This is a genomic window from Verrucosispora sp. TAA-831, assembly GCF_050780145.1.
Taxonomy (GTDB): Bacteria; Actinomycetota; Actinomycetes; order Mycobacteriales; family Micromonosporaceae; genus Micromonospora.
Genome location: NZ_CP192240.1, coordinates 3,485,343 through 3,543,013, shown reverse-complemented (window position 1 = coordinate 3,543,013; position 57,671 = coordinate 3,485,343). Strand labels below are relative to the sequence as shown.

General features: G+C 72.5%; 48 protein-coding genes and 1 pseudogene (2 of these 49 cut by a window edge). 27 read left to right on the top strand and 22 right to left on the bottom strand.

Going from position 1 to position 57,671, the window contains the following annotated elements; all coding sequences use genetic code 11:
- The 5 genes from ACQVFL_RS16065 to ACQVFL_RS16045 form a co-directional block, all read right to left on the bottom strand.
- Nucleotides 1–340 carry the 5' portion of a hypothetical protein gene (locus tag ACQVFL_RS16065; protein ID WP_431726856.1) on the bottom strand. 293 nt of this gene lie to the left of the window's left edge, so 340 of the gene's 633 nt are visible here — the first part of the coding sequence; it begins with the start codon at nucleotides 338–340; its stop codon lies off the left edge, out of view.
- A gap of 43 nt (nucleotides 341–383) precedes the next feature.
- The gene (locus ACQVFL_RS16060) at nucleotides 384–2,789 is read right to left on the bottom strand and encodes a family 43 glycosylhydrolase (protein ID WP_431726855.1); all 2,406 of its coding nucleotides are present in this window, start codon (nucleotides 2,787–2,789) and stop codon (nucleotides 384–386) included.
- 95 nt (nucleotides 2,790–2,884) lie between these two features.
- Entirely contained in the window at nucleotides 2,885–5,389 is a 2,505-nt protein-coding gene (locus tag ACQVFL_RS16055; RefSeq protein ID WP_431726854.1) for a glycoside hydrolase family 43 protein, read from the bottom strand.
- A gap of 196 nt (nucleotides 5,390–5,585) precedes the next feature.
- Nucleotides 5,586–8,327 carry a beta-L-arabinofuranosidase domain-containing protein gene (locus tag ACQVFL_RS16050; protein ID WP_431726853.1) on the bottom strand — a complete coding sequence of 914 codons (2,742 nt, stop codon included), beginning with the start codon at nucleotides 8,325–8,327 and terminating at the stop codon, nucleotides 5,586–5,588.
- 97 nt (nucleotides 8,328–8,424) lie between these two features.
- Nucleotides 8,425–9,816: a glycoside hydrolase family 43 protein gene (locus tag ACQVFL_RS16045; RefSeq protein WP_431726852.1), complete on the bottom strand. Its 1,392-nt coding sequence runs from the start codon at nucleotides 9,814–9,816 to the stop codon at nucleotides 8,425–8,427.
- 307 nt (nucleotides 9,817–10,123) lie between these two features.
- Between ACQVFL_RS16045 and ACQVFL_RS16040 the strand changes: the two genes are divergently transcribed.
- From ACQVFL_RS16040 to ACQVFL_RS15985, 12 genes are all read left to right on the top strand, one after another.
- On the top strand, nucleotides 10,124–11,509 hold the full coding sequence (locus ACQVFL_RS16040; protein WP_431726851.1) for an MFS transporter: 1,386 nt from the start codon (nucleotides 10,124–10,126) through the stop codon (nucleotides 11,507–11,509).
- 48 nt (nucleotides 11,510–11,557) lie between these two features.
- Complete coding sequence (locus ACQVFL_RS16035; protein ID WP_431726850.1) at nucleotides 11,558–12,475, top strand: bifunctional helix-turn-helix transcriptional regulator/GNAT family N-acetyltransferase; 918 nt, start codon at nucleotides 11,558–11,560, stop codon at nucleotides 12,473–12,475.
- Between the two features lie 36 nt (nucleotides 12,476–12,511).
- Entirely contained in the window at nucleotides 12,512–14,140 is a 1,629-nt protein-coding gene (locus tag ACQVFL_RS16030) for an acyl-CoA dehydrogenase family protein (protein ID WP_396695794.1), read from the top strand.
- Nucleotides 14,141–14,387: 247 nt separating this feature from the next.
- Complete coding sequence (locus ACQVFL_RS16025; protein ID WP_431726849.1) at nucleotides 14,388–16,499, top strand: cellulose binding domain-containing protein; 2,112 nt, start codon at nucleotides 14,388–14,390, stop codon at nucleotides 16,497–16,499.
- Between the two features lie 134 nt (nucleotides 16,500–16,633).
- Entirely contained in the window at nucleotides 16,634–17,527 is an 894-nt protein-coding gene (locus ACQVFL_RS16020; protein ID WP_396695789.1) for an alpha/beta hydrolase family protein, read from the top strand.
- Between the two features lie 308 nt (nucleotides 17,528–17,835).
- Nucleotides 17,836–18,483: a TetR/AcrR family transcriptional regulator gene (locus ACQVFL_RS16015; RefSeq protein WP_431726848.1), complete on the top strand. Its 648-nt coding sequence runs from the start codon at nucleotides 17,836–17,838 to the stop codon at nucleotides 18,481–18,483.
- A gap of 59 nt (nucleotides 18,484–18,542) precedes the next feature.
- Nucleotides 18,543–21,332, top strand: coding sequence for a LuxR C-terminal-related transcriptional regulator (locus ACQVFL_RS16010; RefSeq protein ID WP_431726847.1), 2,790 nt, complete (start codon nucleotides 18,543–18,545; stop codon nucleotides 21,330–21,332).
- A 154-nt stretch (nucleotides 21,333–21,486) separates the two neighbouring features.
- The gene (locus ACQVFL_RS16005; protein ID WP_431726846.1) at nucleotides 21,487–22,458 is read left to right on the top strand and encodes an ABC transporter substrate-binding protein; all 972 of its coding nucleotides are present in this window, start codon (nucleotides 21,487–21,489) and stop codon (nucleotides 22,456–22,458) included.
- A gap of 66 nt (nucleotides 22,459–22,524) precedes the next feature.
- Nucleotides 22,525–23,325 (top strand): ABC transporter permease, encoded by an 801-nt coding sequence (locus ACQVFL_RS16000; RefSeq protein ID WP_396695780.1) that lies wholly within the window; start codon nucleotides 22,525–22,527, stop codon nucleotides 23,323–23,325.
- Nucleotides 23,322–24,146, top strand: a complete 825-nt coding sequence (locus ACQVFL_RS15995; protein WP_431726845.1) for an ABC transporter permease — start codon at nucleotides 23,322–23,324, stop codon at nucleotides 24,144–24,146. The genes ACQVFL_RS16000 and ACQVFL_RS15995 overlap by 4 nt, the downstream gene beginning before the upstream one ends.
- On the top strand, nucleotides 24,139–24,939 hold the full coding sequence (locus ACQVFL_RS15990) for an ABC transporter ATP-binding protein (protein ID WP_396695776.1): 801 nt from the start codon (nucleotides 24,139–24,141) through the stop codon (nucleotides 24,937–24,939). Before ACQVFL_RS15995 ends, ACQVFL_RS15990 begins: the two co-directional genes overlap by 8 nt.
- A 36-nt stretch (nucleotides 24,940–24,975) precedes the next feature.
- Nucleotides 24,976–25,863 carry a PaaX family transcriptional regulator gene (locus tag ACQVFL_RS15985; RefSeq protein ID WP_431729759.1) on the top strand — a complete coding sequence of 296 codons (888 nt, stop codon included), beginning with the start codon at nucleotides 24,976–24,978 and terminating at the stop codon, nucleotides 25,861–25,863.
- On the opposite strand, the gene ACQVFL_RS15980 is transcribed toward ACQVFL_RS15985, so the two are convergent.
- From ACQVFL_RS15980 to ACQVFL_RS15965, 4 genes are read right to left on the bottom strand one after another with little or no spacing between them, the layout of a single operon-like run.
- Complete coding sequence (locus ACQVFL_RS15980) at nucleotides 25,769–27,310, bottom strand: acyl-CoA synthetase (RefSeq protein ID WP_431729758.1); 1,542 nt, start codon at nucleotides 27,308–27,310, stop codon at nucleotides 25,769–25,771. The two genes, ACQVFL_RS15985 and ACQVFL_RS15980, sit on opposite strands and share 95 nt — an antisense overlap.
- A 58-nt stretch (nucleotides 27,311–27,368) precedes the next feature.
- Nucleotides 27,369–27,821, bottom strand: a complete 453-nt coding sequence (locus tag ACQVFL_RS15975) for a MaoC family dehydratase (RefSeq protein ID WP_431729757.1) — start codon at nucleotides 27,819–27,821, stop codon at nucleotides 27,369–27,371.
- 16 nt (nucleotides 27,822–27,837) lie between these two features.
- On the bottom strand, nucleotides 27,838–28,719 hold the full coding sequence (locus tag ACQVFL_RS15970; protein WP_396695768.1) for an amidohydrolase family protein: 882 nt from the start codon (nucleotides 28,717–28,719) through the stop codon (nucleotides 27,838–27,840).
- Between the two features lie 24 nt (nucleotides 28,720–28,743).
- Nucleotides 28,744–29,670: an SDR family oxidoreductase gene (locus ACQVFL_RS15965; protein WP_431729756.1), complete on the bottom strand. Its 927-nt coding sequence runs from the start codon at nucleotides 29,668–29,670 to the stop codon at nucleotides 28,744–28,746.
- 83 nt (nucleotides 29,671–29,753) lie between these two features.
- On the opposite strand from ACQVFL_RS15965, the gene ACQVFL_RS15960 reads away from it, so the two are divergent.
- Nucleotides 29,754–30,215, top strand: coding sequence for a MarR family winged helix-turn-helix transcriptional regulator (locus ACQVFL_RS15960; protein ID WP_396695764.1), 462 nt, complete (start codon nucleotides 29,754–29,756; stop codon nucleotides 30,213–30,215).
- Nucleotides 30,216–30,292: 77 nt separating this feature from the next.
- Here the strand turns inward: ACQVFL_RS15960 and ACQVFL_RS15955 are convergent, their stop codons facing one another.
- The 5 genes from ACQVFL_RS15955 to ACQVFL_RS15935 form a co-directional block, all read right to left on the bottom strand.
- Nucleotides 30,293–31,087, bottom strand: coding sequence for an IclR family transcriptional regulator (locus ACQVFL_RS15955; protein WP_396695762.1), 795 nt, complete (start codon nucleotides 31,085–31,087; stop codon nucleotides 30,293–30,295).
- 24 nt (nucleotides 31,088–31,111) lie between these two features.
- Nucleotides 31,112–32,056, bottom strand: coding sequence for a PDR/VanB family oxidoreductase (locus tag ACQVFL_RS15950; RefSeq protein ID WP_431729755.1), 945 nt, complete (start codon nucleotides 32,054–32,056; stop codon nucleotides 31,112–31,114).
- Nucleotides 32,053–32,271 carry a hypothetical protein gene (locus tag ACQVFL_RS15945; RefSeq protein WP_396695758.1) on the bottom strand — a complete coding sequence of 73 codons (219 nt, stop codon included), beginning with the start codon at nucleotides 32,269–32,271 and terminating at the stop codon, nucleotides 32,053–32,055. Before ACQVFL_RS15945 ends, ACQVFL_RS15950 begins: the two co-directional genes overlap by 4 nt.
- Complete coding sequence (locus ACQVFL_RS15940; protein WP_431729754.1) at nucleotides 32,268–33,311, bottom strand: Rieske 2Fe-2S domain-containing protein; 1,044 nt, start codon at nucleotides 33,309–33,311, stop codon at nucleotides 32,268–32,270. The genes ACQVFL_RS15945 and ACQVFL_RS15940 overlap by 4 nt, the downstream gene beginning before the upstream one ends.
- Nucleotides 33,312–33,384: 73 nt before the next feature.
- Nucleotides 33,385–34,131, bottom strand: coding sequence for a FadR/GntR family transcriptional regulator (locus ACQVFL_RS15935; RefSeq protein ID WP_431729753.1), 747 nt, complete (start codon nucleotides 34,129–34,131; stop codon nucleotides 33,385–33,387).
- A 354-nt stretch (nucleotides 34,132–34,485) separates the two neighbouring features.
- Here ACQVFL_RS15935 and ACQVFL_RS15930 point away from each other — a divergent pair, with 354 nt between their 5' ends.
- Nucleotides 34,486–36,072 (top strand): alpha/beta hydrolase-fold protein, encoded by a 1,587-nt coding sequence (locus ACQVFL_RS15930; RefSeq protein WP_431729752.1) that lies wholly within the window; start codon nucleotides 34,486–34,488, stop codon nucleotides 36,070–36,072.
- An 81-nt stretch (nucleotides 36,073–36,153) separates the two neighbouring features.
- On the opposite strand, the gene ACQVFL_RS15925 is transcribed toward ACQVFL_RS15930, so the two are convergent.
- The 3 genes from ACQVFL_RS15925 to ACQVFL_RS15915 are packed head-to-tail and all read right to left on the bottom strand — an operon-like array spanning nucleotide 36,154 to nucleotide 39,348.
- Nucleotides 36,154–37,230, bottom strand: coding sequence for a zinc-binding dehydrogenase (locus ACQVFL_RS15925; RefSeq protein WP_431729751.1), 1,077 nt, complete (start codon nucleotides 37,228–37,230; stop codon nucleotides 36,154–36,156).
- On the bottom strand, nucleotides 37,227–38,645 hold the full coding sequence (locus ACQVFL_RS15920; protein ID WP_431729750.1) for an aldehyde dehydrogenase family protein: 1,419 nt from the start codon (nucleotides 38,643–38,645) through the stop codon (nucleotides 37,227–37,229). The genes ACQVFL_RS15925 and ACQVFL_RS15920 overlap by 4 nt, the downstream gene beginning before the upstream one ends.
- Nucleotides 38,646–38,682: 37 nt before the next feature.
- Complete coding sequence (locus ACQVFL_RS15915) at nucleotides 38,683–39,348, bottom strand: TetR/AcrR family transcriptional regulator (protein ID WP_396695746.1); 666 nt, start codon at nucleotides 39,346–39,348, stop codon at nucleotides 38,683–38,685.
- 125 nt (nucleotides 39,349–39,473) lie between these two features.
- Here ACQVFL_RS15915 and ACQVFL_RS15910 point away from each other — a divergent pair, with 125 nt between their 5' ends.
- The 3 genes from ACQVFL_RS15910 to ACQVFL_RS15900 all read left to right on the top strand — a co-directional run bounded on the left by ACQVFL_RS15910 (nucleotide 39,474) and on the right by ACQVFL_RS15900 (nucleotide 42,472).
- Complete coding sequence (locus tag ACQVFL_RS15910) at nucleotides 39,474–40,649, top strand: acyl-CoA dehydrogenase family protein (RefSeq protein WP_431729749.1); 1,176 nt, start codon at nucleotides 39,474–39,476, stop codon at nucleotides 40,647–40,649.
- Between the two features lie 17 nt (nucleotides 40,650–40,666).
- Complete coding sequence (locus tag ACQVFL_RS15905) at nucleotides 40,667–41,848, top strand: macrolide family glycosyltransferase (protein ID WP_431729748.1); 1,182 nt, start codon at nucleotides 40,667–40,669, stop codon at nucleotides 41,846–41,848.
- A gap of 126 nt (nucleotides 41,849–41,974) precedes the next feature.
- Nucleotides 41,975–42,472 carry an N-acetyltransferase family protein gene (locus ACQVFL_RS15900; RefSeq protein ID WP_431729747.1) on the top strand — a complete coding sequence of 166 codons (498 nt, stop codon included), beginning with the start codon at nucleotides 41,975–41,977 and terminating at the stop codon, nucleotides 42,470–42,472.
- 59 nt (nucleotides 42,473–42,531) lie between these two features.
- Here ACQVFL_RS15900 and ACQVFL_RS15895 read toward each other — a convergent pair whose 3' ends face one another.
- The 3 genes and pseudogenes from ACQVFL_RS15895 to ACQVFL_RS15885 all read right to left on the bottom strand — a co-directional run.
- Nucleotides 42,532–44,394, bottom strand: coding sequence for an adenylyl cyclase (locus ACQVFL_RS15895; RefSeq protein WP_396695738.1), 1,863 nt, complete (start codon nucleotides 44,392–44,394; stop codon nucleotides 42,532–42,534).
- A 259-nt stretch (nucleotides 44,395–44,653) separates the two neighbouring features.
- Nucleotides 44,654–46,114, bottom strand: a complete 1,461-nt coding sequence (locus ACQVFL_RS15890) for a PepSY-associated TM helix domain-containing protein (RefSeq protein WP_431729746.1) — start codon at nucleotides 46,112–46,114, stop codon at nucleotides 44,654–44,656.
- 187 nt (nucleotides 46,115–46,301) lie between these two features.
- Nucleotides 46,302–46,565: pseudogene (locus ACQVFL_RS15885) on the bottom strand (helix-turn-helix transcriptional regulator); the annotation flags it as partial.
- Nucleotides 46,566–46,675: 110 nt separating this feature from the next.
- Here ACQVFL_RS15885 and ACQVFL_RS15880 point away from each other — a divergent pair.
- Nucleotides 46,676–47,101 carry an alpha/beta fold hydrolase gene (locus tag ACQVFL_RS15880; protein ID WP_431729745.1) on the top strand — a complete coding sequence of 142 codons (426 nt, stop codon included), beginning with the start codon at nucleotides 46,676–46,678 and terminating at the stop codon, nucleotides 47,099–47,101.
- A gap of 3 nt (nucleotides 47,102–47,104) precedes the next feature.
- Here the strand turns inward: ACQVFL_RS15880 and pobA are convergent, their stop codons facing one another.
- Entirely contained in the window at nucleotides 47,105–48,274 is a 1,170-nt protein-coding gene (pobA, locus tag ACQVFL_RS15875; protein ID WP_431729744.1) for a 4-hydroxybenzoate 3-monooxygenase, read from the bottom strand.
- Nucleotides 48,275–48,588: 314 nt separating this feature from the next.
- On the opposite strand from pobA, the gene ACQVFL_RS15870 reads away from it, so the two are divergent.
- The 9 genes from ACQVFL_RS15870 to ACQVFL_RS15830 all read left to right on the top strand — a co-directional run bounded on the left by ACQVFL_RS15870 (nucleotide 48,589) and on the right by ACQVFL_RS15830 (nucleotide 56,434).
- Nucleotides 48,589–49,407 carry a CoA transferase subunit A gene (locus ACQVFL_RS15870; RefSeq protein ID WP_431729743.1) on the top strand — a complete coding sequence of 273 codons (819 nt, stop codon included), beginning with the start codon at nucleotides 48,589–48,591 and terminating at the stop codon, nucleotides 49,405–49,407.
- Nucleotides 49,404–50,171, top strand: coding sequence for a CoA-transferase subunit beta (locus ACQVFL_RS15865; RefSeq protein ID WP_431729742.1), 768 nt, complete (start codon nucleotides 49,404–49,406; stop codon nucleotides 50,169–50,171). The genes ACQVFL_RS15870 and ACQVFL_RS15865 overlap by 4 nt, the downstream gene beginning before the upstream one ends.
- A 49-nt stretch (nucleotides 50,172–50,220) precedes the next feature.
- On the top strand, nucleotides 50,221–50,964 hold the full coding sequence (pcaH, locus tag ACQVFL_RS15860) for a protocatechuate 3,4-dioxygenase subunit beta (protein ID WP_431729741.1): 744 nt from the start codon (nucleotides 50,221–50,223) through the stop codon (nucleotides 50,962–50,964).
- Nucleotides 50,957–51,526, top strand: coding sequence for a protocatechuate 3,4-dioxygenase subunit alpha (pcaG, locus tag ACQVFL_RS15855; RefSeq protein WP_431729740.1), 570 nt, complete (start codon nucleotides 50,957–50,959; stop codon nucleotides 51,524–51,526). Before pcaH ends, pcaG begins: the two co-directional genes overlap by 8 nt.
- Entirely contained in the window at nucleotides 51,501–52,838 is a 1,338-nt protein-coding gene (gene pcaB / locus ACQVFL_RS15850) for a 3-carboxy-cis,cis-muconate cycloisomerase (protein ID WP_431729739.1), read from the top strand. Before pcaG ends, pcaB begins: the two co-directional genes overlap by 26 nt.
- Nucleotides 52,835–53,617 carry a 3-oxoadipate enol-lactonase gene (pcaD, locus tag ACQVFL_RS15845; RefSeq protein WP_396695720.1) on the top strand — a complete coding sequence of 261 codons (783 nt, stop codon included), beginning with the start codon at nucleotides 52,835–52,837 and terminating at the stop codon, nucleotides 53,615–53,617. The genes pcaB and pcaD overlap by 4 nt, the downstream gene beginning before the upstream one ends.
- Nucleotides 53,614–53,994 carry a 4-carboxymuconolactone decarboxylase gene (gene pcaC / locus ACQVFL_RS15840; RefSeq protein ID WP_396695718.1) on the top strand — a complete coding sequence of 127 codons (381 nt, stop codon included), beginning with the start codon at nucleotides 53,614–53,616 and terminating at the stop codon, nucleotides 53,992–53,994. Before pcaD ends, pcaC begins: the two co-directional genes overlap by 4 nt.
- Entirely contained in the window at nucleotides 53,991–54,779 is a 789-nt protein-coding gene (locus ACQVFL_RS15835; protein ID WP_431729738.1) for an IclR family transcriptional regulator, read from the top strand. The genes pcaC and ACQVFL_RS15835 overlap by 4 nt, the downstream gene beginning before the upstream one ends.
- An 83-nt stretch (nucleotides 54,780–54,862) precedes the next feature.
- Nucleotides 54,863–56,434: a Na+/H+ antiporter gene (locus tag ACQVFL_RS15830; protein ID WP_396695714.1), complete on the top strand. Its 1,572-nt coding sequence runs from the start codon at nucleotides 54,863–54,865 to the stop codon at nucleotides 56,432–56,434.
- 75 nt (nucleotides 56,435–56,509) lie between these two features.
- Here the strand turns inward: ACQVFL_RS15830 and ACQVFL_RS15825 are convergent, their stop codons facing one another.
- On the bottom strand, nucleotides 56,510–57,671 hold the 3' portion of the coding sequence (locus ACQVFL_RS15825) for a PucR family transcriptional regulator (RefSeq protein WP_396695712.1). 74 nt of this gene lie beyond the right edge of the window; the window shows 1,162 of its 1,236 coding nt (coding positions 75–1,236); the start codon falls outside the window, past its right edge; its stop codon occupies nucleotides 56,510–56,512.

The following is a 57,671-nucleotide window of genomic DNA, read 5'->3' as shown; positions in this document are numbered from 1 at the left end:
CGCCACCGGTGAAGTCGGTGGCACTACCGAGGACCGCCCACGCGGCACCCGACGGCACCTCGTCGGCGGTACGCGTGTCCGTCACGGTCACCGTCGGCAGACCACCGACGAACTGACGCACCAGCAGCGTCGACCCGTCCTCGGTCAACGCCACCGAGTCACCCGCGATCGACAACGCCAGCACACCCGGCTCCACCAACTCCTCGATCTCCACGGTGACCGTCACGTCACCACTGTCACCCGGATCGGCCGACACCGGCGCGGCCATCGCCACCGACCCGACCAGCAACGCCCCGGCAGCACCCGCCGCCAACAGCCGCCTGCGATTGTCCGTTCTCATCTGCTTCTCCGCGTCACTCGTGATCGACAGTTGCTAGTGATGATCAGCAGGTGGCGGCGGGGTGTCCGACGGTGCGTACCGTCGTCACGTCCCTGCCGTCGATCGACCCGGTGACCCGGACGGTCGCCGTGCCCGCCTGCGCCGCCGCCGTCCGGCTGTTGAACTGCTGGAAGGCGCTCGCACCCGGAGCCACGGCCGTCACCGACCGCTGCCCGTACGCGCTCTCCAGCACCACGTCCACCGGCGCGTCGTGGTCGTTACGCGCCTGCACCGCCACGTACGCCTTGCCGCCGACGCACCGCGCCTGCACGCTGACCGTCACCGGCAGTTCGGCGGTGGCCTTCTCGAACGCCCAGGTGTCGAGCTCGAACAGGTCGGCACCGGCCGGCCCGGCGTAGGTGAAGTAGACGTCGTGCACGCCGGCCACGCCGTCGAGCTGGGTGGTGAGTTCCGTCCACTCGCCGATCGGCCCGTCGACCGGGATGGTCGCCACCACCGGCGCGGTCACGTCACCGAGCCGGAGCTGGATCGACCCACCGGCCACCAGCGGACGGACCTTCGCGGTCAGGCTCTTGGCCCCGGTGCCGAAGTCGACCGAGGAGAGCGCGGTCCAGTCTCCGTTGTCGATGTCGCGGACCACCAGGTTGGGTGCCTCGTCGCCGAACTGGGCGGAACCGCCGTCGATCTTCGCCGTGGCGATGCCCTTGCTCCAGCCGAAGGTCTCCGCCTCGAACACCCGGTACGGGTCGAAGTCCCGGACCTGGTCGACACCGGCGTAGTCGCCCACGACCTGGCGGATCGTGCCGTCCGCGTTGAAGCTCAGTTCCTGGATGTGCGGGCTGCGGTAGCCCTGGGTGGTGTTGCCGTTGATGCGCTTGTTCAGCGTCGGGCCGTGGTAGGTGAAGTAGTACTTGCCCTCGTACTCGAAGGCGGACTGGTGGTTGTTGCCCCCGGTGCCGGCGCCGAAGAACTGCGACTGGTTCGGGAACAGCACGCCCGCGTAGGTCTCCTTGGGCCAGACCATCGGGTCGTCGGAGATCATGTAGCCGATCTGACCACCGCCGGGGTAGCCGGGCAGCGGCGTCTGGTTGCCACCGAAGTCGTTGCCACCGAAGTGCGACGAGTACGACAGGTAGTACTTGCCGTCGCGCTTGAACACCTGGGCCGCCTCGAAGGCCACCGGGGCGTCCACGACCGCCGCCGTGCCCTCGGTCGACACCATGTCGTCGCCGAGCCTGATCGACCGCAGGTTCTTCGGGTTGTTGAACCGCTCGGCCGCCGGCATGCTGGTCGCCGCCGGGCCGCCGCCGAAGTAGAGGTACGCCTCGCCGTCGTCGTCCACGAACGGCGCCGGGTCGAACTTCCAGGCGACCGCCTCGGCACCTGGGGTGCGGCCGTCTATGAGCGTGCTGGTGCGCTCGCTGGTCCACGGGCCCACCGGCGACGCACCGGTGATCACGTTGCTGGACCCACCGCCGTTGGCGTAGTAGAGGAAGAACTTCTCCTGCCCGTCGACCACCTTCTTGGCCATGCCGGGCGCCCACGAGTTGTTCGTGAACGGTGCCACGCCGTTCGGCCCGGCGACCTGGATCTCGCCGTGGTCCGTCCAGTTGACCATGTCGGTCGTGGAGATCACGGTGATCTGGTTGATGTCGCCGTAGTTGATGCCCGGCGAGACGCCGGTGGTCGGGTTCGGCGCGTACCCCTGGGTGTCGTTGGTCATGTACATGTAGACCCGGCCGTCGTGGACGAAGCCGTACCCGTCAGCGCCGAACTTGTGCCCGATCAACGGGTTGTGTTCGCCGGGCAGCTTGCCGACCACCTCGATGGTCTTGGACGCGGGCGGCGGCGGCGCGGCACCGACCACCGACACGTCGTCGAGCGTGAAGTCCATGAGGTGCAGGTTCGCATCGGCGGCCGGGTTGCTCGTCCACGGGGTCTCGAAGAACAGCCGCGCGGTGCCGACGCCCTGGCTCGCCGGGATGGTGAACTGCCCGTTGACGTGCGCCCACTGACCGCGGGTGGCGGTCACGCTGACCAGGTTGGTGTAGGTGGAGCCGCCGTAGTGCATGGTGGCGAAGAACTGCTTCGTCGCGGGCGAGGCCGCGTTGTCGTACTTCAGTCGGGCGCTGAGCGTGTACGTCTGTCCGGCCTGGACCTTGCCGGAGAGGTCCTGCATCGGGCCGGACCCGGTGGTCGCCCGGTTGGTGACCCGGACCGCAGCCGATCCGGAGTAGGCGTCGGTGGTGGGGGAGAGGGTCGCGCTGTCGGTGGCGTTGCCGTTGTTGACGAACCAGTTGGCCAGGCCGCTCTCGAACCCGCCGTTGACGACGAGGTTGGTGTCGGCGGCCTGGACCGGTGCCGCCGCGACGAGTCCGGCCAGCATCACGCCGGCCGTCGCGAGGGCGGCGACCCGTCGCCGGGCCCCCGTTCGTGGACGCGGTGTCACGAGATGTCCTCCTTGAGATGGAACGGGCAGGGGAGTTCATCGGCACCCCGGAGCCGGTGCGGGACCGGCTCCGGGGCGGATCGGGAGGGGCGGGATCAGCCGCCGCAGGTGGTGGCCGGGTACGCCGGGGTGCGGACGGTGGTCACGTCCCGGCCGTCGACGGTCCCGGTGACCCGGACGGTCGCCGTGCCCGCCGGGACCGACTCGCCACGGGTGGCGAACTGTTGGAACGCGTTGGCCCCCGGTGCCACGGCCGGGACCGACCGACGGCCGTACGCGCTCTCCAGCACCACGTCCACCGGCGCGTCGTGGTCGCTGCGCGCCTGCACCACCAGGTACGCCTTGCCGCCGACGCACCGCGTCTGCGCGGTCGCCGTGACCGGGAGCGTGTCGGTCCGCAGCACACCGAGGCGGGCCAACTGGTAGCTCAGCGCCCGTTCCGGCGCGTCGATCTGGTTCTGGGTGCCGAACGTGCCGGCCCGGGCCGTCGTGGCGGCGGCGAGCGCGGCGCGCATGGCCGCCCAGGCGTCGGCCGGGTACGCCGACTCGTCGAGCGTGGCCGCGTACGCGATGGCCGCGTCCAGCTCTCCGGTGTCCAGCGGCCGGTTCTGTGCGGTGAGCGTGTCGCTGAGCAGGTAGTGGTCGAAGTCGACGGATCCACCGGTCTGCTGGGTGGCGTAGTTGAAGAGGCCGACCCGGTGCCCCATGAAGTGGGCCAGGCTGCCGTCCAGCGTCTGCGGGCCCACCCGGTTGCCCAACTGCGTCCAGGTCACCCCGTCTAGGCTGTAGTAGAACGTCGTCCAGAGCTGCCCGGTCGGCGTGGCGAAGTCGAGGTCCGCCTTCACGTGCACCTCGGTCGCGTCGCCCAGCGACACCGTCGTGCCCGGCAGGAAGTTCTCCAACGTCGCCTGGTCGAGGTCGACCGCGAACGGCTGTCCCCGGTTCACCACGCCGAGGGTGTTGACCCCGCCGGTCCGCTTGACCGCCACGTACGAGAAGCCCCGGTTGTAGGCGGCCAGCCCGGCGACGTCACCGTCGGCCATCCGGGAGATGTCCATCCTGGTCTCGACGGACTGCCGGGGCCCGAACGTGCGTTGCGACAGCGTGTTGCGGGCCTCCTCGAACCAGGCCAGCTCGGCCCGGTTGGCGAGCTTGGTGTAGACGTAGTCGCCGGTGACCACCTTGCCGGTGGTCAGCCGCAGCCAACCCGCCCGGTCGGTCAGCGACCAGTAGCGGTTGTCCGGGGCATGGTTCCACTCCCAGGCCATGTCCAACCGCGATCCGTTGGGCCTGATCTCGGCCTCGACCTCCGGCGTCGGGGCGGTCCACTCCTCGTCCATGTACGCCTTGTGCGGGGCGTCGTTGGCGAAGTCGTCCGAGACGACGATGGACTTCTGCCGCTCGAAGCGCTCCTGCTCGGGACTGAGCGCGATCGGCTTGGCGAAGGGACCCTCCACCGGCACCACGCCGTTGGTGCCGAAGGTCGGCCAGCCGTCCTCGGACCAGGTCGCCGGGATCAGCGCCGGGATGCGCCCGATCGGGAAGGTGTCCCGGAAGAACATGCCGTGCCAGTCGGTCTGACCGTCCTCCCGGGCGATCGGCACGAGGCTGCCCTGCGCGAAGCCGTTGGAGTTGAGCACGCCGCGCGCCTCGTAGGTGTTCACCCCGCCGGCCGAGGTGTAGCGCCCGAGCAGTTCCGGCGAACGGAGCATGACGACCTGGCGTCCCTGACCGGAGGGCCAGGTGATGATCACCGCGTAGTAGTAGCCGTTGATGTAATAGAACTGGGCGCCCTCGAAGAGGCCGCCGATGAAGGGCTGACCCGCGTAGTTGCTCGCGGTGAAGACGTTCGGGTAGTCCTGCACGACGGCGGTCAGTGCGGAGTTGAGCCGTACCGCGCTGATGTTCCCGTTGCCGTAGAAGATGTACGGCGTACCGTCGTGGTCGAAGAAGAGGGACGGGTCGTGCAGTCCACGGCCGAGGGCCGTGCGCTGCCACGCGCCGTTCTCGATGTCGTCGGTGCGGTAGATGTACGCGCCGCCGAGGTTGTTGGTGTTGAAGGCGACGTAGAACATGCCGTCGTGGTAGCGCAGCGACGACGCCCACTGCCCTTGGCCGTACGAGTTCTGGCCGTTGCGCAGCGAGAACGAGTCGCCGATGCTCGCCCGGTCGAAGACGTAGTTGACGATCTCCCAGTTCACCAGGTCGTACGACTTCATGATCGGCGCACCCGGACTCAAGTGCATGGTGGTGCTGATCATGTAGTAGATGTCCCGGCCCTCGGCGTTCTCCGCGGCCGGCACCCGCTCGACGCCGATGTCCGGCACGTCGGCCCGGAACAGCGGCACCGTGTAGGTGCCGTCACCCCGGTCGGTCGAGGTGTACGACGAGCGCGGTGACCAGGGCTCGGCGGCCTGGGCGGTGCCGCCGGTGGTGACCAGGCCGGCGGCGAGCAGCGCGGCGGTCGCGGCGAGGGCGGTGGCCCGTCTGCGGCGGATCGCGGCGCGGGACCGCTGCACCGGGGCGGGCGGGTTGCCGGTGAGGATCCGTCTGACGAGGGATCGGAGGCGGGGCGTGCGGGGGCCGACGAACACCTGCATGCGAGCTCCAGAAGCGAGGTGGCGGGCCCCTAGCTTGTTAGCGCTAACATGGATCGTCAAGAGTTTCCGCGATACTCGTCTGAAATGTCCGCGTAACACCGTCGTCGATGCGTCGTGGGTGCGCTCCCACAGGCCGGGGCCCGTCCGGGACCGGGTGTCGAGGGCGTGTCACCTCCACCCTCGACACCCGGCCCGGCTAGACGAACCGCCAGAGGTTGGCGTTGCCACCGTTGTCGTCGGCGAGCACGATCTGCGCCCCCTGGGCGGTGGAGGAGCCGCTGACGCCGAGCACGCGTCCGCCGTTGCCGGACTGGATCCGGAAGCCCCCGCCGGAGCCGTACCGCAGCCGCCAGCGGTTGGCCGCCGCGCCGTTGTCGGCCCACTGCACCACCCGCGTACCGGAGCCGGTGCCGCTGTTCTCCAGCCCCAGCACCTTGCCGCTGTGCGAGTTGCGCAACCGCAGGTAGCCGCTGCTGTCCACCAGTGCGGTCCAGAGATGGTCGGCGGTGCCGGTGTCGCCCCACTGGATCACCAGGCCACCGTCGGCGGTGGACATGTTCTGCACACCCAGCACCAGGCCACTGGCGACGTTCTGGATCCGCCGCGCGCCGTTGGGGACGAACCGCCACTGGTTGTCCGGCGTGCCGTTGTCCGGATCCTGCACCACCCGCGCGCCCTGGGCGGTCGACCCGTTGAGGACGGCCAGCAGTTTGCCGGTGTGCCCGTTGCGGATCTTGTGGGAGCCGTCGCCCACGTCCACCACCGTCCACCGGTGGTCCGCCGTGCCGGTGTCACCCCACTGGAGGACCTGGGCGTTGTCGGCGGTGGACATGTCCTGCACGCCGAGCACCTTGCCGCTGTTGGCGTTGCGGAACCGCACCGCCGTGCCGTCGGGGACGAGCTGCCAGTGGTGGTCGGCGGTGCCGGTGTCGCCCCACTGGAGGGCGGGCGCGCCGTCGGCGGTGGACATGTTCTCGATCCCGAGCACCAGTCCGCTGGCGGCGTTGACCAGCCGGAAGGTGGCGTCGCCGGTGCCGCTCTGGCCGCCGGTGCCCCAGTAGACGGTGTAGTTGTGGCCGTGCGCGTCGTAGAACGGGATCAGGTTGACCGTGGCCCCGTTGGCGGTCGCGGTGAAGGTGAGCGCGGTGCTGCTGGTGCGCGTCACCGAGCCGGTCGCCAGGACGGGCAGCGCCGACAGGGCGGTGTTGCCGTAGTTGCCGGAGAGCACCGTCGGGCCGTACCGCAGCGCCACCACGGCCGAGTTGTCGTTGGTCGGCTCCACCACCACCCGCATCGGCAGACGTACGGTCACCGTGTCGCCCGAGGTCCAGGTGCGGGTCAGCGCGGCGTACGTGCCCGGGGTGGTGGCGATGTTCTGCGCCGTGCCGTTGACGCTGACCGTCGCGCCCTGCGTCCAGGCCGGGATGCGGATCCGCATCGTCCACGATCCGCCGACGGTGCCGGTGACGGTCAGCGTCGTGGTGTCGGTGGCCGGGAAGCCGGTGGTCTGGGTGACGGTGATGCCGCGCTGGGACCAGGTCAACACCGACGGCATGAACAGGTTCACCGTCAGCGTGCTGCCGTTGTGGAAGTAGATCGCGTCCATCAGCGTGGTGTTGCTCTCCAGCCCGGTGCCCTGGCAGCACCAGAAGGAGTTGTAGTCGGTGCTCCAGGTGCCGCCGCCCCAGGCCGGGCCGACCCCACGGCGGCCACCCGGTTGCAGCGGGGTGAAGTAGGTGATGTGGCCGTGGGCGTCGGCCGGGTTCTGCGCGCCGATCAGGTGGTTGAGCAGGGCCCGCTCGTAGAAGTCGACGTACGCGACCCGGTTGGGGTCGAGCAGCCACAGCTCCCGGGTCAGCTTGAGCATGTTGTACGTGTTGCAGTGCTCGCAGGTGTCGTTGCGCAGGTACCCGGCGATGGCGTTCGGGGCCCGGAAGTGTTCGGCCTGGCTGTTGCCGCCGATCGCGTACGTGCGGGTGTTGACCGTCAGGTTCCAGGCGTTGCCGGCGATGTCGCGGTAGCGGGTGGTGCCGGTGGCCTTGAACTCCCGGGCCGCGCCGATCCACTTCGGGATCTGTGTGTTGGCGTGCAGCCCGTTGAGCTGGTCGGAGTTGGCGGCGAGCGGGTTGAACACGGCGGCGTGATCGAAGCGTTGCGCGGTGGTCAGCCAACGCGCGTCGCCGGTCTGCTGGTACAGGTCGGTCAGCACCGCGTTCATGCCGCCGAACTCGGTGCCGAGCATGGCCTGCATCTGGGCGGAGCTGAGCCGCCCGGTGCGCCAGTCGACCCAGCCGGCGAGCGCCAGCAGCACGTCGCGGGCCTGGGTGTTGCCGACCAGCCGCCACACGTCGAGCAGCCCGGCCATCGTCTTGTGGATGGTGTAGTACGGCACGTTGCCGTTGCTGAGCGTGCGGTTCTCCACGGCGGTGAAGTCGGACTCGGGATACCCGCAGAGGTATCCGGTGTTGAACCCGGCGGCGGCGTTGTTGGCCTGGCACTTGGCCAGCTCGGCCACCATCAGGTTGGCCTTGTCGCGGCACGTGGTGTCGCCCAGCACGGCCCACATCTGCGCCCAGGCGGTCAGGAAGTGCCCCTGGGAGTGGGTCCGGAACGGGAACGTCGGCGCCTCCCAGCCGCCCAGCGCCGCGGCGCCGCCGGTGGAGAGGCGGTGGTTGGCGCGGAAGTTGTAGAGCAGCCGGTTCACGTCGACGAAGCGCAGGTAGGCCAGGGTCCGGTTCTGGTTGTCCAGCCACCGGCTGGCGGTCAGCCGGACCTGGCCCGGGTCGAAGGCGTACGCGGAGACGCCGATGTCGGGCCGGGCCGGGGGGATCGCCGCGCGGGCGGCCTGGCCGTGCAGCACCGGGCCGATCGCACCGGCGACGGCCGCCACCCCGGCGGCCTGGAGAAGGTGGCGACGGTTGAGGGACGGGTTGGGCATCACGACCTCCGGAGGTCGGGGACGGGAGTGACTCGGGCGGAGGGTGGCCGGGCCGGGCCGGGGCGACGGCGACGGTCCGGCCACCGTGGGTACGGCGTCACGAGGTGACGCGGAAGGTGGCGTCCTGACGGTCGGCGGCGCTCGACGACGCGCTGAGCGGGTCGATGCGCAGCACGTGACCGGCGTGGCGCAGGTAGTGCGTGGGGAAGTTGTACGAGCGGAACGACGACCAGCCGCCGTCGGCCAGCCCGGCGGTGCGGTGGAAGGTGGCGTCGGCGCGGAAGGTCGCGCTGTTGTCGTTGGGGTCGAGGCGGGCCACGTACCCGCTGTGCCGCAGGAAGCTGCCGGGCACGTTCACCGACTCGAACGACACCCCGGCCGGGTCGGCGAGGCCGGGCACCATCCGCCACATCTGGTCGCGGTGCGGGTCGAACGGGTACGGGTCGATGCGGACCGCGCGGTTCGAGTGCCGGACGAAGTAGTCGGGCAGGTTCCAGGACTTCAGCCGGACCCAGTTCGGCAGGCCCCACCGGCTGACCACGCCGTTGAACTCGGCCTCGGTGATGCCGACGATCGAGCCGTGCTTGGAGTTCAGCGGCGGCGTGTAGTCGCGCTGGTTGAGCACCGACCACGAGTTGGCGCCGATGTTGTTCGTGCCCCAGAGGTAGAAGTCGTTGTTGACCGGGCTGAACGAGTCGCCCCAGAGCCACCAGCCCGACCCGTCGTTGCGCTTGAGCAGGTGGGCGCCCTCGATCGCGTTGCCCTGCCGTAGACCGGAGGTGTACGTGGTGAAGCTGTTCGGGGCGCCGGTGCCGGACCGGGCGCCGTACAGGTTCCCGTTGGAGAGGTTCTTGTAGTACAGGTACGTCACCCCGCCGTCGACGTGGATGTCGGCGTCGAGCACCGGGAAGCCGGGGCTGAAGTAGGTCTGCGGCGCGCTGACGGTGCGGAAGTCGCTGGTGTAGTTCACCAGGAACAGGTCCGTGGTGGTGTTGGCCGAGTAGACGATCGCGTACTGGCCGCGCCCGGCGTCCCAGAACACCGTCGGCGCCCAGGTGTGCACGTTGGCGTAGGTGTGCATCTGGATGCGCCGGTACCCGGTGAAGCTGGTCAGGTCGATCGAGTCGTAGACGTGCAGGTACTGGCTGTTGCGGCCGAAGTTGAGCCCGTACAGGTCGGTGGCGACGACCACGAAGGTGCCGTCCTGCTTGCGGAAGACGAACGGGTCGCGCAGCCCCAGGTCACCGGCGGTCGGGGTGACCACCGGACTGTTTTGGTTCAGCGGGGACCAGTTCAGGCCGTCCCGGCTGACCGCGAGGTGCAGGCCGTAGTCGGCCGCCGACTGGTTCGGGGACTCGGTGAAGTAGGTCTTGAGGTACGCGGTGTAGGTGGCCGCCGAGGCGGACTGCGGGCGGAATGCCACGTCGGAGGCGGTGAGGCCGACGGTGGCCAGCGCACCCAGGGTGAATGCTCGTCGACTCAGGACCATCGCGGTGACCTTTCTTGGCGCGGGGGACGGGTGGGGGTCGGGCCCGCCAGGGACGGGTGCGGCCCGTCGAGTCGTACGGGAGGCAGTGGCCGGGACGCGTCGCCCCGGTGGCTGGTTGCCGGTGTCGGACCTCCGGCGGCGGGCCGCTGACGATCCCGTCACGGGAACGGGCGTCGTGTGCGGTCCGTGACGACGCGGGCGCCTCGGCCGTCTCTCCGCCGAGGTCCGGCAACCTATGCATCCAGTTCGATGTTAGCGTTAACGTAGCGGTCGGTTAACACGTGCGCAAGCCTCCGATTTCCAGGAGATGGCGACGGAAACGGGTCGGCAACACGCCTGCGCCGCCGTCGTCCGGCTGCCGGTGAAGCTTCGGGGCGGCTTGACCCTCGACCCGGTCGAGGCCGCACTCTCCGTGCCGGGAAGCCGGGCCGGCACCGCACCCGGTGGAGCCGCCGGTCCCGTCGACGGGGGGAACGTGAAGGTGACTGGTGGTCGGGCGGCGGTGCCCGGCGCGTACTGGGCCTGGTTGGGCGGGACCGCGGTGAGTCTGGTCGGCGTGCAGGCCCTGGCGTTCGCGATGGCCTTCGTCGCGGCCGGGTACGGCGGGCAGTTCACCGCCCTGGTGCTGACCGCGATCAACCTGCCCCGGGCGCTGCTGTTGATGGCCGGTGGCGCGGTGGCGGACCGGGTCGGCCCGTGGCGCGTCATGATCATCTCGGACGCGGCGATGGTGGTGGTGACCCTGTCGCTGGCCCTCGCGGCCTGGTCGTCGACCGATCCGCGCCTGCCGCTGCTGCTGGCCGCGCTGGCCACCGGGGTGGTGGACGCGTTCCACCTGCCCAGCAGTGGGTCGATGCCGCGTCGCCTGGTGTCGCCGGCCGCCCTGGCGCGGGCGATGTCGGCACGCCAACTCGCCGGTCAACTGGCCCTGTTCGCCGGCCCGGTCCTCGGCGGCCTGCTCCTCGCGCCGGTCGGACTCGCCGGTGCCGCACTGGTCAACGCCGCGACCTTCGCGGTGATGCTGTCGATCCTGGTGACGTTGCGACGCGGCCGACACCGCGTCCCGGACGCCGCACCGGCGTCCGACCCTGCGTCGGCACCGGTGTGGCGGGCCGCTCTGGATGGGCTGCGGGTCGCCGCAGGTCACCCGGCCCTGCGGCCCGCGCTGCTGCTCACCGGTGCCGCCGCCGGGTTCCTCCTGCCGGTCTCCTCGCTCCTGCTGCCGCTGCTGGCCCGGGAGCGGGCGTGGCCGGGGCCGCTCACCGGCACGGTCGTCGCGGCCGTCGCGGCGGGTACGGTCGTCGTCGCGGTGGCGGTGCTGGCCCGGGGCGCGTCCTCCCGCCCGGGCGCGACGGCGGTCGGCGGACTGCTGACGGCCGCCGCCGGGACGTCAGCCGTGGCGATGGGTGGCACACCGATATGGTCGGTCGCCGCCGCGGCGACGGTCGGTGTCGGCTCGGGCCTGTTCGCCACGCACGTCGGCCCCCTGATTCTGGCCGCCGGCCCGGCGACGCACCTGGCCCGGGTGCAGTCCGTGCTGGTACTCGTGCAGAGCCTGCCGCTGCTGCTCACCACGGCCCTGCTCGGCGCCGTCGCCGAGATCGCGGCGGCCCCGACGGTGCTCTACGGCTGTGCCGGAGCGCTGGCGGCGTCCGCCGTGGCGGCGTTGGCCTCGCCGGTGCTGCGCGCCTGACGAGCCGCCACTGGTGCGGTCCGCATCACCTGACTAAAGTCAGAAATCGTGGATCGTGGACTGGTCGACGTGGTGCGGCGCTTCAACCGCACCGTCACCCAACGGGTCGGTGCCCTCGACGACGACTACCTCGCCCGCCACCGGCCCCTGGGACAGGCGCGGCTGCTCTGGGAGATCGGCCCGGCCGGAGCCGAGGTGGCCGCGCTGCGTACCCGGCTGGATCTCGACGCCGGTCACCTCAGCCGGCTGCTGCGCACCCTGGAGGCGGCCGGGCTCGTCGTGGTCGGTCCCGGCGACGGCGACCGGCGCGTCCGTGCCGCCCGTCTCACCGAGGACGGCCACGCCGAGTGGAACCTGCTCGACCGCAGGTCCGACGAGTTGGCCTGGTCGATGCTCGCGCCGCTGACCGCCGGGCAGCGCGGTCGGCTCACCGCCGCCATGGCCGAGGTGGAGCGGCTGCTGATGGCGTCACTCGTCGACATCGCACCCTGCCATCCGCGTGACCCCCGGGCCCGGGCCTGCCTGCGGGCGTACGTGCGGGAGCTGGACGAGCGCTTCGAGGGGGGCTTCGACCCGGGCGGCGACGACGAGCCCGACCTGGTCGCGCCGGACGGACTGTTCCTGGTCGCCACGCTCGCCACCGAACCGGTGGGCTGCGGCGGACTGCGGTTCGACCCCGGCGCGCCCGCCGAGATCAAACGCCTGTGGGTGTCCGGGTCGGTACGCGGACTCGGGGTCGGCCGGAGGTTGCTCACCGAGTTGGAGCGGCACGCCGTGGCGGGTGGCGCGGACGCCGTACGCCTCGACACGAACCGCGCTCTCACCGAGGCGATCCGGCTCTACCGCAGCGCGGGCTACCACGAGATCCCGCGGTACAACGCCAACCCGTACGCGCACCACTGGTTCGCCAGGTCCCTGACCGGCGACAGGCCGGGGTTAGCCGCCCCGCCCCGGGAAACTGGATGATGGTTCGCACCCGCACCGCCGAGGGGAGTCCCACACGTGGCCACGCACGAGGTGTTCAACCAGGTTCCGCCGATGATCGGCCACGACGTCGCCGACGACCCGGCGCTGTTGGCCGGGTTGGCCCGCGAGGGCGCCGACTGGGCCGTGGCCGACCTGCGTGAACTCGGTCGACTGGCGGGCGGCGAGGCCGCCGCCGAGCACGGTCGGCTGGCCGACGCACACCCGCCGACGCTGCGTACCCACGACCGCTACGGCCGTCGGATCGACGAGGTGGAGTTCCACCCGTCCTGGCACGAGCTGATGCGGACCGCCGTCGGCCACGGGCTGCACGCCGCGCCCTGGGCCGATCCGCGCGTCGGCGCGCACGTCGCCCGCGCGGCGGGGTTCTACACCTGGCGACCGGACGCCGGTCACGGGTGCCCGATCTCGATGACCTACGCCGTGGTGCCGGCGCTGCGACACGCGCCGGAGCTGGCCGACCGCTACGAGCCGCTGCTCACCGCGCGGACGTACGACTTCGGGCTGCGCGAGCCGCTGGGCAAGCGGGGCCTGCTGGCGGGCATGTCGATGACGGAGAAGCAGGGTGGTTCCGACGTCCGGGCGAACACCACCGCCGCGCGCCCGCAGGCCGACGGCAGCTACCGGCTGGTCGGACACAAGTGGTTCACCTCGGCACCGATGAGCGACCTCTTCCTCACCCTGGCCCAGGCCCCGGACGGGCTGACCTGTTTCCTGGTGCCCCGGGTGCTGCCGGACGGCACCCGTAACCCGATGCGGCTGATGCGGCTGAAGGACAAGCTCGGCAACCGGTCCAACGCCTCCGCCGAGGTCGAGTACGACGACGCGGTGGCCTGGCGGGTCGGCGACGAGGGGCGCGGCGTCCGCACCATCATCGACATGGTCAACCTGACCCGGCTGGACTGTGTGATCGGCGCGGCGGCCGGCATCCGGCAGGGCGTGATCACCGCGGCGCACCACGCCGCGCACCGCCGGGCCTTCGGCCGCTACCTGGCCGACCAGCCGCTGATGCGCAACGTCCTGGCCGACCTGGCGGTGGAGTCGGAGGCGGCGACCGTGCTGATGATGCGTCTCGCCGGGGCGACGGACCGCTCCGTGCGGGGTGACGCGGTGGAGACGGCGTTCAAGCGGATCGCCCTGGCCGTCGGCAAGTACTGGGTCTGCAAGCGGTGGCCGGGACATGCCGCCGAGGCGCTGGAGTGCCTGGGTGGCAACGGTTACGTCGAGGAGTCCGGGATGCCCCGGCTGTTCCGCGAGTCGCCGCTGAACTCGATCTGGGAGGGCTCCGGCAACGTCGCCGCGCTGGACGTACTGCGGGCGCTGGCCGGGCAGCCCGAGGTGCGGGCGGCGTTCGAGGCCGAGGTGGGCATGGCCACCGGTGTGGACTCCCGGCTCGACGCCGCGGTGCACCAGCTCCAGGTCGCCCTCGACGACCCGGCGGACCTGGAGGTGCGGGCCCGTCGGGTGGTCGAGCAGATGGCCCTGGTGTTGCAGGGTGCGCTGCTGGTGCGCCACGGCCATCCGGCCGTCGCCGACGCGTTCTGTGCCTCGCGGCTCGGCGTCGACCGGGGACACGCATACGGCACCCTGCCGGCCGGCGTCGACTTCGCCGCGATCATCGACCGGGCGACGCCGAAGGTGGGCTGACCGCAGAGGTCGCCACCGGATCGGTGCGGTGTGTCGTTGAGTCCACGTCGGAGCGTGTGGGATTCTGATGCGTCGATGCCGGTCGCGCGAGCGTGCTGACCGTCGCCTCAGGGGCACCCGGAGCCGCCACGGCCTCCCGGGAGGCGACGGACGAGCTGATGTCGTGGCGTCCGCCCGCGCCCGAGGCCGTCCGCCTCGGGCGCCGGGCCGGGCGGGTCGCCGCCGTGATCACCCACGAAGGACGACCATGACCATCTCGAACAGGCACGGTGTTCGACCCCTGAACCCGCCGTTGCGACTCTCCCGGCGTGGCCGGGCGGCCCTGGCGGCGAGCCTGCTGCTCGCCACCGGCGCGCTGCTCGGCGTGGCACCACCCGGTGCCGGTGCGGCGACGGCACCGGTGGCGGTGACGGTGAACGCACGGGCCGGGCTGGCCACCGTGCCGGACACCGCGCTGGGCGTGAACCACGCCATCTGGGACTCGCAGTTGGGCACCACCGAGACGTCGGACCTGCTGCGCGCGGCCGGCGTGCAGATGATGCGGTACCCGGGCGGCTCGTACGCCGACATCTACCACTGGCGCGACCACACCGCACCGGGCGGGTACGTCGCGCCGAACACCGACTTCGACACCTTCATGGCCGGGGTCCGCCGGGCCGGCGCCCAACCGATGATCATCGCCAACTACGGCACCGGCACGCCGCAGGAGGCGGCCGACTGGGTGCGCTACGCCAACGTGACCAAGGGGTACGGCGCCCGGTACTGGGCGGTCGGCAACGAGAACTACGGCAACGGTCACTACGGGTCGGCCTGGGAGGCCGACGAGCACCCGGACAAGAGCGCCACCTACTACGCGAACCTGGTCGTCGAGTACGCCGACGCGATGAAGGCCGTCGACCCGGACATCAAGGTCGGCGCGGTGTTGACCATGCCGGCGAACTGGCCGGACGGGCTGACCGCCGGTGCCGACCCGGGCCCCTGGAACCAGACCGTGCTCTCGATCGCCGGACCGAGGATCGACTTCGTCGACGTGCACTGGTACCCGGGCGGCAGCGCGGCCGAGTCGCTGCCCCGGACCAGCCACATCCCGGACGCGGTGCACCTGCTCCGGCAGCAGATCAGCCGGTACGCCGGGCCGGACGCGGACCGCATCGGCATCAGCCTCACCGAGGTGAACGTGACCGCCGAGGGGATGACCAGCCAACCGGCCGCGCTGTTCCTGGCCGACGCCTACAGCGGGCTGCTGGCCAACGGGGTCTTCACCGTGCAGTGGTGGAACGTGCGCAACGGCATCGGCAAGGTGACCACCGTGGCGGGGCAGACCGACTACGGCGACTTCGGGATGCTCTCCAGCGGCACCTGCACCTCGGACGGGTCGGTCTGCGAGCCGCCGCTGAACACGCCCTTCGCGTCGTACCACGGGCTGACCATGATGAGCCGGTTCGCGCGTACCGGGGACCAGTTCGTCCGGGCCGGCACCAGTGACCCGCTGGTCGCCGCACACGCGGTTCGTCGCGCCGACGGGGACGTCGCGGTGCTGCTGATCAACAAGGACCCGGACAACGCCCGCGAGGTCGACATCGACTACGCCGGGTTCGCGCCGTCGGCCGCCGCGCCCACGGTGCACTCCCACACCAACGGCGCCACCGCCGTCACCACCGCGCAGACCGGCAACGCGACCAGCCGGACGCTGCCGCCGTACTCGCTGACCACGCTCGTGGTGCGTCCGGCCGCCGCGCCGGGCGGTCAGCCGGGCGCACCCGGCCGACCCACGGTCGACGACGTCACCCACCGCAGCGCGACCATCTCCTGGCCGGCGGCCACCCGGGGTGCCGCCCCGATCGCCAAGTACGAGGTGCACCGGCAGCACGGTGCGGTCAGCGAACAGCTCGGGGAGACCTCGGGCACCAGCCTCGCCGTGGAGAACCTCGTCCCCGGCGCCCGGTACACGGTCAACGTGCTGACCCGCGACACCGCGGGCCGGGTCTCCTGGGCCTCCCCGCCGCTCACCTTCACCACCGGCAGCCCGGCGAGCAGCACCTGCGCCGTCCGGTTCGCCAGCACCACGGACTGGGGCAACGGCTACGTGGCCGACGTCGAGGTGGTGAACACCGGGGCGGGTGCGGTCGACGGTTGGACGTTGACCTGGACCTGGCCGACGGGCTGGCAGCAGGTGAGCAGCGGCTGGAACGCCACCTGGGAACAGGTCGGCACCGCCGTGCGGGTGACCGGCACCGACGACAACCGTCGGATCCCCGCCGGAGGCACGGTCACCGCCGGATTCGTCGGGGCGTACAGCGGCCCGAACGTGACGCCGACCGCCTTCCGGCTCAACGGCACGCTCTGCACGGTGCGGTGAACCGGGCCGGGGTCGTCGGTGGGCCGCACCCACCGGCGACCCCGGTGACTGGTGATTCTGCCGATGCGCTGCCGGCCGGACACCTTGAACACTGATCGCAGTCGATACCGTCCCGGACCGAGGGAGTGCCCGACGTGCGATCATCCACCACCATCCGTTCCCGTTCCGCGACCCTGCTGGCCCGGCTGGCGGCGGTCACCGTCCTGGCCGCCACCGGTGGCCTCGTCGCCACCGCCGCGCCCGCCCAGGCCGCCGGCCCGTACGAGCGCGGTCCGACACCGACCGACGCGATCCTGGAGGCGAGCCGAGGCCCGTTCGCCACCTCCTCGATCAGCGTCTCCTCGGTGAGCGTCAGCGGCTTCGGCGGCGGCGTCATCTACTACCCGACCAGCACCAGCGAGGGCACCTTCGGCGCGGTCGCCATCTCGCCCGGCTACACCGCCTCGTGGTCGAGCCTGAGCTGGCTCGGTCCCCGGATCGCCTCGCACGGGTTCGTGGTGATCGGCATCGACACCATCACCCGTCTGGACCAGCCGGCCAGCCGGGGGCGTCAGCTCCTGGCCGCGTTGGACCACCTCACCCAGCGCAGCTCGGTGCGTGGCCGGATCGACGCCGGTCGGCTGGCGGTGGCCGGTCACTCGATGGGCGGCGGAGGCAGCCTGGAGGCCGCCGCGAGCCGACCGTCGTTGCAGGCCGCCGTGCCGCTGGCCCCCTGGAACCTGACCAAGAACTGGTCGAACCTGCGGGTGCCGACGCTGATCATCGGCGGGGAGAGCGACAGCACCGCCCCGGTCGCCACGCACTCCGAGCCGTTCTACACCAGCATCCCGGCCTCGGCGGAGAAGGCGTACCTGGAGCTGAACAACGCCGGGCACTTCTTCCCGAACACGGTGAACACGCCGACCGCCAAGCAGGCGGTGGCCTGGCTCAAGCGGTTCGTCGACGACGACACCCGGTACGAGCGGTTCCTCTGCCCCGGGCCGAGCGGCCCGGCCGTCGAGGAGTACCGCAACACGTGCCCGCACTGACCCGACGCCGAGGTCGTCCCGGATCGCGGGGCCGCCGGTCCGTCGACCGGCGGCCCCGGTCGAGCCGGGTCGACGGGGGAGTGCAGCGCCACTTCGGCCCGACGTACCAGACCGACGAGGGGGACGGGCCGGTCGAGGAGTCGCAGCGCCGGTGGTGCCCCCGGCCGACGGGGTGCCGACGCCCTGACCGCCGTTGCGCCGACTCGCCGGACACGCAGCCACGGCATATCGGGCGCAAAACCCCGTCGTGGTACGCGTCTAGACTCGGCTCGCACAACGGAACGTGACGGTGGGGGAGGCGGACGCGGATGGGTAGGGCCGAGGCACCGGGTCGGGCGACGGCACCGACGGCGGCTGAGGCGACAGGTCGCGTCGACGGCCGGACCGCCCGGGCCGAGCGCACCCGGGCGGCCATCGTGGAGGCGCACCTGGCCCTGATCTCCGAGGGGGACCTGCGCCCGACCGGTGAGCGCATCGCCGAGCGGGCCGGGATATCGCTGCGGACACTGTGGACCAACTTCAAGGACATGGAGACCCTCTTCGAGGCCAGCGGCCGGGAGCTGCTCCGCCAGCAGGACGCCGCCTGGCGGCCGATCTCGCCGACGTTGCCGCTGGCAAAGCGGGTGGACGCGTACTGTCGGCAGCGGGCGAGGCTGCTGCAACTGATCGCACCGGCGGCGCGGGCCGCCCAGATGCGCGAGCCGTTCTCCGCGCAACTGCGCCGCAACCGGCTCAAGCACCTGGCCCGGGTGCGCGACGAGGTCGAGGAGTTGTTCGCCGCCGAGTTGGCGTGCGCCGGTGCCGGTCGGGAACAACTGGTCCACGCGGTGGTCGCGGCGAGCACCTGGCCGGCCTGGTCGACGCTGCGCGACGGGCTCGGTCTCGGCGTGGACGCCGCCCGCGCCGTGCTGACCCGCACCGTGGAGTCCCTGTTCAGGGCGGTCGCCGAAGCCTGATCCCCCTTTCCAAGCCGCCCGACGTGGGCGAGACTCGATGCATGGTTAATGCATCGCGAGTGCAAATAACCTTCATCTGCGGGCGGCAGCACGAGTGCCGGCTGATCCGGGACCTGCTCGCGACGCCACCGGGGGCGGCCCTGCTGCTGCACGGCGAGCCCGGCGCGGGCCGGAGCACCCTGCTGGCGTACGCCCACCAGCATGCCGACGACCGGACGGTGCTCAGCGCGGCCGGACTGGCCGACGAGGCCGAGTTGCCGTACGCGGGCCTGCAACGGCTGCTCGATCCGGTCCGCGACCACGCCGTCGACCTGCCCGAACGGCAGCGGCGGATGCTGCGCCGCGTGCTGACCGGGGACGGTTGCGGCGACGGCGACCGGCTCACCCTCACCGTGGCCGTCCTCGGACTGCTGGCCCGTGCCGCGCGGGAGCGTCCGCTGCTGTGCACCATGGACGACCTGGACACCGGCGACGTACCGACCGCCCGGCTCCTGGCCTTCGTGGCCCGGCGGTTGCGGCCCCTGCCGGTCACGCTCCTGCTCACCGCCGACGACGGCAGCCTGGTGGCCGGGATCCCCAGCCGGCGGCTGTCGCCGCTGGACGAGACGGCCAGTCGGGCGCTGCTCGCCACCCGGCGTCCCGGACCGCCGCCCGAGCCGGTGCTCGCCACGCTGGCCTCGATCGGCGGCGGCAACCCGCAGGCGCTGGTGGACCTGGCCGACGCGCTCACCCCGGGCCAGTGGCTCGGACGGGAGCCGCTGCCCGGCACGCCGCCCCCGGACGGCGACCTCGGTCGCGCGTACCGCGCCATGCTGGATCGGCTGCCCGCCGACACCCGGCGCGTCCTGCTGCTGACCGCGCTCGCCGCCGACGTCGGCTCCGGCGTGCTGGCCCGGGCCGCCCGGGCGGCCGGTACCGCGGTCGAGGCGCTGGCTCCGGCGGAGGCGGCAGGGCTGGTGCGCACCGGCCCGTACGGGGACGTCACCTTCCCCCGACCGCTCGCCCGTGCGATGGTCGAGGCCACCGCCCCGGCGGCCGACCGGCGGGCGGCGCACCTGCTGCTCGCCGCCGCGTGCGGCGCGCCCGGTCAACGGCTGCGGCGGGCGTTGCACCGGGCCGCCGCCACGGACGCCCCGGACCCGGGCCTGGCCGCCGAGCTGGTGGCGGTCGCCACCGAGGGCGGGCACTCGGTCGACACGGCGGCGGCACTGGCCCGGGCCGCCGAGCTGACCGACGATCCGGCGTCGGCCGCCGAGCGGCGGGTCGCCGCCGCCGGTCACGCCTGGGCGGTGGGGCGCACCGGCCAGGCCCGCGCCCTGCTGCGGGCGCTGCCCGACCCGCCGGAGGGCGCCGGGGTCGGTGGACCGGTCACGCCCCGGGACGCCGCTGTCGGCGGCCGGTCCGCGCTGCTGCGCGGCGAGATGCTGCTGCGCTGCGCCGCGCCGTCCGCCGCGCCGCCCGTGCTGCTGGCCGCCGCCGACGCGCTGGCCGCCACCGATCGCGCGACGGCCCTGCTCGCCCTGCTGCGTGCCGGTGAGGCGGTGTGCTACTCCGGGGAGCAGTACCGCTACGCCGAGGTGGCGCGCCACCCGGTGGCGGCGCGTCGCGACGCCGACGGCCCGGAGGCGGAACTGCTGACCACCCTGGTCGCCGGGATCGCCGCGACCCTGCGGGGCGAGCACCTGCGTGGCGGGCCGCTGCTGCGTCGGGCGGTCGTGCTGGGCGGACGGTCCGGCGTCGCCATGACCCCGAGCGCCCTGACCGGCGCGGTCGCCGCCGGCCTGCTGGTGGCGGTGGACGCCGCCGCGCACCGGCTCGCCGACCGCGCCGTGGAGCTGGCCCGCAGCACCGGCGAGGTGTGCCTGCTGCCGCGCGCCCTCGAACTGCGGGCGATGAGCGAGTACTGGTTGGGTCGGCACGACGCGGCGGCGGACAGTTGCCGGGAGGGGCTGCTGCTGGCCCGCTCCACCGACCAGCACGCCAGTGCCGAGGTGCACCTCGGTCTGCTCGCCGTGCTCGCCGCGGTGCGCGCCGATCGGGACGCCGGCCTGCGGTACGTCGCCGAGATCGGGGACAGCGCCCCGCCGGACAGCCGCCCGTACGCGTTGGCCCAGTGGGCGCTGTCCGTGCTCGACCTGGTCGCCGGCCGGTACGCCGACGCCGCCGACCGGCTCACCTCGCTGGCCCGCCCCGGCACCGGCCGGGGTCAGGTCATGGTGCAGGTGATGGCGACGCCGCATCTGGTGGAGGCCGCCGCCTGCGCCGGTCGGCCCGCGCAGGCCCACGCCGCGCTGGCGGTCTTCGACCGTTGGGTGGGCAGTACGGCCAGCTCGTCGCGGCGGGCGCTGTCCGCGCGGTGCCACGCGCTGTTGGCGCCCCGGGGCAGCGCCGAGGCCGAGGAGCTGTTCCGGGCCGCCCTGCGCCTGCACCCGGCCGACGTCGCCACCTTCGAGCGGGCCCGTACCGAGCTGCTGTTCGGCCGGGAGCTGCGGCGTCGCCGTCGACCGCGCGACGCCCGGGCGCACCTGCACCGCGCCCGGCAGGCGTTCGTGCTGCTCGGCGCGGAGACCTGGAGCGAGCAGGCGACCGCCGAGCTACGCGCGGCGGGGGAGTCGGTCGGGGTGCCGCAGCGTCCGGCCGAGCGCCTGCTCACCGGCCAGCAGCTCCGCATCGCGCGGTTGGTCGCCGAGGGTGCGACCAACCGGGAGATCGCCGGCCGGATGTTCCTGTCCACCCGCACCGTCGACCACCACCTGCGCAACGTGTTCCACCGGCTCGGCGTGCGCTCGCGTACCGAGCTGACCCGGGCGTTGGGCGGCGCACCGCCGCAATATTCAACCTATTCATGACGGGCGTCAGAAATTCTTGACATCTGGTGGCCGGGTGGCTGACCATGGCCACCACGGCAGGGTGACCCCACTCACACCCGAACGCGTCCGCACCTTCGAGGCATCCGCCGTGTCGACGCACCCCCACCACCCCCGCCCAGGAAGGGCCCCGTCCATGAAGAAGGTCATCACTTTCGGGTTGGTCGCCGCCGTCGCGATCGCCCTCACCGCTTGCACCGACTCCGACGCGACCGGCCCCGAGCAGGCCGACGGCGACCTGCGCCAGGTGCGGGTCGCGGCGCTGCCCATCACCGAGACCGCCGCGTTGTGGGGCGGCATCAAGGCGGGCATCTTCGCCAAGCACGGGCTGGGGGTCGAGGTGCTGCCCGCCCAGGGCGGCGCCCAGGCGATCCCGGCGCTGATCAACGGTGACATCGAGTTCGCCATCGGCCAGCCGTTCGGTCCGTTCCGGGCCGACCTGCAGGACCTCGGCGTGGTGATGATCGGCAACTACGCGTCCTCGTACGCCGAGGGCGACGACATCAACGCCGTCGTGGCGTCGAAGGCGTCGGGCATCACCCGCCCCGCCGAACTCGCCGGGAAGCGGGTGTCGGTGAACAGCCTGGGCGCGGCCGGTGACGTGACCATCATGGCCGCCGTGGAGAAGGACGGCGGCGACCCGTCCACCATCAGGTTCGTCGAGGTCGCCTTCCCGGACGCGCCGGCCCAACTGGAGGCCGGCAACATCGACGCCGCCTGGGTGCCGGAGCCGTTCGTCACGCAACTGCGCGGCCGGGGGGACACCTTCGTGGTGGCGCCCTACCAGGCAGTCGTCCCCGGGCTCACCACCCTGACCACGATCACCACGAAGGAGCGGACCGAGTCCGACGCCGAGCTGATCTCCGCCTTCTCCACGGCGATGAAGGAGACCCTCCAGTGGGCGCAGGACCCCGCCAACGAGGCGGACGTCCGGCAGGCCATCAAGGACAACCTGCAACTCCCCGAGCCGGTGGCGGACTCGGTGCGGCTGCCGGAGTTCGGCTGGGAGCTGGACCGGGAGAGCCTGACCACGCTCGCCACGCTCGCCGGTAAGTACCAGGTGCTCGACCGGCAGCCCAACCTCGACCGTCTCATCCAGCAGCAGTAGCCCTCGCGGTCCCACCCTTCCCGGCCGCCGGTCGGGAAGGGTGACGCCGCCGACCACGGGAGCGACATGCACGTGACATCCATCCGGCGGACCCGCCCGCCACGCAAGGTGCTGCTGGGTGCCGCAGGGTTGGCGGGATTCCTCGTCGTCTGGCAGTTGGTGCCGACCCTCGGGCTGGTCAACTCGCAGTACCTGCCGTACGTCACGGACGTGCTGGTTCGGCTCGCCGAGGAGTTCCGCGACGTCGCCTTCTGGCGGCGGCTCGGTCACACCATGACCTCGTGGGCGATCGGGCTGACCGTGGCGACGGTCGCCGCGGTCGTGCTGGGCACCGTCGTCGGGCTGGTGCCCGTCCTGCGTCGCGCGACCCATACGGTGGTCGAGTTCCTGCGCCCGATCCCCTCGGTGGCACTCATCCCACTGGCCGTGCTGATGTTCGGCATCCAGATGAAGGCCGCGCTGGTGATCATCATCTACGCGTCCTTCTGGCAGGTGTTCGTGCAGGTCATCTACGGCGTCGCGGACGTCGACGCGGTGGCCCGGGACACCGCCCGCAGCTTCCGGCTCACCCGGCGCGAGCGACTGGCCTACCTCGTGCTGCCGACCACCCTGCCGTACCTGATGACGGGGGTCCGGCTGGGTGCGGCGGTGGCGCTCATCCTCGCCATCACCTCGGAGATGGTGATCGGCAACCCCGGACTCGGGCGGATGATCGAGCTGTCCCGCTCCTCCGGCGACGCGGTCGGCCTGTACGCGCTGGTGGTGGTCACCGGCCTGCTCGGGCTGCTGGTGAACCTCGTCTTCCGGTTCGTCGAACGTCGCTCGCTGTCCTGGCACCAGTCCGTCCGAGGAGAGGAGCCCCGATGACCGCGCACGCCGAACGGATCGCCGCCCGGCCGCGCGGACGTGGCCTCGCGCACCGTGTTGCCTCGGGCTTCCTCTACTCGCTCGGGCTGCCCTTCCTGCTGCTGGTGATCTGGGGCGCGACGTCGACGGTGTCGACGAACCGGTTCTTCCCCGGACCGCTCACCATCGGCGCGGCGTTCCGGGACACCTGGGTCGGTCCCGCGTTCGTCCACGACGTGCTGCCCAGCCTCTACCGGCTCGCCCTCGGCATCGCCGCGTCGATCGTGATCGGCGTCGCCCTCGGCACGCTCATCGGACTGTTCCGGTGGCTGAGCGAACTGCTGGAACCGCTGCTGGAGTTCTTCCGGGCCATCCCGCCGCCGGTGCTGATCCCGGTGGTGATGCTGCTGCTGGGCATCACCGACACGATGAAGGTGGTGGTCATCGTCTCCGGCGCGGTCTGGCCGATCCTGTTGAACACCATCGACGGTGTCCGGGCCACCGACAGCGTCATGTCCGAGACCGCCGACTCGTACCGGATCACCTGGTGGGAGCGGCTGCGCTTCCTCGTGCTTCCGGCCGCGAGCCCGCGCATCATGGCCGGCGTCCGGCAGGGACTGTCGGTGGCGCTGATCCTGATGGTGATCTCGGAGATGTTCGCCTCGTCCGCCGGCCTGGGCTACCGGATCGCGTACTTCCAGCGGAACTACCTCATCGCCGAGATGTGGAGCGGCATCCTCCTGCTCGGCCTCGTCGGCGTCCTGCTCGCCGCGACCTTCGGTGTCGTCGAACGGCGGGTGCTGCGTTGGTACCACGGAATCAGGGAGGTCAACCGTGCCTGAGCGGGACATGTTGCTCAAGGTGGAGCACCTGCGGAAGGTGTACGAGTCCGCGTCCGGCGACGTCGAGGCGATCGGGGACGTCAGCTTCACCATGGCCGCCGGTGAACTCGTCTGCGTCGTCGGCCCGTCCGGCTGCGGCAAGACCACGCTGCTGAAGTGCCTGGCCGGGCTGCTGCGGCCCACGGACGGGCTGGTCGAGATGCACGGGGCACCGGTGACCGGACCGAGTCCCGCGATGGCCGTCGTCTTCCAGGAGTACGGCCGCAGCCTCTATCCGTGGCTGACCGTGCGGGGCAACGTCGAACTGCCGCTGCGCCACAAGAAGCTGTCCCGGGCGGCGCGCGAGCGCCTCGTCACCGACGCGATCGAGGCGGTGGGCCTCGGGCACGCCGCCCGGAGCCACCCCTGGCAGCTCTCCGGCGGCATGCAGCAGCGGGTGGCGATCGCCCGGGCGGTCGCGTACGAGCCGGAAGTGCTGATCATGGACGAGCCGTTCGCCGCGGTCGACGCCCAGACGCGCGCGGACCTGGAGGACCTGGTGCGGGAGCTGCACGCGACCCGCAAGATATCGATCGTCTTCGTCACGCATGACATCGACGAGTCGGTCTACCTGGGCGAACGGGTTCTAGTATTGTCCAAGTCGCCGACCTGGGTGCAGGAGGATCTCGTCATCGACCTGCCGCCGGAGCGTGACCAGATCACGACTCGCGCGCTACCCCGCTTCACGGAGCTGCGCACCCACGTCTACGACCAGATCCGTCGCGCCAAGGGCGCCCAGACCGTCGCCCCGTGACCGTCGCCAGGTCGGAGCCGTCCGAGAGGGAGGACTGTGCGCAGTCGTCAGCCGAAGCAACTGCTGCTCGCGTTCTTCGGTGAACACGTCGTCGACGACGATCCGGGGCCGGTCCGGGCCAGTGTCCTGATCGGGGTGCTGGAGGGGGCGGGTGTCGCGGCACCGGCGACGCGGGCCACCCTCGACCGGCTCGTGCAGACCGGCATCCTGGCCCGCAGCAAGAGCGGCCGGGAGATCCAGTTCTCGCTCACCGCACACGGGGTGGCGGTGCTGCGCGAGGCGACCGAACGGGTCCGGGGCCCGCGCCCGTTCGACCCGCAGGGCACCGGCTGGACCCTCGTCACGTTCACCATCCCGGAGGGGCAGCGGACCCTGCGTCACCGGCTGCGGTCCACGCTGACCTGGGAGGGCTTCGCACCGCTGCGCGACGGGCTGTGGCTGGCGCCCGGCGAGGTCGACCTCGCCGGGTCGCTGGAGCCGTTGTGCCGGGATCTGCCGCCGAACACGGTGATCGCCCTCCACGCCCGCGAACTGGCCGGCTTCCCGATCGCCGAGAGCGTCCGGGCGGCCTGGGACATCGAGGCGATCCGGCGCGAGCACCTGGCGTTCATCGAGGTGTGGGACGACCCGGACGCGGCGACGCAGGCGGCCGGCGCGCTCACCGTCCGCACCATGCTGGTCGCGGACTGGCTCGCGCTGTTGCGCGCCGACCCGCGACTGCCGCGCGAGTTCATGGACGCGCAGTGGCCGGCCGCCCGGTCGACGCAGGTCTACCGGCGGATGCACGAGCGGCTGGCCGAGGCCTCCGCCGCGGAGTTCGCCGCGCTGGTCACCACTCGCGCTGCCACCACCCGCCGAAGCGGCTCCGCAGGTCCGCCTTCCGCACCTTCCCCGACGCGGTCCGCGGCAACTCGTTCACGATGACCACGTTCTTGGGCAGCTTGTAGCGGGCCACCTTGCCGTTGAGGAAGTCGCGGACCGTGTCGACGTCGACGGCGGTGCCCTCGCGGATCGTCATGATCGCCCACGGTACCTCGCCCCAGCGCTCGTCGGGAACGCCGATGACCGCCACGCCGGTCACCCCGTCGATCTCGCCGAGCAGCGACTCGATCTCGGCCGGGTAGATGTTCTCCCCACCCGAGATGATCATGTCCTTGAGGCGGCCGGCGATGTGCAGGTAGCCGTCGTCGTCCAGGTAGCCGAGGTCACCGGAGCGGAACCAGCCGTCCGCCGTGAACGCGCCCGCCGTCGCCTCGGGCATCCGGTGGTAGCCCCGGAACACGTTCGGTCCGGCGATCTCGATCTCGCCGATGCTGCCGGCGGGTGCCGGGCCGCCGTCGGTGTCGGCGACGCGGACCTCGGTGAAGAAGTGCGGCAGTCCCACGCTGCCCTGCTTCGCCCGGGTCATCGTCGGCGGCAGCGAGGTGGCCCCCGGCGACGCCTCGGTCATGCCGTAGCCCTGCGAGAACGACAGGCCCCGCTCCTCGTACGCGTTGAGCACCCGGACCGGCACCGCCGAGCCGCCGCAGGTGAGTTTGCCCAGGGTGGACAGGTCGGTGCCGGCCCAGTCCGGGTGTTCGGCCAGGAGCTGGAAGGTGGTCGGTACGCCGCTGAGCATGGTGACGCCGTGCCGGGCGATCCGGGCGAGCGCGCGTCCCGGCTCGAAACCCTTCTCCAGCACCAGCGTGCCGCCCTTGAGGATGATCGGCAGCGCGCCCATGCCCAGCGAGGCGACGTGGAACAGCGGCGAGATCATCAGGGCGATGTCGGTCGACACCACGTCGTAGTCGACGATGCAGTTCAGCGCCGTCCAGGTCAGGTTGCCGTGGGTCAGCACGGCGCCCTTGGCCCGCCCGGTCGTACCCGAGGTGTAGACGATCGCCGCCGGGTCCCGCATGGTCACCCGGACGGGTGTGTCGTCCCGGGGGGCGGTGGCGGCCAACCGGGACAACCCCGGGGCCTCGGCGCTCCCGGGACCGGTCGGCACCGTGTGCGCGGGCCGGGACGCCGCCGCGACCGAGGCGACCCGGGCGGCGAACTCGGGGTCGTGGACCAGCACCCGGGCCCCGCTGTCACTGAGCACGTGGGTGATCTCGGGTGCCGCCAGCCGGGTGTTGACCGGCACGAAGGCGGCACCCAGCCGGGTGGTCCCGAACATCACCTGGAGGAACTCGGGGCCGTTCTCGCCCAGGTACGCGACCGTGTCGCCCTTGCCGACACCGAGGTGCCGCAGTGCCGCCGCGACGCCGTCGGCGGCGTCGGCGAGCTGCCGGTACGTCATGGTCGCCTGCTCGCCGTAGACGAGGGCGGTCTTCTCCGGTGACTTGAGTCGGCGCTTGGCCAGCCAGCCGCCGATCCCTTGGTGGTGCATCAGCAGTCTCCTGGTGGTGGAGGGCGGTGGGTGGCCGGGCGGCTCTGGTCCCGGCAGCTCAGGCGTAGAAGCGGTAGATCCCCCGGGCGACGACCGCGGGCTTGCCGCCGCCCTCGATCTCGATGGTCTGGTCGACGGCGATCTGGTGACCGCCCGCCACCTCGGTGACCTCGGCGACGACGGCCCGCATCCGCACCCGCGAGCCGACCCGCACCGGGGCCGGGAAGCGCACCTTGTCCAGGCCGTAGTTCACCTTCGTGGACACCCCGGTCACGTCGAGCAGCTCGGTCCAGAACGGCACGGCCAGGGAGAGGGTCAGAAAGCCGTGGGCGATCGGCGCACCGAACGGGCCGTCCTTGGCGCGTTCCGGATCGACGTGGATCCACTGGTGGTCGTCGGTCGCGTCGGCGAACAGGTCGATCTGCTCCTGGGTGACCGTGCGGTACTCGGTGTGCCCGAGGTCGGTGCCACCGAGGTCGGCGAGCTTGTCGTAGGCGATGGTGGTGGTCACGGGTGTCCTTCCGTCGTCATCCGGCCAGGCGCAGCAGCCGGGCGGCGTTGTCCTTCAAGATGCCGGGCAGCACGTCGGGCTTGAGGTCGGTGCTCGCCACGTCCCGCAGCCAGCGGTCCGGGGTGAGCAGCGGATAGTCGGTGCCGAAGAGCACCCGGCGCTTGAGGATCGAGTTGGCGTAGCGCACCAACTCGGCCGGGAAGTACTTCGGGCTCCAGCCGGACAGGTCGATCCAGGTGTTCGGTTTGTGGGTCGCCACCGACAGCGCCTCGTCCTGCCACGGCACCGACGGGTGGGCCATGATGATCTGGAGATCGGGGAACTCGGCGGCGACCGGGTCGAGCAGCATCGGGTTGGACAGTCCGAGCCGGAAGCCGTAACCGCCGGGCAGTCCCGCGCCGATGCCGGTCTGCCCGGTGTGGAACAACGCCGGCAGTCCCGCCTTCTCGATCAGACCCCACAGCGGCGCGTACTCCTCGTGGCTCGGGTCGAAGCCCTGCACGGTGGGGTGGAACTTGAACCCGCGTACGCCCTCGTCCTCGATCAGCCGGGCGGCGAGTTCCAGGGCCGCCTCGCCGGTGCGCGGGTCGACCGAGCCGAACGGGACGAGCACGTCGGCGTGCTGGGCGGCGGCACGGGCGATGTCGGCGCTGGACAGCGGCGGGTGCGCCAGTTGCGTGCGCGCGTCGACGCTGAACACCACGGCCGCCATGTTCCGCTCGCGGTAGTACTGCGCGACCGCGTCAACCGCCGGACGCGGGCCGTCGGTGCGGAAGTACGTCGAGGCGGCGGCGACGAGCGGGTCGGGCAGCGAGGCGTGGCCGTGGTCGTCGATCTCGATGTGTACGTGCATGTCGATCGCGGTGACGGCGTCCAGGTCGATCGCGGGCTGGTACATGCTCGGCAACCTTCGTGCGGCGGGTCAGGAGGCGGTGTCGCGGAACTCCTCGGGCAACTCCGGGAAGCGCTCGCCGACGCTCTGCGTCGCACCGGCGAAGGTGCTCGGCCACGCGGTGACCAGCGCGTCGTACGACCAGCCGCCCTCGTGGTGGGCGGTCAGCGCGACCTCCGGGTGGGTCCAGATCTGGATCCGGTCGCCACCCACGCCGATCACCTGGCCGGTCACCTCGGCCGCGCCGTCGGAGCCGAGGAAGGCGACCAGCCCGGCCACGTCGTCGGAGGTGCCGAACCCGAGGTCGTGCCGGAAGAAGGCGGGCATCGGCTCACCGGCGGCCTCGGCGCGGACCGCGGCGGCGAAGTAGGGGACGGTGGCGGTCATCGCGGTCGCGGCGACCGGGACGACGGCGTTGACCGTGATCCCGGCCCGCTTCAGCTCCAACGCCCAGGTCCGGACCATGCCGACGATGCCCGCCTTGGCGGCGGCGTAGTTGGTCTGGCCGAAGGTGCCGCGTTGGCCGGTGGGGGAGCCGATGCAGATGATCCGCCCGCCCTCGCCGGCCTGCCGCATGTGTCGCACGGCCTCGCGCACGGTGGTGAAGGTGCCGCGCAGGTGCACGCCGATCACGGTGTCGAAGTCCTCGTCGGTCATCTTCCAGAGCACCGTGTCGCGCAGCACCCCGGCGTTGGTGACCAGGATGTCGAGCCGACCGAAGCTCTCGACCGCGGCGGTGACCAGGGCCTGCGCGGTCTCCGTCGGGCCGACCGGTGCGACCACCGCGACGGCGCGTCCGCCGGCCGCCCGGATCGCCGCGACGGCGTCGGCGGTCGCCTGCTCGTCCACGTCGTTGACCACGACCGCGGCACCCCGCTCCGCCAACTGGCGGGCGTAGGCGAGGCCGAGACCGCGTCCGGCTCCGGTGACGATTGCGACTTTGCCGTCCAGGGACATGGGCACTCCTTCGCGTCGAGGTCGATCGGAACATGGACCGTTGAATAAGTCAATTATTGGTAGGGCTTGCTATCATCGTCGCCGTGCCTCCTCCCGAGAGAGCCCGACCGGCCGACGGCCTGCGGGACAGCGTGCTCGGCCGGGATCTGAGCTTTTTGCTGGTGCGCGCCAACGCGCTCACCCTCGCCGCGGCCAACGCCGCTCTGGCCGAACACGGCCTGAAGGCCCGCTCGTACTCGGTGCTCGCGCTGGCCGCCGACGACACCCGCCCGACCCAACGGGAGCTGGCCGAGTTCCTCCGGCTGGACCCGAGTCAGGTGGTAGCGCTCATCGACGACCTGGCGAAGCGCGGTCTGGTCGAGCGCCGTACCGACCCCGCCGACCGACGCGCCAACGTCCTGGTCGCCACCGACGAGGGGCGGGAGTTGTTCGCCCGCGCCCAGTCCTCCGCGCACGCCGTGGAGTTGGGACTGCTGGCCGCGGTCACCCCCGAGGACCACGCCCGGCTGGCGCAACTGCTGCGCCTGCTCGCCTTCCCGGACTGAGTCGGTAACGGACCGAGTCGGGCCGGACCGAGCCGGTGTCGGGCGGCGTCGGATGACGCAACAGGCACCCGGACAAGCTACTGCGTACGGGGTCGGCGGGGTAACGGCCCCGGCCGGGTGGACGCGGACGGGCGACCCAGCGCGCGGGAGACCCCCCGACCGGCCGCCTGCACCAGCGGTGCCAGCGCCAGCGGATCGGCCCGGTCGTACGCCACCACCAGCGAGATCGCCGCCACCACCCCGTCCGGCCCGGTGATCGGGGCGGCGACGGAGAGGGCGTCCATGGTGACCTGCCGGTCGCTGATCGCGTACCCGGCCCGGCGGACCTCGGCGAGCTGACGACGCAGCCGCACCGGATCGGTGACGGTCAACTCGGTGTACCGGGCAAGCGGCGCGGCGAGGACCCGCTCCTGCACCTGCGCCGGTGCGTGCGCCAGCAGCACCAGCCCGACACCGGTGGCGTGCAGTGCGAAACGGCCACCGACCCGGGTGAGCACCGGCACCGCGTGCCGCCCGGCGATCCGCTCGATGAAGACGAGTTCGAGGTCCTGCCGGACGGCGAGCTGGACGTTCTCGTGGGTCACCTCGTACAGGTCCTCCAGGATCGGCAGCGCCGACTCGCGCAGCCCCAGCCCACGCGGCGCCAGCGAACCGACCTCCCACAGGCGCAGACCGACCCGGTAGCGCGCGTCGTCACCCCGCTCCAGCGCGCCCCAGGCCACCAACTCGGCGACCCGGCGGTACGCGGTGGGCAGCGGCAGCTCGGCCCGCCGTGCCAGTTCGCTCAGGGTCAGCGCCGGCTCACCGGGGCTGAACGCGTCGAGCAGCGCCAGCACCTTGCTGGTGACCGAGCGCCCGGGCCGTGCCTGCACCCCGCCATCATCCCCGCCGACCGGTCACAGCTCCAGCACGAGCCGCCGGGTACGCGCCCGCGACACGCAGATCAGCATGGTGTCCCCGGCGGCCCGCTCCTCCTCGGTGAGCAGGCTGTCGCGGTGCTCCGGCACACCGTCGAGCACGGTGGTCTCACAGGTGCCGCAGGTGCCCTCGCGGCAGGAGGAGAGCACCTGCGTACCGGCCTGCTCCAGGGCGGCCAGGATCGAGGTCTCCGGCGGCACGTGCACGGTACGACCGGAGAGCGCGAGCTCGACCTCGACGGTGTGGTCGCCCGTGGCGGCCTGCTCCGTCGGGGCGAACCGCTCGACGTGCAGCCGACCGGGCGGCCACGTCCGGCAGCGCTGCTGCACCGCGTCGATCAGTCCCGCCGGCCCGCAGCAGTAGACGACCGCGTCGGCCGCGTCGCCGATCAGCGTGTCCACGTCGAGCAGGCCCGTCTCGTCCTGCGGACGAAGACACACCCGGTCGCCGTACGTCTGCCGCAGGTCGGCGGCGAAGGCCATGGTGCTGCCGCTGCGTCCGCCGTACACCAGTCGCCAGTCGGCGCCCGCGGCGTCGGCGGCGGCGACCATCGGCCGGATCGGGGTGATGCCGATCCCCCCGGCGAGGAAGAGGTAGCGGTCGGCCTCGACCAGCCGGAAGGCGTTGCGCGGGCCGACCACCCGGACCGTCGCGCCGGGCAGCAGCCGTTCGTGCACGTGCCGGGAACCGCCGCGCCCGTCCGACGCGAGGTGCACCGCCACCTGGAGCGCGGTGCGGTCGGCCGGGTCGCCGCAGAGCGAGTACTGGCGCACCAGTCCCGGCCCCAGGTCCAGGTCGACGTGCGCGCCCGGGGTCCAGTCCGGCACCTCGCCACCGTCCGGACGGCACAGGGTCAGCACCACCACGCCGGTGGCCACCGCCTCGCGGCGCGCGACCACCAGCGTCGTCGGCGTCGCGGTCATGCCGGCACCACCGCCCGCTGCGGCGGGGGCGGTGCGGCCGTCGCCGGTGGCCGGTGGTCCTCGGGGTGGGCGAGCAGCCACTCCCACAACTGCACCGGCTCCTCGGCGATCCGTTCGGCACCACAGTGGCAGGTGCCGCGCAGCGTGTCGGTGCCCGGCAGCCAGTGGATCCGGTAGACCCGGTCACCGGTGAGCCCGCCGGCCGGCGCGGTCACCGGGGTGCCGCCACCGTGGACGACTCGACCATCCGGGCGAGCAACCGTCGGGCGGCCAGCCCGCCGGTGTCGATGTTGATGCTCAGTTCCTGGTACCGCTCCGGCTCGCCGGCGATCACCCGCTCCAGGACGTTCAGGGCGGTGACGTCCTGCATCACCACGGTGTGGTTGCTCTGGTACAGGTATTCGCTGACCGACTCGTCGTCCACGGCGAAGTCCCGGGCCACCGCCCAGAAGTCGTACGTGGTGTGCGCGGTCGACGGGGTGATCGCGTACACGATCTCGGCGTGGAACGCCTGGTCGTCGTCGCCCTCGGCCGGTGGGTAGACGCCCTGCGGGGCGATCCGACTGTGCAGCAGGTACAGGCAGGGCGGGTGGTACTCGATGTCCTGCCAGCGGGTGATCCGTCCCTGGATGCCGGTCGAGCGGGCATAGAAGGGTGGGCACTCGGCATCGTCCATGTGTCGGCTGACGTAGACGACGCCGCGGTCCTCGTCCACCTCGGTGGTGATCGGGGTGTTCGCCACCTCGGGCGTGCCGATGTACCCGCCGTGCAGGTACGTCTCGTGGGACAGGTCCATCAGGTTGTCCACCAGCAGGCCGTACCGGGCGTCCAGCGGCGCCATGCCGCGTACCGTCGTGTAGCGCGGGTCGCCCAGCCAGGGTGCCCGGGGGATGGTGGAGGCGTCGGCCCGGTCCCGGTCGCCGATCCAGACCCAGACCAGGGTGTCCTGCTCCACCACCGGGTACGCGGCCACCCGCGCGGTCCGGGGGATGCGCTGCTGTCCGGGTACGAAGACGCAGGCGCCGCTCGGGTCGTAGGTGAAGCCGTGGTACCCGCAGACCACGGTGTCCCCGTCGAGGCGGCTCTCCGACAGCGGATACCGCCGGTGCACACACCGGTCGGCGAGCGCCACCGCCGCACCGGACTCGGTGCGCCACAACACGATCGGCTCGCCCAGCACGGTACGGGCGAGCAGGTCCCGCCCGACCTCGGTGCTGAACGCGGCCACGTACCACTGGTCACGTGCGAACGGCATCCGGGCCTCCTGTCGACGTACGACGGTCAGTCGGATGGTTCCGGCTACGCCCCGTCGGCCGGGAGCCGCGTTCTCACTCAGTGAAAGTCGGTCGGTCCGCGTCGGCGGCGCCGATCGCGTCGCGTACCTCCTCGACGAGTTCCCGCATCGCGTTCTCGGCCCCCCGGGCGTCCTCGGCCGCGACCGTGTTCGCGACCCGCTCGTGTAGGTCCAGGGCGACCGGTCGGGGGCACTTGGGCATCAGTCCGTGCTCGGTCCGCCCGGCGAGAACCTCGGCGATCACCCCGGTCAGCGCGGTGAACATCTCGTTGAGGCAGGCATGGAGCAGCAGCGCGTGGAACTCGACGTCGGCGGCGAGGAACGCGTCCAGCTCACCGGCCTCGCCGAGTTGCCGCATCCGGGCGGCCAACGCGCGCAGCCGCTGACGTTCCTCGGCGGTGGCGTGCCGGGCGGCCCCGGCGGCGGCGAGCGGTTCGACCGCCACCCGCAGGTCGGTGAGGGTCCGCAACTGCGCGGCCCGGCCGGGCCCCTCCAGTCGCCAGCGGATCACGCGCGGGTCGAGCACCCGCCACCGGTGCATCGGCTGGACCACCAGGCCGACCCGGCGTCGGGAGGCCACCAGGTGCAACGACTCCAGGATCCGCATCGCCTCCCGCATCACGGTCCGCGAGACGCCGAAGCGTTGCTGCAACTGCTCCAGGGTGAGCGCCTGCCCGGCGAGGTGTCGACCGCTGGTGATCTCCAGCCCGAGCGCGTCGAGCACGGCGTCGTGCAGCACCGGCGCTGCGGGCCGCGCCGGGTCCCGTGTCGCCTCGCCCATCAAGGATCCCCGATCACTCGCTTGCGGAGAGACTAGCGCGCCGCGCACCGCCGGCCGGTTCGGCGCGGGGCGGACCGGCGACGAAAGGTGCCACCAATGTGTTTACAAAGATATCACCTTTGTGTGACGATCACGTTAATCAGCAGGTGGCGCGCACGACGGGCTCGGTGTGACCCCGCACCGCACCGGGACCGGAGCATCCTGGCCGCCGCCCGGCCCGCGCCGGTCCTCATCGGACCGTCACGGACCGGTCACCCGCACCAGGAGAGCGACGGACCCGTCAGCACCCACCACTGGTCGCCCGTGCGACATCCCCGGGAACAACCGGGCGACCAGCCGATGAAGGGAACGCACATGCCCGTTGCTCATCCTCCACCCGCGTCGACCCGCCGGTTCCGCCGTGCGCTGGCCGTCTCGGCCGTCGCGGGCCTGACGGTCGCCTCCGGGGCCCTCGCGGCTCCCGCGGCGTCCGCGGCTCCGGCCGCCGCCCTCGGACCGAAGGTCGTGCAGACCAACCAGGCCCCCACGGGGCACTCGGTCACCTTCCGCTACCGGGCGCCCGCCGGCGTGCAGTCGGTCCAGATCTACGGCGAGTGGTGGTTCTCCCAGCCGGCGAGCGTGACCTGCGTGGGCTGCGGTGACGCCCGCACCGGCGCGCAGTGGCAGCCCGGCGACATCCTCGCCGACCCGTGGCGTCCGCTGCCGATGCAGCAGGGACGCGACGGGGTCTGGACGTTCACCACGCCGTTGCCCTCCGGCACCTTCCGGTACGCGTTCACCCACGACTGCGACAGCCCCACGGCCAGCGGCTGCACGCTGCACCCCGACCCGGCCAACCCGCTGGAGGTCACGCCGCACGCGACCGCGCCGGGTGCGCTGCTCAGCCGGGTCTACGTGCCGAACAGCAAGCGATTCCCCACCTACGACAACAGCTACCAGGCGCCGGTCGACCGCAAGAAGGCCGGCACGCTGGAGCAGCGCTGGTACGACTCGCCGCTGTCCACCGACCCGGCGGGCAAGCACGACGTGGTGGTCTACCTGCCGCACGGCTACGACGCCAAGCGCGGCACCCCGTACCCGACGCTCTACCTCAGCCACGGCGGCGGCGGCAACGCCACCGACTGGACGATGGAGGGCGTGGCCCACGAGATCCTGGAGAACGCGATCCGGGACCGTAAGGCGCTGCCGATGGTGATCGTGTCGACCGACTTCAACGGTCTGCCCGACGGCAACCAGGGCTACGTCGACGAGCTGCGCGACAACGTCATCCCGTTCGTGGAGAAGAACTACCACGTCTCCAGCCGCGCCGAGGACCGCGCCTTCGGTGGTCTGTCCGCCGGTGGTGCCCGCGCCATCACGCTGCTGTACGACAACACCGACCTGGTCGGCTACCACGGTGCGTGGGGTGCGGCCGGCGGTGCGGTGAACCCCTCCGCCGAGCAGGTGGCGCGGATGAAGGCCGTGCCCGGCGGCATCCACGTCGGCACCGGCCTACAGGACTGGCTGATCAACATCGCGCCCGATTCGGTCGCCCGGACCGAGAACTGGCGTGCGGCCGGTGTCGAGGTGACCGAGTTCAACATCGACGGGGTGCACGTCTGGGACGTGTGGCGGCAGATGCTCAACGACTACCTGCGGACCGTCGCGTTCCGGAGCACCACCGTCGACCTGGACGTCGAGTCGATCCGGGCCGGCAACTCGCACCGGTACCGCGTCATCGCGACCGCCGAGGTCGCCTCGGTGACCACCAGCGACCGCAAGCCCTCCGGCAAGGTCGACTTCTACGCGGGCGACAAGCGCCTCGGTTCGGCGAACGTGCGCAACGGCGTCGCCGAGTTCAAGGGCAACGTCAGCGGCCCGCTGACCGAGCCGGTGACCGCCCGCTACCAGGGCGACAGTCTCTACAACACCTCGCAGAGCAGCCCGGCGCAGGCCGGCTGACCCGACGCAGCGGACCGGTCCGTGGGGGCACCCGTCCGGGGTGTCACCACGGACCGTCGTCGTCCACCGGCCCGCAGTCGCTCAGTCGAACTCGACGACCGTCCGGGCACCCTCGCCCCGGGCCATCCGGGCGAACGCCGCAGGCACCTCGTCGAGCCTCGCCCGGTCGGTGACCAGGTAGCCCAGGTCGAGCGTGCCGTCGAGCACCGCCCGCGCCAACTCGGGCACGTCCCGGTCCGGATCGGACGATCCGTAGACCGAGGAGCGCAGCGTCCGCGCGGAGTGGAAGATGTCCAACGCGCTCAGGCCCAGGATGTCGTCCCTACCGCCCATCCCCACCACGACGACCTGGCCGCCCCGGCGGGTGCTCTGCCAGGCGCTGCGGATGGTGGCGGAGCGCCCGACGCACTCCACCGCGTGGTCGACGCCCCGACCGCCGGTCAGCCCCCGCACCGCGCGGACCAGCGAGTCGTCCGCGAGCAGGAAGTCGGTGGCGCCCGCGGCGGCGGCCAACTCGGCCTTGGCGGGGGCGACGTCCACCCCGATCACCACACCGGCACCGGCCGCCCGGGCGGCGGCCACCGCCGACAGCCCGACCCCGCCCAGACCGATCACCGCGACCGAGTCGCCGGCCGCCACCCGGGTGGTACGTCGCACCGCGCCGACCCCGGTGAGCACCGCGCAGCCGAGCAGCGCCGCGGCCGGGAACGGCAACTCGGGCGGCACCACCACGGCGGCCTCCTGCGGCACCAGCACCTGCTCGGCGAGCGCGCCCAGCCCGAGTGTCACGTGCAGCGGCCGACCGTCCACGGTGTGCCCCCGCGCCACGGCGGGCGCGCCGTTGCGCCGGCACAGCCAGGGCTCGTCGCGTCGGCAGAACCAGCAGGACCGGCACGCCGGCGCCCAGTTGAGCACCACGTGGTCGCCGGGGACCACCCGGTCGACGCCGTCACCGACCTCCTCCACCACGCCGGCCGCCTCGTGTCCGAGCAGCAGCGGGTACGGCGCGGTCAGGGTGCCGTTCGCCATGGACAGATCGGAGTGGCACACACCGGAGGCCCGGATGCGGACGCGGACCTGGCCGGGGCCGGTGTCGGGCAGCTCGACCGGCTCCACCCGCAGGGGTGTGTCGGCCGCCCGGGCCACCACGCCCCTCACCGCTGGATCGCCTTGATCTCGCAGAACTCGGCCAGCCCGTGGCTGCCCAGCTCGCGCCCGAGGCCGGACTGCTTGTAGCCGCCGAACGGGGCCATCGGGTTGAACGGCGCGCCGTTGATGTCGACGGCCCCGGTCCGCAGCCGCCGGGCCACCCGCAGCGCCCGTTCCTCGTCGGCGGACCAGACCGCGCCGGCCAATCCGTACCGGGAGTTGTTGGCGACGCTCACCGCGTGGTCGTCGTCGACGACCGGGATGACCGCCAGCACCGGACCGAAGACCTCCTCCTGCGCGAGGGCGCTGTCCGGGTCGACGTCGGCGATCACCGTCGGCGCGACGAAGAAGCCCCGGTCCGGCACCGGGGCGTCCGGCCCACCGGCGACGAGTCGGCCGCCGTCGGCCAGCCCTCGGGCGATGTGCGCACGGACCCGGTCCCGCTGCTGCGCCGAGACCAGCGGACCGAGCCGGGTGCCCGGTTCCAGGGGGTCGCCGACCTGGTAGCCCTCGGCGGCCTTGGCGACCAGGTCCAGGGTCTCGTCGTAGCGGGACCGCTGCACCAGCATCCGGGTCCAGGCGGTGCAGGTCTGCCCCGAGTTGAGGAAGGCGTTGCCAACGCCGACCTTGACCGCGGTCGCCAGGTCGGCGTCGTCGAGGATCACGTTGGCGGACTTGCCGCCCAGCTCCAGCGCGACCCGGGCGATCCGGTCGGCGGCCAGGTGCGCGACCCGCCGACCGGTGGCGGTGGAGCCGGTGAAGGAGACCAGGTCCACGTCGGTATGCGCGGCGATGGCCTCGCCCACCACCGGCCCGGTGCCGGTGACCAGGTTGACCACGCCCGGCGGGAGGCCTGCGGCGTGTACGGCGTCGAAGAGCAGGTACGCCGTCAGCGGCGTCAGCTCGCTCGGCTTGAGCACCACCGTGCACCCGGCGGCCAGCGCCGGGGCGAGTTTCGCCACGATCTGGTGCAGCGGGTAGTTCCACGGGGTGATCGCGCCGACCACGCCCACCGGCTCCCGGACCACGAGCGAGTTGCCGACGGTCTCCGGTGCCGGCGGTCGGGCGGCGAGGTCGACGTAGCTGCGCAGCACGGTCAGCGGCAGGCCGGTCTGCACCCGGGTGGCGACCTTGAGCGGGGTGCCGAGTTCCCGCACGACGGTGCGGGCGATGTCGTAGGCGCGGGCGGTCAGCTCGGCGTGCAGCCGGTCGAGGTGGGCGGCCCGGTCCGCCGGGTCGGTGGCCGACCAGCTCCCGAACGCCGCACGCGCGGCGGCCACCGCCCGGTCCACGTCCTCGGCGGTGCCGGCCGGTACGGTCGCGACGACCTCTTCGGTCGTCGGGTCGTGCACCTCCAGTGACGCTCCGCCGCTCGGCGTGACCCAGCGCCCGTCCAGATAGACGTCGGTCCGTACGAGATCCATGCGGCCCTCACCTCGCCTGGCAGTGGAAGTTTCGACCCTAGTACGCCTCGTCGGTCGGCGGCAGGGGCGGCAGCGGGCCGACGCTGCGTTCGTAGCTGCGCGACAGCCCCTCGATCAGGGCGTCCAGGCCGAGCGTGAAGGCGCCCTCGTCGACCTGCTGCTGGTGCTCGGCGAGCCGGTGCGCCTGGCTCAGGTGCGGGTACTGGTCGGCGTAGAGGCTGGGATCCTCGACGAAGCCCCGGGCGAACGAGCCGAGCGCCGAGCCGGTCACGAAGTACCGCATCAGCGCGCCGATGTGGGTGGCCCGGGCCGGCGGCCAGCCCGCCGCGACGAGCCCGCCGTAGACGGCGTCGGCCATCGCCAGCGCCGCCGGACGTCGCCCGGGTCCCTGTGCCAGGTGCGGCACGATGTTCGGGTGGGCGGCCAGGGCCGCGCGGTAGGTGTGTCCCCACCGGCGCAGCGCCACCCGCCAGTCGACCGTGCCGAAGTACGACACGTCCACCTGGCCGGTGATGCTGTCGGCCACCGCGTCGAGGATCGCGTCCTTGGTGGCGAAGTGGTTGTAGAGCGAGGGCCCTCGGACGCCGAGTTCGGCGGCGAGCCGTCGGGTGGAGAACCCGGCCAGCCCGTCGGCGTCGATCAACGCCACGGCGGCCTCGACGATCCGCTCCCGGCTGAGCAGCGCCTGTCGTGGCCGGGGCATGGGCTTCCTCCTCGGGTCGGTGCTCCGTGGCGGAACTCTGCCACAGGTCTGGACAGTCGAAAACTTGCAGCGCTAGTTTAAGCGTAGGACGTCACCAGCCCCACCGGAAAGAAACGGGTGAGCACATGGACTTCGGACTGTCCGACGAGGAACGGGCCATCCGCGACACCGCCCGCGACTTCATCGCCCGCGAGGTCATGCCGCTGGAGCAGGAGCTGCTGCGCCGGGAACGGGCCCACCAGCCCGGCCTGGAACGCGCCGAACTGCGCGAGTTGCAGCTCAAGGCGCGTACCTTCGGCTTCTGGGGGCTGGCCACCCCGCAGCGGTACGGCGGCATGGAACTGCCCGCCGTCGTCCAGTCGCTGATCTGGACCGAGATCGGCCGCACCTTCGTGCCGTTCCGCTTCGGCGGCGAGGCCGACAACATCCTCTTCCACGCCACCGACGAGCAGCAGGAGGAGTTCCTGCTGCCCACCATCGAGGGGGAACGGCTCTCCTGCTTCGCCATCACCGAACCGGGCGCCGGCTCGGACGCGGCCAACATCCGGCTCCGGGCACGCCGCGACGGTGACGACTGGATCCTCAACGGCGAGAAGACCTTCATCACCGGTGGCACCGACGCCGACTTCGCCATCGTCATCGCGGTCACCGATCCCGAGCGGGGCGCCCGCAACGGCGGGGCGACCGCGTTCCTGGTGGACCGGGCGATGGGCTGGCGGTCGGAGTTCATCCCGACGATGGGCGAGGGCGGGCCGGCGTCACTGGTCTTCGACGACGTACGGGTGCCGCACCGCAACATCCTCGGCGAGATCGGCCAGGGCTTCGCCCTCGGCATGGAGTGGATCGGCAAGGGGCGGTACACCATCCCCTCGCACGCCGTCGGCATCGCCGAACGGGCGCTGCGGATGGCGATCGAGCACGCCAACACGCGCGAGACCTTCGGTGCGAAGATCGGCGCCAACCAGGCCATCCAGTGGATGATCGCCGACTCGGAGACCGAGCTGGAGGCGGCCCGGTGGCTGATCCTGCGTGCCGCCTGGACGGTCGACGCGGGCCTGGACCCGCGACACGCCTCCTCGATGGCGAAGCTCTACGGCGCCGGCATGGTCAACCGGGTGGTGGACCGGGTGCTCCAGATCCACGGCGGCATGGGCTACACCCGGGAGCTGCCGATCGAACGCTGGTACCGGCAGGTACGGCTCTATCGGATCTTCGAGGGCACCGACGAGATGCAGCGGCTGATCATCGCCCGCGACCTGCTGCGCGGCTACACGAAAATCGGCGGGCATCTGGCCGGCTAGTCGTCAGAATCGTCGGCATGTCCGCTCGTCACATCGCCATGATCGGCAGCACCGCGCCGAGTCACGTCTATCCCTCGCTGGCCCTGATCCGGGAACTCGCCGACCGGGGCCACCGGGTCACGTACGCGGTCGGCGCACCGCTGACCGACCTGGTCGCGTCGACCGGCGCGGAGCCGCTCGCCCACCCGACGATCCTGCCGCAGGGCGACACCCCCTGGCCGGAGGACCCGGGTACGGCGATGCGGGTCTTCCTCGACGAGGCGGTGGCGGTGCTGCCCCGGCTGACCACCCGTTTCGACGAGGACCGGCCGGACCTCGTGCTGTACGACATCGGCGGTCTGGCGGGGCCGCTGCTCGGTGCCCGGTACGGCGTACCGGCCGTGCAGTTGTCGCCCGCGATGGTCGCCTGGGACGGCTACGACGAGGACATGGCGGCGTTCTACACCGCCCTACGGGACTCGGCGTCCGGGCGCGACTACTACGCCACGCTGGACCGGTGGCTCGCCGACAACGGCGTCCCGCAGGACGGGCACACGTTCCTCAGCCGCCCGCCGCACGTCCTCGCGCTGATCCCCGAGGTGATGCAGCCGAACGCCGACCGGGTGTCCCGGCAGCGGGTACGTTTCGTCGGACCCTGCCTCGACCCCGCCCGGCTCACCGAGACGGGCTGGACACCACCGGCCGACGGGCGGCCGGTGCTGCTGGTCTCGTTCGGCACCGCGTACAACGACCAGCTACCGGTCTACCGCGCGTGCCTGGACGGGTTCGCCGACTCCCGGTGGCACGTGGTGCTCGCCGTCGGCGACAAGGTGGACCCGGCCGCGCTGGGTCCGCTGCCGGACCACGTCGAGGTGCACCGCCGGGTGCCGCAGGTGGTGGTGCTGGGGCACGCCTCGGCGTTCGTCACGCACGCCGGGATGGGCGGCTGCACCGAGGCGCTCTGGTGCGGCGTGCCCACGGTGGCGATCCCGCAGGCGGTGGACCAGTTCGCCAACGCCGACCGGCTGGTCGCGGCCGGTGTCGGCCGCCTGTTGCCGGCCGACGAGGTCACCGCGCAGACCCTGCGGACGGCGGTGGACGCGGTCGCCGACGACCCGGAGTTGCGGCGTCGCCTGGACGCGGTCCGCTCCGAGGTGCGGGCGAACGGCGGGGTACGGCACGCGGCGGAAGCGGTCGAGAGCTTCCTGGCCACCCACTGACGCGGTGGCGCGCATCTCATCGTGGCGCGCGTGTGATCATGGCGGTGCGTGCTTCATCGTGGCGGTGTGGCTGTTCCCGTGTCGGCGTGCCGAACAGCCACACCGCCACGATCAGAGGGGGGCTCGGTGGGTGACGTCGTGCTTCGGGGGATGCGGGGTGGGGACGCCGAGCGGGTGTTGGCGATCTATCAGGCCGGGCTGGACGGCGGGCAGGCCAGTTTCGAGACCGTCGCGCCGAGCTGGGCCGCCTTCGACGCCGGCCGGCTGCCGGCGCACCGGCTGGTCGCGGCGGACGCCGACGACGCGGTGCTCGGCTGGGTCGCGGTGACGCCGACCTCGACCCGGGCGGTGTACGCCGGAGTGGTGGAGCACTCCGTCTACGTGGACCCGGCCGCGCAGCGGCGGGGTGTGGCCCGGCTGCTGCTGGACGGGTTGATCGCCTCGACCGAGGCGGCCGGTGTCTGGACCATCCAGAGCGGCGTCTTCCCGGAGAACGAGGCCAGCCTGGCGTTGCACCGGCGGGCCGGCTTCCGCGTCGTCGGCACCCGGGAACGGGTGGGCCGCCACCACGGCCGCTGGCGCGACGTGGTCCTCCTGGAACGCCGCAGCCCGACCGTCCACTGATGAAAGGAAGGGTCCCCTGCTATACACCAGGCGTTAGCAGGGGACCCTTCCTTTCATCCCTACGGGTACTGGCGCAGGTAGACGGGTGCGCCGACGCGGTCCATGTCGGCGGCCTCGCCCACCCCGTTGACCACGTGGTCGATGGTGCCGGCGCTGAGGTTCACCGTCATGATGTGGTGCAGCCGGACACCGGGCCGCACCGGCACCTCGAACCCGTTCTCGGTACGGATCGACGGGTTGTTCTGGTTGAACACGTACACGCCGCCGCCGTGCAGGGTGTGGTGGCGTACCCGGTCGGCGACCTTGTAACCGGCCCACCCGTTGACCGTGCCGTTCATCCAGTCCGCCTGCGTGGGCGGGTCGTACGGCAACTCGTTCTGGTAGAGGATCGTGGTGCCGTGCTCACCGTTCCAGACGGTGTTGTACCGCTGGAAGTGCTCCACGAACAGGCCGGTGGCGGTGACGTGGTCGCCGTTGATGACCGCGCCGTACCGTCCGGTGTTGGTCCGCCAGCGGTCGGTGTCGCCGTTGACCCCCTCGGTGAAGCCCTCCACGCCGTGGTCGCCGCGCCACACCCAGGTGTGGTCGATCAGGACGTGGTCGCTGTTGACCTCCAGCGCGGTGTCGGTCTTGCCGATGTGCGGCCCGCCGATGCGGAAGTACACGTCGGAGAGCGTGGTCGGGTTCTTCGGCGTGCTGTGGTCGCGGCCGTGCTTGCGGCCGACCCGCAGCAGCACCGGCGACTCGGTGCGGCCGGCGTCGATGGTGACTCCGGCGATCACCACGCCGGGCACCCCGGCGACGTCGAGCGGTACGGCTCCCTTGACGGCGGTGAGCGTGGCGTGTCCGATGCCGAGCACGACCGTGTCGGGGCGGCGCACCTCGATGCTGCGGGCCACGTCGTACACGCCGGGGGTGAGCAGCAGGTGCTTGCCCCGGGCGAGCTGCGAGTTGATGGTCTGCACCGAGTCGCCGGGTCGGGCGACGAAGAAGTCGCCGATCGGGATGGTGCGTCCCGGCGTCAGCCCGTTCGCCCAGGTGACGCCCCGGGTGTCCCGGCGGGCGGCGGGCACCCTCACCTGGTACTTGCCCTTGGCGTCGACGAACAGGTACGGCTTCTCCCGGCTGACCGGCGTGGTGTCCAGGGTGGTGTACGGCGGGTCGGGGAACCCGGCGTCGTCGGGGGCGCCCACCACCCCGGCGAAGACCTGGTTCCACACCCCGTTGGACCAGCTCTCGACCTCGCTGTTGCGGGTCAGCCACTGCTGCTGCGAGCCGTTGGTGGTGGCCGGCAGCCGGGAGTCGGCGATGAAGCCGCCGCTGGCGTACTGCGGCCCGTTGGTGCAGTAGTCCATCAGCGACAGCCCGCCGCCGCTGATGTCCAGCCGGCGCATCGACACCGCCTGGGAGACCGCCCAGAAGTTGGCCGAGGCGCGGCAGTCGTCCTGACCGGCGGCGTTGACGCGCAGCGACAGGTTGGACAGGGTGCGCCAGAAGTTCACCAGCGCGATGCAGTTGCCGGTGCCGCCCTCGGTCAGGCACCGGTTGTACGCCTCGATCTTGCCGTTGATGACCACGTCGGTGGGGGCGGCGCCCAGTCCGGCGATCTCGGTGTAGTAGCCGACCTTGATCTGGAGCGGCTGCGTGGCGGTGCCGTAGCTGCCCGGCCGGAACAGGTACGCGTGCCGGGCGGTGCCCATCTCGTTGTCGACCTGGGCGGCGTGGGCCGCGTCGAGGGTGGCCTGGATGCGGCTGACCGGCATGCTGGGGTCGAAGATCGTGACGTTCGGCCCGAAGTTCGGGGTGACCGGTCGGGGCGGTCCCGCGCCGGCCGAGGTGGTGGTGGCGACGGCGGCGGTGGTCAGCACGAGGCCGAAGGCCAGCGCGCGAGCGAGCCGCCGGCGGTGTGGTCGAGTCGGCATTCGTTCGTCCTTCCCGTCGGGGCGGCGTGATCTCCGGCCCGACGACGCGGTGGACCCCGACGTGTGAGAGCGCTCTCTCGGCGGGGCGGACTTCTATCACGGTGTGCAGGAATCGGGGTCGAGATGTTTCTACCCCGTAACCGCGCCGCGCGCCATGGTCGGGACGCATCGATTTCCATGGCCGCCCACCACGCGGGTCCGACAGCGGCCGACGGTGCCGTCCCGGCCGGATCACGACACCCGGCCGGGACGGCACACCTCACCGCGCGGCGGGCGTCGCGGTCCGGCCGCGCCGACGGGCGACCAGTCCCAGCACGGCGTCGACGACCAGGAAGCCGAGCAGCGGGATGCCGAACCACGGCAGCGCCCAGGCCACCGCGACGGTCACCGGCACGCCGACCAGCAGCATCCACAGTGGGAGCCCGCGCAGGCCACCCCGCGCGGGCGGCGCCCCGGCGAGCGCCGGCCGGTCGGTGCGGGTGGGGCGGCGCTGCCACCACATCCGGTAGCCCCAGACGATGACGCAGAGCAGGCCGACGGCGAGCGCGGCGAGCAGAACCTGGTTGACCACCCCGAAGAGCAGACCCATGTGCGCCTGTACGCCCAGCGCGCTCACCTGCGCCAACAGTGGCCAGTCGGCGAAGTCGAGGCGGGCGGTCACCGTACCGTCGGTCGGGTCGACGGCCACCTGGTCCCGCCCGACCGGCCAGGTGTTGTCGGTCTGGCCGACCGCCCAGGCGCTGCCCGGCTCGCCCGGGGTGATCTCGATCGGCCCGTCCAGCCCGGCGGCGCGGGCGGCGGTCGCCACCCGGTCGAAGGTGGCCGGGTCGGCTGCTTCCGTCGCTGTCCCGCCGTGCTGGTGCTCGCCGCCGGAGTCCGCCGGCGCGCCGGTCAGGCTGGTCGACAGCGCGGGACGGCCGGCGTCCAGCGCGTCCAGCCCGGCGGCGAAGTTCCCCCCGGCGAACCGGGACCAGGTCAGCCCGGTGGCGGAGAGCACGAGCAGACCCACCGCGAGCCAGAACCCGAGCGTCGCGTGCCAGCTCCGGGTACGCCGGACTCCCTTGCCGGCGGAGATCTCCGGCACCAGCAGGTGCCTGACCCGACCGCGTGCGCCGCGCCGACGCCACCACAGGACGATCCCGCCCAGCGCTAGCACCCACAGCCAGCTCGCGGCGATCTCGGAGTAGTGCCGTCCCAGGTCACCGAGGTGCAGGTTGCGGTGCAGGTCGTCCAACCACGTGGTGGCGGGCGTGGACCCGAACCAGGTGGTCAACTGTCCGCGTACCTGCGCGGTGTACGGGTCGACGTAGACGGTGTGCTGCCTGTCGCCCAGCTCGGGCAGCGCGAACACCACCCGGGTGGTGTGCTCGCCGGAGCCGGGGGAGACGCCGACCAGGCTGCCCTCCGGATGGGCGGCCCGCGCGGCGGTGATCTGCTCGGCCAGCGGCCTCGGCTGCGCACCGACCGAGGCGACGGTCAGCTCGTCGCCGTAGAGGATCCGGTCCAGTTGCGGGGTGACGGTGTACGCCAGGCCGGTCAGGGCGGCGACGACCAGGAAGGGCGCGACCAGGACACCCGCGTAGAAGTGCAGGCGGACCAGGAGCGCGGCCAGCGGCGAGGGACGGCGTGATGCGCGGGCGGGCGACGGCTCGGCGGCGGGCCGATCCGGGCCGGGCGTGGAGTCCGGTGTGGAGGCGCCGGAGACTTCGGTCAGAGACATGACTTTTCCGATCGGAATAGAGGGTCTTGCTGCGGACACGCCCGTGCCCTTCGGGTCGGTGTTGCTGCCGTCGCCCGGTCGCCCGCCGCTCTGCCCTCTAGTCGGACGCCGGGCCGTCGCGGTTCCCGCCACTCTCGCCGTCCCCGCCCGGCACGCCCCGGTGGCAACGATCGCCCAGGTCGCGCAGGGCGGTCCGCAGCCCGATCGTCACGGCCACCGCCTCGTCGTCGTCGAGCAGCAGCGGTGGCAGCGCCGCGCCGGCACCGAGCCGGTAGCCGCCGGTGCCCTGGGTGGCGTGCACCGGGTAGCCCAGCTCGCGGAGTCGGTCGACGTCCCGGCGCACGGTCCGCGCGGTGACTCCGAGCCGCGCCGCCAGTTCCGCGCCGGACCACTGACGGTACGTCTGGAGCAGCGACAGCAACCGGAGCAGGCGTGCGGAGGGCGTCGACATGTGATCGAGGATGCCACCGGCTTAGGACCGGAACTGACCTAACCGGCTCCTAGCGTCGACCGCATGACCGACGACATCGTCCCGTTTCACCTGGACGTCCCGCAGTCCCGGTGGGTCAGCTCGCCTGGATCGTCGAGATGTTCCACCGGCTGACCGACGGGCCCGCCGACGGGCACCTCGACGACGTCATCGACCGGGACCGGCTGCTGACCAACGTCACCCTGTACTGGCTGACCGGTACGGCCGGCTCCGCCGCCCAGGTCTACTACGAGGACATCACCGCCGCCACCTGGTCCGGCGAGGCGTACGGCGACGGCGACGGCGAGGCGGGCGACTGGGGCGTGGGGGAGGGGACGACCGTGCCGACCGGGGTGCTGGTGTCCCGGTCCCGCGACGTCACCGTGCGGCGGCTCGCCGAACGCGACCACCACGTGGTGCACTGGGCCGAGTACGACACCGGCGGGCACTTCTTCGCCCTGGAACAGCCGCAGGTCTTCGTCGCTGACCTGCGCACCTTCTTCGGTGCCCTGCGGTAGGTCTCAGACCTGCGGCAGGCCCACGTAGTTCTCCGCCAGGCTGGTCGCGTACGCGTCGGAGGTGGTGACGTACCGCAGGGTCGCCGACTGGAGCTTCGCCTCGTACGGGTCGTCCGCGTCGAGCCGGTGCAACATCGAGGTCATCCACCAGGAGAACTGCTGGGCCCGCCACACCCGGCGCAGCGCGGTGGCCGAGTACCCGTCGAGCAGGTCGGTGCTCCCGTCGGCGTACCAGGCGGCGAAGGCGTCCCCGAGCAGGGCGACGTCGGCCAGCGCCAGGTTCATGCCCTTCGCGCCGGTGGGCGGCACGATGTGCACGGCGTCGCCGGCCAGGAAGAGTCGCTGCCAGCGCATCGGCTCGACCACGAGGCTGCGCAACGGCGTGATCGACTTCTCCAGGACCGGCCCTTCGTTGAGACGCCACCCGGGGACCGTCTCCAACCGGGTGCGCAGCTCGGCCCAGATCCGCTCGTCCGGCCAGTCGGCGATGTCGGCGTCGGCGGGCACCTGGAGATAGAGCCGGGAGATCTGCGGCGAGCGCAGGCTGTAGAGCGCGAAACCCCGCTCGTGGTGGGCGTAGATCAGTTCGTCCACCGCGGGCGGGGCGGCGGCCAGCACCCCCAGCCAGGCGAACGGGTAGGTCCGTTCGTACGTGTGCAGCACCCCGTCGGGCACGGCCGCGCGGCTGATCCCGTGGAAGCCGTCGCAGCCGACCACGAAGTCGCAGTGCAGCTCCGCCTCGACGCCCTCGTGCCGGTAGTGCACCACCGGTGAAGAGTCCAAGCCGGACAGGCGTACCGCCTCGGCCTCGAACAGGATCGTCGCGCCGGCCGCGAGACGGGCGGCGATCAGGTCCTTGACCACCTCCTGCTGCCCGTACACGGTGATCGCCCGGCCGGTCAGCTCCGTCATCGGCACCCGGTGCGACTCGCCGTCGAAACGCAGCTCGATGCCCTCGTGCCGCATCCCCTCCCGGTCCAGCCGCGCGCCCAGGCCGGTGCGGCGCAGCAGGTCGACCGAGCCCTGTTCGAGCACGCCCGCGCGGACCCGGTGCTCCACGTACTCCCGGCTGCGGCTCTCCAGCACCACCGAGTCGACGCCCTGGCGGTGCAGCAGGTGCGACAGCATGAGACCGGCCGGTCCCGCCCCGACGATGCCGACCTGGGTACGCATCCGTGCCTCCTCGACCTGTCCGCGTCCGCGTCACGCGGGGCGGCTGGCGTTCCGACGCCCCGGCGGACACCCCGTCCCGCGGTGCGGGAGGGGGCACCGGTTGTTCGCAAGCCGAACGTCCGTTCTCATCAGGAACGTTGGCACGTGGGTCGGGGCCGAGTCAACGGGCGTGCGGCAACAATTCCCGGCCCGCGCCGCGCCGTCGGTGGGCTGCGTTGACGGCGCCGACGGGGGGCCGCTACGTTCGAGATAAGTACGCACGTCCGTATGCCGAACAGGTCGACGGGCTCCGGAGATCGGGAGGCGGAAAGCCCATGGCGAAGCTCGTCTCGTTGGCCGACGGCGTCGCGGACCTGGTCCGCGACGGTGACACGGTGGCGCTGGAAGGATTCACCCACCTGATCCCGTTCGCCGCCGGCCACGAGATCATCCGGCAGGGGCGGCGCGACCTGACCCTGGTCCGGATGACTCCCGACGTCATCTACGACCAGCTCATCGGCGCCGGCTGCGCCCGGCGGCTGGTCTTCTCCTGGGGCGGCAACCCGGGCGTCGGCTCGCTGCACCGCTTCCGCGACGCGGTGCAGAACTCCTGGCCGGTCCCGCTGGAACTGGAGGAGCACAGCCACGCCGGGATGGCCAACCGGTACGTCGCCGGGGCCTCCGGGCTGCCGTTCGCGGTGCTGCGCGGCTACACCGGCACCGACCTGCCCCGGCACACCGACAACATCCGCACCGTGGACTGCCCGTTCACCGGTGAGACGCTGACCGCCGTGCCCGCCCTGCGACCCGACGTGACCGTGGTGCACGCCCAGCGCGCCGACCGGGCCGGCAACGTGCAGATGTGGGGCATCACCGGCGTGCAGAAGGAGGCGGTGCTCGCCGCCGACCGGTCGCTGGTCACCGTGGAGGAGATCGTCGACGAGCTGACCCCGGTGCCGGGCCAGGTGGTGTTGCCCGGCTGGGTCGTCGACGCGGTGGCCCGGGTGCCCGGCGGCGCCCACCCCTCCTACACCCAGGACTACTCGGTCCGCGACAACGACTTCTACCGCGCCTGGGACGCGATCAGCCGGGACCGCGACACCTTCCGGGAGTGGATCGACCGGCACGTACGCGACGTGGAGGTGCCGGCATGACCGACGGGTACACCGCCGACGAGATGATGACCGTCGCCGCCGCCCGGCAACTGCGCGACGGCACCGCCTGCTTCGTCGGCATCGGGCTGCCCAGCACCGCGGCGAACCTGGCCCGGGCCACCCACGCCCCCGGGCTGGTGCTGGTCTACGAGTCGGGCTGTCTCGGCGCCAAGCCCGACCGGCTGCCGCTGTCCATCGGCGACGGCGTGCTCGCCGACACCGCCGACGCGGTGGTCTCCGTGCCGGAGGTCTTCAACTACTGGTTGCAACCCGGCCGCATCGACGTCGGGTTCCTCGGCGCCGCGCAACTCGACCGGTACGGCAACATCAACACCACCGTCGTCGGCGGCGACTACCGCGACCCCACGGTGCGCCTGCCGGGCGCGGGGGGCGCGCCGGAGATCGCCGCCTCCTGCCGGGAGGTGGTGGTCGTGGTGCGGCAGAGCCGGCGGACGTTCACCGAGCGGGTCGACTTCGTCACCTCCGTCGGCTACGGCGACGGCCCCGACACCCGGGCCCGGCTGGGCCTGCGTGGCGGCGGGCCGAAGACGGTCATCACCGACCTCGGTGTGCTCGAAGCCGACCCGGTCACCTGCGAACTCACCCTGACCCGACTGCACCCGGGAGTCACCATCGCGCAGGCCCGGGCGGCCACCGGCTGGCCGCTCGCCGTCGCCGACGACCTGGCCACCGGTACGCCGCCCACCGCCGCCGAACTCACCGCGCTGCGCGCTCTCCAGGCGACCGTACGGCCGGCCCGATGAGCGGACGGACCCGGCGGGAACCCGCCGACACCGAGGGGAGAACCACGCCATGACCCGAGACACCGGCGGCGGGCTGGTGCTGCCGAGCTACCGCCGCGACGACGTCGAGGCCCATCCGCCCCTGCTCAGCCCCGGCTACCGCTCCACCGTCGCCCGCGCCCCCGCCCAGCCGCTGGTGCACCTGCCGCAGCGACTCACCGAGATCACCGGCCCGCTGCTCGGTGACGGGCGGATCGGCGACCTCGACCACGACCTGACCCGTCAGCACGACGGCGAACCACAGGGGCAACGGATCATCGTGCACGGCCGGGTACGCGACGGCGACAGGCACGCCGTGCCGCACACCCTGGTGGAGATCTGGCAGGCCAACGCCGCCGGCCGCTACCGGCACGCCGCCGACACCTGGCCGGCCCCGATCGACCCGCACTTCACCGGCGTCGGGCGCACCCGCACCGACGCCGACGGGCGCTACGAGTTCGTCACCGTGCTCCCCGGCGCGTACCCGTGGCGCAACCACGACAACGCCTGGCGGCCCGCGCACATCCACTTCTCGCTGTTCGGGCGCGCCTTCACCCAGCGCCTGGTGACCCAGATGTACTTCCCCGGCGACCCGCTGTTCTTCCAGGACCCGATCTTCAACTCGGTCCGTGACCCGCAGGCCCGGCAGCGGATGGTCGCCCGGTACGACCACGACGCGACCCGACCCGAGTGGGCGCTGGCGTACGCGTTCGACATCGTGCTGCGCGGCCGGGAGGCCACTCCCTTCGAGGACGAGGACGACCACGATGACTGAGCGCCTCGGTGTCACGCCCGCCCAGACCGTCGGGCCGTACCTGCACATCGGCCTGCGCTGGGCGGACGGGGCGTACGTGGTGCCCGACGGCACGCCGGAGGCGTTCTGGATCCGGGGCCGGATCGTCGACGGCACCGGCGCTCCGGTGCCCGACGCGCTGGTGGAGACCTGGCAGGCCGACCCGGACGGCCGCTTCGACCACCCCGACGACCCGCGCGGCGCCCGACCGCCGACGGTCGCCGGCTTCCGGGGCTTCGGTCGCGCCGAGACCGACCCACAGGGGGAGTACGCGCTGCTCACCGTCAGGCCGGGACCGTTGCCCACCCCGACGGGCGAGACCGAGGCGCCGCACCTGACCGTCTCCGTCCTCGGGCGCGGGCTGTTGCACCGCCTGGTCACCCGGATCTACTTCCCCGGCGAGCCGACCAACGCCGCCGACCCGGTGCTGCGTACCGTCGACCCCGACCGACGGGACACGCTGCTGGCCCGCCATGCCCCGGACGGCTTCCGGTTCGACATCCGCCTGCAGGGGGAGCATGAGACCGTCTTCTTCGCCCTCTGACGTGCTGCTGCGCGGGCTGTCCGGCACGCCGGACGTCGACGCCGAGCTCGGTGACGTCGCCCTCCTGCGGGCGATGCTGGACGTGGAGGCCGCGCTGGTCCGGGCCGCCGCCGACGCCGGACTGGTGCCCGCCTCGGCGGCCGACGCGATCGCCGCCGGGTGCCGCGCCGACCGGTACGATCCGGCGGCCCTGGGCGCGGCGGCGGAGGCCGCCGGCAACCCGGTCGTGCCGCTGGTGCGGGAACTGACCGCCGCCGTCGCCGAACCGGCCCGCCCCTGGGTGCACCACGGCGCCACCAGTCAGGACGTGCTCGACAGCGCGTTGGCGCTGGTCGCCTCGCGGGCCCTGACGCCACTGCTGGGGCACCTCGACGAGGCCGTCGACGCCGCCGCCGGGCTGGCCCGCGCCCACCGGGACACCCCGATGATCGGACGGACCCTCGGCCAGCAGGCAGCGCCGACCACCTTCGGGCTCAAGGCGGCCGGCTGGCTGCTCGGTCTCGTCGAGGTGCGCACTCGGGTCCGCCGGGTCCGCGACACCCTGCCCGCGCAACTCGGCGGCGCGGTCGGCACCCTCGCCGGGTACGGCCCGGCCGGTCCGGCGGTGGTCGAGCGCTTCGCCGCCCGGCTGGGCCTGGCGGCGGCTCCGCTGCCCTGGCACACCCGCCGGCAACCCGTCCTCGACCTGGCCGCCGCGCTCGGTGGGCTGCTCGCCGCCGGCGGCAAGGTCGCCCTCGACGTCGGCCTGCTCGCCCAGACCGAGGTCGGTGAGGTGTCCGAGGGCGGTGCCGACCGTGGCGGGTCCTCGGCCATGCCACACAAGCGCAACCCGGTCGACTCGGTCCTGGTCGCCGCCGCCGCCCGACGCGGCCCCGGGCTGGTCGGCACGCTGTTCGCCGCCGCCGGGCAGGAGCACGAGCGCGCCGCCGGTGGCTGGCACGCCGAGTGGGAACCGCTGCTGGACCTGGTGCACCTCGCGGGCGGAGCCGCCGCCCGGACCGCCCGGATGTTGACCCACCTGCGGGTGGATCCGCAGCGGATGCGGACCAACCTGGACGCCACCGGCGGCCTGCCGATGGCCGAGGCGGTCGCCGCCCGGCTCGCCCCGACGCTGGGCCGCGCCGCCGCCCACGACCTGGTCCGCCGGGCCGCCACCGGCCCGCGCTTCCGGGACGCCCTGCTCGCCGACGCGCAGGTGCGGGCCCACCTGTCCGAGTCCGACCTCGACGCCGCCCTGGACCCCACCGCCTGGCTCGGGTCCGCCGGTCACCTGGTCGACCGGGCGCTCGCACACGAAAGGTCCGACTCGTGAACGACGTGCTGCACGCCACCGTGGACGGCCCGTCCGACGCGCCGGTGCTGGTGCTGGGCAGTTCGCTGGGCACCACCGGCGCGATGTGGCAGCCGCAGGTGGCGGCGCTCGCCACCCGGTTCCGGGTGGTCCGGTACGACCATCTCGGGCACGGCGCCTCACCCGTCCCGTCCGGGCCGTACACGATCGACCTGCTGGGCCGGACGGTGCTCGGGCTGCTCGACGCACTGGACGTGGAACGGGTCCACTACGCGGGGCTGTCCCTCGGCGGCATGGTCGGCATGTGGCTCGCCGCGTACGCGCCGGAGCGGATCGACCGCCTGGCCCTGCTGTGCACCTCGGCGGCGCTCGGCCCGGCCGACGGCTGGCGGGCCCGCGCCGCGACCGTCCGCGCCGGCCTGCTGCACACCGTCACTGAGGCGATCGTGGCCCGCTGGTTCACCCCCGAGTTCGCCGCCGCGCAGCCCGACACCGTCGCCGCCTACCAGGACATGCTGGCCGTCACCCCGCCCGCCGGGTACGCCGCCTGCTGCGAGGCGATCGCCGCCATGGACCTGCGCCCGGCCCTCGCCTCGGTCCGCGCCCCCACGCTGGTGGTCGCCGCCGCCGACGACCCGGCGACCCCACCCGCGCACGCCGCCGACATCGCCGCGCGGATCCCCGGTGCCCGGCTGGTCGTCCTGCCCGACGCCGCCCACCTGGCCAACGTCGAACGACCCGAGGCCGTCACCGGCCTGCTCACGACCCACCTCGACCCGGAAGGCAGGGCGACGCCGTGACCGACGCGCAACGACACGAGGCCGGGATGGCGGTACGCCGGCAGGTGCTCGGCGACGACCACGTGGACCGCGCCGTCGCCGGCACCGACGAGTTCACCGCCGACTTCCAGGACCTGATCACCCGGTACGCGTGGGGTGAGATCTGGACGCGGGACGGGCTGGACCGGCGTACCCGTAGCTGCGTCACGCTCGCCGTCCTCGCCACCCTGCACCACGACGCGGAACTGGCGATGCACGTACGCGCCGCGCTGCGCAACGGCCTGACCCCGCAGGAGGTCGGTGAGGTCCTGTTGCAGGTGGCCGTCTACGCTGGCGTACCGGCGGCGAACCGGGCGTTCAAGGTGGCCCAGGAGACCCTGCGGCAGGAGGCCCAGTGACCGACGCGGCGACCACGCGATCCGGCGAGTTCGTCCAGTCGCTGGAACGCGGTCTCGCCGTGATCAGGGCCTTCGACGCCGAGCACCCGCAGCTCACCCTCAGCGAGGTGGCCCGCTCCACCGGGCTCACCCGTGCCGCCGCCCGCCGGTTCCTGCTCACCCTGGTCGAGCTGGGCTACGTGCACACCGACGGGCGGCTGTTCTCGCTGCGCCCGCGCATCCTGGACCTCGGCTACGCGTACCTCTCCGGCCTGGGCCTGCCGGAGGTGGCCCGCCCGCACATGGCGGCGCTGGTCGCCCAGGTCCACGAGTCCTGCTCCGCCTCGGTCCTCGACGGCGACGAGGTGGTCTACGTGGCGCGGGTGCCCACCAAACGGATCATGACGGTGGGGATCAGCGTCGGCACCCGGTTCCCCGCGTACGCCACCTCGATGGGCCGGGTGCTGCTGGCCGCGCAGCCCGCGCAGTGGCTGGACGACTACCTCGCCACCGCGACGCTGCGCCCGTTGACCCGCCGTACCGTCACCGACCCGGCCAAGCTGCGCACCATCCTCACCCGGATCGCCGCCCAGGGGTACGCCCTGGTCGACCAGGAGTTGGAGGAGGGGCTGCGGTCGCTGGCCGCTCCGGTACGCGCCGACGACGGCTCGGTGGTCGCGGCGGTCAACGTCTCCGCCCACGCCAGCCGCGGCACGTTCGACACGATCCGCCGGGACCTGCTGCCGCCGCTGCTCGCCACCGCCCGGCGCATCTCCGAGGACCTGGCCGGGGGAGCGGCCCGCTAGCCGCGAGCCCCGCCGGTCGGCCGAATCCGCCCGGGACGCCCGTTCGGCGTACCACCATGTGGTGGACGACGAACGGGGGCGACGTGAGCGAACTGCTGCTGATCATCACGTTGGGCGTCACCGTTCTGCTCGGCACCACCCTCGGCGGTCGCTACCGGGTCGCACCGCCGGTCCTGCTCATCTGCATGGGCGCGCTGCTGGCGCTGCTGCCGCCGCTGTCGCACGTCATCCTGCCTCCCGAGGTGGTGCTGCTGCTGTTCCTGCCGGCCATCCTCTACCGGGAGAGCCTGACCACCAGCCTGCGCGAACTCCGGGCGAACATCGTGGTGATCACGCTGCTGGCGGTCGGGCTGGTCGGCGTCACGATGGTGGTGGTGTCGCTGGTCGTGCAGCGCTTCGGCGTCGATCCGGCGGTGGCCTGGGTGCTCGGCGCGGTGCTCGCCCCGACCGACGCCGCGGCCGTGGCCGGTCTGGCCAAGCGGATGCCCCGGCGGCTGCTCACCACGCTGCACACCGAGAGCCTGATCAACGACGGCACCGCCCTGGTGCTGTTCGCCGTGGCGCTCGGGCTGCTCGGCGGCGGTGCCGCGCCGACCGTGTTCGAGCTCGTCGAGCGGGTCGGCCTGTCGTTCCTCGGCGGAATCGCGGCCGGTCTGCTGGTCGGCACCGTGGTGATCCTCATTCGCAAGCGCCTGGACGATCCGTTGCGGGAGGGCGCGATCAGCGTGCTCACCCCGTTCGCCGCGTTCTTCCTCGCCGACGTCGTGCACGAGAGCGGCGTACTCGCGGTGGTGGTCTCCGGGTTGATGCTGACCGCGGCAAGTCCCCGGGTGGTCCGGGCCCGGTCGCGGGTGTTGGCGTTGTCGTTCTGGGACCTGACCACCTTCCTCATCAACGGTGGACTCTTCGTGCTGGTCGGCATGCAGATCCCCCGGGCGGTACGCAGCGTCACCAGCGTGTCGCTGCTGCGCGCGCTCGCCATCGCGGTGGTGGTGGCCGTGGTGCTGGTGGCGGTGCGGATGCTCTGGTTGCACCTGACCGCCCTCGTGGCCCGGTTGGTGGACCGTCGCGCGGTCGCGGTCAGCCGTCGGGTGAACTGGCGGGTGCGTACCGTCGCCGGGTGGGCCGGCTTCCGGGGTGCGGTCTCGCTGGCGGCGGCGCTCGCCGTGCCGCTGAGCATCGACGGCGACCGGGTGCCCGAACGCGACCTCATCATCTTCTGCGTGGCGGCGGTGATCCTGCTGACCATGCTGGTGCAGGGCACCACGCTGCCGCTGCTGCTGTCCTGGGCCGGGCTGACCGGCGACCCGGAACGCGAGGACGAGAGCCGGCAGGCGCGGGTGCGGGCCACCCAGGTCACTCTCGACGCGCTGCCGGACATCGCCGACCGGGTCGGCGTCGACCCGGAGACCACGCGACGCATCCAGGACGAGTACGCGGGACATCTGGACGCGGCCCAGGCCGATCCGGAGGACGACACGTCCGCCGCCCAGGAGGCGGAGCGTCGGCTCCGGCTGGCCGCGCTGGACCACAAACGCCGCGAGATCACCCGGATGCGCGACGCCCGCGAGATCGACGACGTGGTGCTCCGCGAGTTGCAGGCGCACCTGGACGTCGAGGAGATCCGCCTGCTCGGGCCGCACACCCTCGAGTAGCGATGCACCGGATGTAAGGAGGGGTCCCCTGCTAACGCCTGGTGTATAGCAGGGGACCCCTCCTTACATCCATGCTCAGCTCGCCGCGGGAGACGGGCCGGGGGCCGGCAGCGCCAGCGCCACGGTGAGGTCCAGCAGGCTGCGCGGGTCGGTGAGCCGCTCGCCGTAGAGCTGGCGGAGCTGACCCATCCGGTACCGCACGGTCTGCGGGTGGACGAAGAGGTCGGCGGCGACGTCGTCGCGCCGCCCCTGGTGCAGCAGCCAGGAGCGCAGCGTCTCGGCGAGCCGCTCGGCGCTGGCCGCGGGCAGCGCGGCCAGCGGTTCCAGGACCCGGGCGCGCAGGTCGGCGAGCGCCTCCAGGTCGGCGCTGAGCAGCAGTTCGGCCAGGTGGTGCTCGGTGTCCACCGGCTCGCCGTCGTCGGGCGGCGCGATGCCCAGGGTGCTGAGCCGCAGCACCCGGTGGTACGACGAGCGGGCCCGGGCCCACGGACGGGCCGGCCCGAGCACCGCGCGACGGCCCTGCAACACCCGGGCGAGCTGCCGTCGCCGGTCGCCGTGCATGTCCGGTACGAGCAGCACGGCGGTCTCCGTACCCGACTCCCCGGCGGGCAGTTCCTCGGTGCTCTCCAGCGTGTGCTCGTCGAGCAGGGCCAGCGCGCCACGCAGCTTCGTCTGCGGCAGCAGTGCCACGGTCAGCGTCTGCGGCAGTGGCCAGTCGGCCCGCTCCGCGCTGCGCACCAGCACGTCCTCCGGCTCGCCGAGGAGCAACTGCTGGGTGAGCCGTTCCAGGTTCCGTCGTCGGGCCCGCCCGACGCTGGCCAGTTCGTCGGCGTGCCCGGCCACGCTGGCCGCGGAGAGTTCGTCGATGTAGGCGAACATCAGCTCGGCGAACTCGGCGACCGCGGCGGCGGGTGACCCGATCGACACGGTGGTGGCGGCCAGTTCCCGCCAGGAGACCCGGGCGCCGATCCGGTACGCGGCCAGCAGCGCGTCCACGCTGCGACCCGACCGGGCCTCACCGCTGCCCAGCGCGTACGCGGCCTCCAGCGCCGGGACCAGCGGTGTGCTGGGGTCGCCGCCGTGGGACCGTTCGAGCAGTTGCAGGAACGTGCCCAACGCGATCTGCACCGCGTTCTCGATCTTGTCCCGCATCTGTCCGGTCAGGGTGCCGGAGTAACTGGGCACCTCCGCCGTGATCGCGGTGACGGTCCGTTCGGCGACCAGCGGCAGGCGGTCC

Coding starts and splice junctions, on each gene's coding strand:
- ACQVFL_RS16055 (WP_431726854.1), bottom strand. CDS start 5,389: ATGCAGGTGTTCGTCGGCCCCCGCACGCCCCGCCTCCGATCCCTCGTC.
- ACQVFL_RS16050 (WP_431726853.1), bottom strand. CDS start 8,327: ATGCCCAACCCGTCCCTCAACCGTCGCCACCTTCTCCAGGCCGCCGGG.
- ACQVFL_RS16045 (WP_431726852.1), bottom strand. CDS start 9,816: ATGGTCCTGAGTCGACGAGCATTCACCCTGGGTGCGCTGGCCACCGTC.
- ACQVFL_RS16040 (WP_431726851.1), top strand. CDS start 10,124: ATGGCGACGGAAACGGGTCGGCAACACGCCTGCGCCGCCGTCGTCCGG.
- ACQVFL_RS16025 (WP_431726849.1), top strand. CDS start 14,388: ATGACCATCTCGAACAGGCACGGTGTTCGACCCCTGAACCCGCCGTTG.
- ACQVFL_RS16015 (WP_431726848.1), top strand. CDS start 17,836: ATGGGTAGGGCCGAGGCACCGGGTCGGGCGACGGCACCGACGGCGGCT.
- ACQVFL_RS16005 (WP_431726846.1), top strand. CDS start 21,487: ATGAAGAAGGTCATCACTTTCGGGTTGGTCGCCGCCGTCGCGATCGCC.
- ACQVFL_RS16000 (WP_396695780.1), top strand. CDS start 22,525: ATGCACGTGACATCCATCCGGCGGACCCGCCCGCCACGCAAGGTGCTG.
- ACQVFL_RS15995 (WP_431726845.1), top strand. CDS start 23,322: ATGACCGCGCACGCCGAACGGATCGCCGCCCGGCCGCGCGGACGTGGC.
- ACQVFL_RS15980 (WP_431729758.1), bottom strand. CDS start 27,310: ATGCACCACCAAGGGATCGGCGGCTGGCTGGCCAAGCGCCGACTCAAG.
- ACQVFL_RS15970 (WP_396695768.1), bottom strand. CDS start 28,719: ATGTACCAGCCCGCGATCGACCTGGACGCCGTCACCGCGATCGACATG.
- ACQVFL_RS15965 (WP_431729756.1), bottom strand. CDS start 29,670: ATGTCCCTGGACGGCAAAGTCGCAATCGTCACCGGAGCCGGACGCGGT.
- ACQVFL_RS15950 (WP_431729755.1), bottom strand. CDS start 32,056: ATGACCGCGACGCCGACGACGCTGGTGGTCGCGCGCCGCGAGGCGGTG.
- ACQVFL_RS15940 (WP_431729754.1), bottom strand. CDS start 33,311: ATGCCGTTCGCACGTGACCAGTGGTACGTGGCCGCGTTCAGCACCGAG.
- ACQVFL_RS15935 (WP_431729753.1), bottom strand. CDS start 34,131: ATGGGCGAGGCGACACGGGACCCGGCGCGGCCCGCAGCGCCGGTGCTG.
- ACQVFL_RS15930 (WP_431729752.1), top strand. CDS start 34,486: ATGCCCGTTGCTCATCCTCCACCCGCGTCGACCCGCCGGTTCCGCCGT.
- ACQVFL_RS15920 (WP_431729750.1), bottom strand. CDS start 38,645: ATGGATCTCGTACGGACCGACGTCTATCTGGACGGGCGCTGGGTCACG.
- ACQVFL_RS15915 (WP_396695746.1), bottom strand. CDS start 39,348: ATGCCCCGGCCACGACAGGCGCTGCTCAGCCGGGAGCGGATCGTCGAG.
- ACQVFL_RS15910 (WP_431729749.1), top strand. CDS start 39,474: ATGGACTTCGGACTGTCCGACGAGGAACGGGCCATCCGCGACACCGCC.
- ACQVFL_RS15905 (WP_431729748.1), top strand. CDS start 40,667: ATGTCCGCTCGTCACATCGCCATGATCGGCAGCACCGCGCCGAGTCAC.
- ACQVFL_RS15895 (WP_396695738.1), bottom strand. CDS start 44,394: ATGCCGACTCGACCACACCGCCGGCGGCTCGCTCGCGCGCTGGCCTTC.
- ACQVFL_RS15890 (WP_431729746.1), bottom strand. CDS start 46,114: ATGTCTCTGACCGAAGTCTCCGGCGCCTCCACACCGGACTCCACGCCC.
- pobA (WP_431729744.1), bottom strand. CDS start 48,274: ATGCGTACCCAGGTCGGCATCGTCGGGGCGGGACCGGCCGGTCTCATG.
- ACQVFL_RS15870 (WP_431729743.1), top strand. CDS start 48,589: ATGGCGAAGCTCGTCTCGTTGGCCGACGGCGTCGCGGACCTGGTCCGC.
- ACQVFL_RS15865 (WP_431729742.1), top strand. CDS start 49,404: ATGACCGACGGGTACACCGCCGACGAGATGATGACCGTCGCCGCCGCC.
- pcaH (WP_431729741.1), top strand. CDS start 50,221: ATGACCCGAGACACCGGCGGCGGGCTGGTGCTGCCGAGCTACCGCCGC.
- pcaG (WP_431729740.1), top strand. CDS start 50,957: ATGACTGAGCGCCTCGGTGTCACGCCCGCCCAGACCGTCGGGCCGTAC.
- pcaB (WP_431729739.1), top strand. CDS start 51,501: ATGAGACCGTCTTCTTCGCCCTCTGACGTGCTGCTGCGCGGGCTGTCC.